At 69.7% G+C, this 54,970-nt stretch carries 56 protein-coding genes (2 of these 56 running past the window's edge); 28 read left to right on the forward strand and 28 right to left on the reverse strand.

Annotated features, from left to right (window positions below; translation table 11 throughout):
- Positions 1 to 1,611 carry the 3' portion of an aconitase X gene (locus Q0833_RS00295; RefSeq protein WP_298428906.1) on the forward strand. 27 nt of this gene lie to the left of the window's left edge, so the window shows 1,611 of its 1,638 coding nt (coding positions 28-1,638); the start codon falls outside the window, past its left edge; its stop codon occupies positions 1,609 to 1,611.
- Here the strand turns inward: Q0833_RS00295 and Q0833_RS00300 are convergent.
- On the reverse strand, positions 1,608 to 2,462 hold the full coding sequence (locus tag Q0833_RS00300; protein WP_298428909.1) for a TIGR00730 family Rossman fold protein: 855 nt from the start codon (positions 2,460 to 2,462) through the stop codon (positions 1,608 to 1,610). The genes Q0833_RS00295 and Q0833_RS00300 overlap by 4 nt on opposite strands.
- 60 nt (positions 2,463 to 2,522) lie before the next feature.
- Here Q0833_RS00300 and Q0833_RS00305 point away from each other — a divergent pair, with 60 nt between their 5' ends.
- Positions 2,523 to 3,437, forward strand: coding sequence for a threonine/serine dehydratase (locus tag Q0833_RS00305; RefSeq protein WP_298428911.1), 915 nt, complete (start codon positions 2,523 to 2,525; stop codon positions 3,435 to 3,437).
- On the opposite strand, the gene Q0833_RS00310 is transcribed toward Q0833_RS00305, so the two are convergent.
- Positions 3,434 to 3,880 carry a DMT family transporter gene (locus Q0833_RS00310; RefSeq protein ID WP_298428913.1) on the reverse strand — a complete coding sequence of 149 codons (447 nt, stop codon included), beginning with the start codon at positions 3,878 to 3,880 and terminating at the stop codon, positions 3,434 to 3,436. The two genes, Q0833_RS00305 and Q0833_RS00310, sit on opposite strands and share 4 nt — an antisense overlap.
- Positions 3,881 to 3,954: 74 nt before the next feature.
- On the opposite strand from Q0833_RS00310, the gene dapD reads away from it, so the two are divergent.
- Entirely contained in the window at positions 3,955 to 4,779 is an 825-nt protein-coding gene (dapD, locus tag Q0833_RS00315) for a 2,3,4,5-tetrahydropyridine-2,6-dicarboxylate N-succinyltransferase (RefSeq protein WP_298428916.1), read from the forward strand.
- A 23-nt stretch (positions 4,780 to 4,802) separates the two neighbouring features.
- Here dapD and Q0833_RS00320 read toward each other — a convergent pair whose 3' ends face one another.
- The gene (locus Q0833_RS00320; protein WP_298428919.1) at positions 4,803 to 5,069 is read right to left on the reverse strand and encodes a DUF6525 family protein; all 267 of its coding nucleotides are present in this window, start codon (positions 5,067 to 5,069) and stop codon (positions 4,803 to 4,805) included.
- 290 nt (positions 5,070 to 5,359) lie between these two features.
- On the opposite strand from Q0833_RS00320, the gene Q0833_RS00325 reads away from it, so the two are divergent.
- From Q0833_RS00325 to dapE, 3 genes are all read left to right on the forward strand, one after another.
- The gene (locus Q0833_RS00325; protein ID WP_298428922.1) at positions 5,360 to 5,605 is read left to right on the forward strand and encodes a GlsB/YeaQ/YmgE family stress response membrane protein; all 246 of its coding nucleotides are present in this window, start codon (positions 5,360 to 5,362) and stop codon (positions 5,603 to 5,605) included.
- A gap of 104 nt (positions 5,606 to 5,709) precedes the next feature.
- Positions 5,710 to 6,042 (forward strand): hypothetical protein, encoded by a 333-nt coding sequence (locus tag Q0833_RS00330; protein WP_298428925.1) that lies wholly within the window; start codon positions 5,710 to 5,712, stop codon positions 6,040 to 6,042.
- Between the two features lies 1 nt (position 6,043).
- Positions 6,044 to 7,201, forward strand: coding sequence for a succinyl-diaminopimelate desuccinylase (gene dapE, locus Q0833_RS00335; protein ID WP_298428928.1), 1,158 nt, complete (start codon positions 6,044 to 6,046; stop codon positions 7,199 to 7,201).
- Positions 7,202 to 7,204: 3 nt separating this feature from the next.
- On the opposite strand, the gene yaaA is transcribed toward dapE, so the two are convergent.
- Together yaaA and recQ are read right to left on the reverse strand one after the other, a co-directional pair.
- Entirely contained in the window at positions 7,205 to 7,951 is a 747-nt protein-coding gene (yaaA, locus tag Q0833_RS00340; RefSeq protein WP_298428931.1) for a peroxide stress protein YaaA, read from the reverse strand.
- 90 nt (positions 7,952 to 8,041) lie between these two features.
- On the reverse strand, positions 8,042 to 10,084 hold the full coding sequence (recQ, locus tag Q0833_RS00345; RefSeq protein ID WP_298428934.1) for a DNA helicase RecQ: 2,043 nt from the start codon (positions 10,082 to 10,084) through the stop codon (positions 8,042 to 8,044).
- Positions 10,085 to 10,197: 113 nt separating this feature from the next.
- Between recQ and Q0833_RS00350 the strand changes: the two genes are divergently transcribed.
- Entirely contained in the window at positions 10,198 to 10,959 is a 762-nt protein-coding gene (locus Q0833_RS00350; protein WP_298428937.1) for an FkbM family methyltransferase, read from the forward strand.
- A gap of 88 nt (positions 10,960 to 11,047) precedes the next feature.
- Complete coding sequence (locus Q0833_RS00355) at positions 11,048 to 12,079, forward strand: TRAP transporter substrate-binding protein (RefSeq protein ID WP_298428940.1); 1,032 nt, start codon at positions 11,048 to 11,050, stop codon at positions 12,077 to 12,079.
- Between the two features lie 8 nt (positions 12,080 to 12,087).
- On the opposite strand, the gene rsmD is transcribed toward Q0833_RS00355, so the two are convergent.
- Both rsmD and Q0833_RS00365 read right to left on the reverse strand, forming a co-directional pair.
- Entirely contained in the window at positions 12,088 to 12,630 is a 543-nt protein-coding gene (gene rsmD / locus Q0833_RS00360; RefSeq protein WP_298428943.1) for a 16S rRNA (guanine(966)-N(2))-methyltransferase RsmD, read from the reverse strand.
- Entirely contained in the window at positions 12,627 to 13,823 is a 1,197-nt protein-coding gene (locus tag Q0833_RS00365; protein WP_298428948.1) for an FAD-dependent oxidoreductase, read from the reverse strand. The genes rsmD and Q0833_RS00365 overlap by 4 nt, the downstream gene beginning before the upstream one ends.
- A 77-nt stretch (positions 13,824 to 13,900) precedes the next feature.
- Between Q0833_RS00365 and Q0833_RS00370 the strand changes: the two genes are divergently transcribed.
- Positions 13,901 to 14,389: a peroxiredoxin gene (locus Q0833_RS00370; protein ID WP_298428951.1), complete on the forward strand. Its 489-nt coding sequence runs from the start codon at positions 13,901 to 13,903 to the stop codon at positions 14,387 to 14,389.
- Between the two features lie 6 nt (positions 14,390 to 14,395).
- On the opposite strand, the gene Q0833_RS00375 is transcribed toward Q0833_RS00370, so the two are convergent.
- Complete coding sequence (locus Q0833_RS00375; RefSeq protein ID WP_298428954.1) at positions 14,396 to 14,818, reverse strand: Lrp/AsnC family transcriptional regulator; 423 nt, start codon at positions 14,816 to 14,818, stop codon at positions 14,396 to 14,398.
- A gap of 115 nt (positions 14,819 to 14,933) precedes the next feature.
- On the opposite strand from Q0833_RS00375, the gene rocF reads away from it, so the two are divergent.
- Together rocF and Q0833_RS00385 are read left to right on the forward strand one after the other, a co-directional pair.
- A complete protein-coding gene (rocF, locus tag Q0833_RS00380; protein ID WP_298428957.1) occupies positions 14,934 to 15,848 on the forward strand; it encodes an arginase in 915 nt (304 codons plus the stop codon).
- A complete protein-coding gene (locus tag Q0833_RS00385) occupies positions 15,845 to 16,900 on the forward strand; it encodes an ornithine cyclodeaminase (protein WP_298428960.1) in 1,056 nt (351 codons plus the stop codon). Before rocF ends, Q0833_RS00385 begins: the two co-directional genes overlap by 4 nt.
- Positions 16,901 to 16,916: 16 nt before the next feature.
- On the opposite strand, the gene Q0833_RS00390 is transcribed toward Q0833_RS00385, so the two are convergent.
- The 8 genes from Q0833_RS00390 to Q0833_RS00425 form a co-directional block, all read right to left on the reverse strand.
- Positions 16,917 to 17,765, reverse strand: coding sequence for a mechanosensitive ion channel domain-containing protein (locus tag Q0833_RS00390; protein WP_298428963.1), 849 nt, complete (start codon positions 17,763 to 17,765; stop codon positions 16,917 to 16,919).
- Positions 17,765 to 18,004, reverse strand: coding sequence for a 4a-hydroxytetrahydrobiopterin dehydratase (locus tag Q0833_RS00395; RefSeq protein WP_298428967.1), 240 nt, complete (start codon positions 18,002 to 18,004; stop codon positions 17,765 to 17,767). The genes Q0833_RS00390 and Q0833_RS00395 overlap by 1 nt, the downstream gene beginning before the upstream one ends.
- Complete coding sequence (locus Q0833_RS00400) at positions 18,001 to 19,188, reverse strand: GNAT family N-acetyltransferase (RefSeq protein WP_298428970.1); 1,188 nt, start codon at positions 19,186 to 19,188, stop codon at positions 18,001 to 18,003. The genes Q0833_RS00395 and Q0833_RS00400 overlap by 4 nt, the downstream gene beginning before the upstream one ends.
- Before the next feature lie 25 nt (positions 19,189 to 19,213).
- The gene (locus Q0833_RS00405; RefSeq protein WP_298428972.1) at positions 19,214 to 19,954 is read right to left on the reverse strand and encodes a glycerophosphodiester phosphodiesterase family protein; all 741 of its coding nucleotides are present in this window, start codon (positions 19,952 to 19,954) and stop codon (positions 19,214 to 19,216) included.
- Positions 19,951 to 20,406, reverse strand: coding sequence for a RidA family protein (locus Q0833_RS00410; protein ID WP_298428975.1), 456 nt, complete (start codon positions 20,404 to 20,406; stop codon positions 19,951 to 19,953). The genes Q0833_RS00405 and Q0833_RS00410 overlap by 4 nt, the downstream gene beginning before the upstream one ends.
- A 69-nt stretch (positions 20,407 to 20,475) precedes the next feature.
- Positions 20,476 to 21,837, reverse strand: a complete 1,362-nt coding sequence (locus Q0833_RS00415; protein WP_298428978.1) for an HlyD family type I secretion periplasmic adaptor subunit — start codon at positions 21,835 to 21,837, stop codon at positions 20,476 to 20,478.
- Complete coding sequence (locus Q0833_RS00420; RefSeq protein WP_298428982.1) at positions 21,834 to 23,474, reverse strand: type I secretion system permease/ATPase; 1,641 nt, start codon at positions 23,472 to 23,474, stop codon at positions 21,834 to 21,836. Before Q0833_RS00420 ends, Q0833_RS00415 begins: the two co-directional genes overlap by 4 nt.
- A 91-nt stretch (positions 23,475 to 23,565) precedes the next feature.
- On the reverse strand, positions 23,566 to 25,725 hold the full coding sequence (locus tag Q0833_RS00425) for a transglycosylase domain-containing protein (protein WP_298428984.1): 2,160 nt from the start codon (positions 25,723 to 25,725) through the stop codon (positions 23,566 to 23,568).
- A 309-nt stretch (positions 25,726 to 26,034) separates the two neighbouring features.
- On the opposite strand from Q0833_RS00425, the gene Q0833_RS00430 reads away from it, so the two are divergent.
- The 3 genes from Q0833_RS00430 (at position 26,035) to Q0833_RS00440 (ending at position 28,108) form a co-directional block, all read left to right on the forward strand.
- On the forward strand, positions 26,035 to 26,373 hold the full coding sequence (locus Q0833_RS00430; RefSeq protein WP_298428989.1) for a P-II family nitrogen regulator: 339 nt from the start codon (positions 26,035 to 26,037) through the stop codon (positions 26,371 to 26,373).
- Positions 26,374 to 26,398: 25 nt separating this feature from the next.
- The gene (gene amt / locus Q0833_RS00435) at positions 26,399 to 27,745 is read left to right on the forward strand and encodes an ammonium transporter (protein WP_298428992.1); all 1,347 of its coding nucleotides are present in this window, start codon (positions 26,399 to 26,401) and stop codon (positions 27,743 to 27,745) included.
- A 114-nt stretch (positions 27,746 to 27,859) separates the two neighbouring features.
- Positions 27,860 to 28,108 carry a hypothetical protein gene (locus tag Q0833_RS00440; protein ID WP_298428994.1) on the forward strand — a complete coding sequence of 83 codons (249 nt, stop codon included), beginning with the start codon at positions 27,860 to 27,862 and terminating at the stop codon, positions 28,106 to 28,108.
- 49 nt (positions 28,109 to 28,157) lie between these two features.
- Here Q0833_RS00440 and trxA read toward each other — a convergent pair whose 3' ends face one another.
- The 8 genes from trxA to regB all read right to left on the reverse strand — a co-directional run bounded on the left by trxA (position 28,158) and on the right by regB (position 40,059).
- Entirely contained in the window at positions 28,158 to 28,478 is a 321-nt protein-coding gene (gene trxA / locus Q0833_RS00445) for a thioredoxin (protein WP_298428997.1), read from the reverse strand.
- Between the two features lie 45 nt (positions 28,479 to 28,523).
- On the reverse strand, positions 28,524 to 31,886 hold the full coding sequence (gene addA, locus Q0833_RS00450) for a double-strand break repair helicase AddA (protein ID WP_298429000.1): 3,363 nt from the start codon (positions 31,884 to 31,886) through the stop codon (positions 28,524 to 28,526).
- A complete protein-coding gene (locus tag Q0833_RS00455; protein WP_298429003.1) occupies positions 31,883 to 34,822 on the reverse strand; it encodes a PD-(D/E)XK nuclease family protein in 2,940 nt (979 codons plus the stop codon). The genes addA and Q0833_RS00455 overlap by 4 nt, the downstream gene beginning before the upstream one ends.
- Positions 34,819 to 35,487 (reverse strand): nucleotidyltransferase family protein, encoded by a 669-nt coding sequence (locus Q0833_RS00460; RefSeq protein WP_298429006.1) that lies wholly within the window; start codon positions 35,485 to 35,487, stop codon positions 34,819 to 34,821. Before Q0833_RS00460 ends, Q0833_RS00455 begins: the two co-directional genes overlap by 4 nt.
- Complete coding sequence (locus Q0833_RS00465) at positions 35,484 to 36,494, reverse strand: phosphotransferase (protein WP_298429008.1); 1,011 nt, start codon at positions 36,492 to 36,494, stop codon at positions 35,484 to 35,486. Before Q0833_RS00465 ends, Q0833_RS00460 begins: the two co-directional genes overlap by 4 nt.
- On the reverse strand, positions 36,491 to 36,970 hold the full coding sequence (gene tsaE, locus Q0833_RS00470; protein WP_298429011.1) for a tRNA (adenosine(37)-N6)-threonylcarbamoyltransferase complex ATPase subunit type 1 TsaE: 480 nt from the start codon (positions 36,968 to 36,970) through the stop codon (positions 36,491 to 36,493). Before tsaE ends, Q0833_RS00465 begins: the two co-directional genes overlap by 4 nt.
- A 53-nt stretch (positions 36,971 to 37,023) precedes the next feature.
- Positions 37,024 to 38,604, reverse strand: coding sequence for a PAS-domain containing protein (locus tag Q0833_RS00475; protein ID WP_298429014.1), 1,581 nt, complete (start codon positions 38,602 to 38,604; stop codon positions 37,024 to 37,026).
- 90 nt (positions 38,605 to 38,694) lie between these two features.
- Positions 38,695 to 40,059 carry a sensor histidine kinase RegB gene (gene regB, locus Q0833_RS00480; RefSeq protein WP_298429017.1) on the reverse strand — a complete coding sequence of 455 codons (1,365 nt, stop codon included), beginning with the start codon at positions 40,057 to 40,059 and terminating at the stop codon, positions 38,695 to 38,697.
- Positions 40,060 to 40,135: 76 nt separating this feature from the next.
- Here regB and Q0833_RS00485 point away from each other — a divergent pair, with 76 nt between their 5' ends.
- On the forward strand, positions 40,136 to 40,687 hold the full coding sequence (locus tag Q0833_RS00485; RefSeq protein ID WP_298429020.1) for an ActR/PrrA/RegA family redox response regulator transcription factor: 552 nt from the start codon (positions 40,136 to 40,138) through the stop codon (positions 40,685 to 40,687).
- Positions 40,684 to 41,016: a hypothetical protein gene (locus Q0833_RS00490; protein WP_298429023.1), complete on the forward strand. Its 333-nt coding sequence runs from the start codon at positions 40,684 to 40,686 to the stop codon at positions 41,014 to 41,016. Before Q0833_RS00485 ends, Q0833_RS00490 begins: the two co-directional genes overlap by 4 nt.
- On the opposite strand, the gene Q0833_RS00495 is transcribed toward Q0833_RS00490, so the two are convergent.
- Entirely contained in the window at positions 41,013 to 41,411 is a 399-nt protein-coding gene (locus tag Q0833_RS00495) for a DUF2177 family protein (RefSeq protein ID WP_298429025.1), read from the reverse strand. The genes Q0833_RS00490 and Q0833_RS00495 overlap by 4 nt on opposite strands.
- Before the next feature lie 60 nt (positions 41,412 to 41,471).
- Positions 41,472 to 42,344, reverse strand: coding sequence for a LysR family transcriptional regulator (locus Q0833_RS00500; RefSeq protein WP_298429028.1), 873 nt, complete (start codon positions 42,342 to 42,344; stop codon positions 41,472 to 41,474).
- A gap of 105 nt (positions 42,345 to 42,449) precedes the next feature.
- On the opposite strand from Q0833_RS00500, the gene Q0833_RS00505 reads away from it, so the two are divergent.
- Positions 42,450 to 42,602 (forward strand): hypothetical protein, encoded by a 153-nt coding sequence (locus tag Q0833_RS00505; RefSeq protein WP_298429031.1) that lies wholly within the window; start codon positions 42,450 to 42,452, stop codon positions 42,600 to 42,602.
- 16 nt (positions 42,603 to 42,618) lie between these two features.
- On the opposite strand, the gene Q0833_RS00510 is transcribed toward Q0833_RS00505, so the two are convergent.
- Entirely contained in the window at positions 42,619 to 43,074 is a 456-nt protein-coding gene (locus Q0833_RS00510) for a GNAT family N-acetyltransferase (protein WP_298429034.1), read from the reverse strand.
- The gene (locus Q0833_RS00515) at positions 43,071 to 43,673 is read right to left on the reverse strand and encodes an HD family hydrolase (RefSeq protein WP_298429037.1); all 603 of its coding nucleotides are present in this window, start codon (positions 43,671 to 43,673) and stop codon (positions 43,071 to 43,073) included. Before Q0833_RS00515 ends, Q0833_RS00510 begins: the two co-directional genes overlap by 4 nt.
- Before the next feature lie 110 nt (positions 43,674 to 43,783).
- Between Q0833_RS00515 and Q0833_RS00520 the strand changes: the two genes are divergently transcribed.
- The 11 genes from Q0833_RS00520 to msrP all read left to right on the forward strand — a co-directional run.
- The gene (locus tag Q0833_RS00520; RefSeq protein ID WP_298429040.1) at positions 43,784 to 44,089 is read left to right on the forward strand and encodes a hypothetical protein; all 306 of its coding nucleotides are present in this window, start codon (positions 43,784 to 43,786) and stop codon (positions 44,087 to 44,089) included.
- A gap of 80 nt (positions 44,090 to 44,169) precedes the next feature.
- The gene (gene ahcY, locus Q0833_RS00525) at positions 44,170 to 45,555 is read left to right on the forward strand and encodes an adenosylhomocysteinase (protein WP_298429043.1); all 1,386 of its coding nucleotides are present in this window, start codon (positions 44,170 to 44,172) and stop codon (positions 45,553 to 45,555) included.
- 194 nt (positions 45,556 to 45,749) lie between these two features.
- Complete coding sequence (locus Q0833_RS00530) at positions 45,750 to 46,202, forward strand: PRC-barrel domain-containing protein (protein ID WP_298429046.1); 453 nt, start codon at positions 45,750 to 45,752, stop codon at positions 46,200 to 46,202.
- Between the two features lie 150 nt (positions 46,203 to 46,352).
- A complete protein-coding gene (locus Q0833_RS00535) occupies positions 46,353 to 47,588 on the forward strand; it encodes a PRC-barrel domain-containing protein (protein ID WP_298429051.1) in 1,236 nt (411 codons plus the stop codon).
- An 82-nt stretch (positions 47,589 to 47,670) separates the two neighbouring features.
- Complete coding sequence (locus tag Q0833_RS00540) at positions 47,671 to 48,378, forward strand: extensin family protein (protein WP_298429054.1); 708 nt, start codon at positions 47,671 to 47,673, stop codon at positions 48,376 to 48,378.
- 88 nt (positions 48,379 to 48,466) lie between these two features.
- A complete protein-coding gene (locus Q0833_RS00545) occupies positions 48,467 to 48,805 on the forward strand; it encodes a DUF2853 family protein (RefSeq protein WP_298429057.1) in 339 nt (112 codons plus the stop codon).
- A 190-nt stretch (positions 48,806 to 48,995) separates the two neighbouring features.
- A complete protein-coding gene (gene clpB, locus Q0833_RS00550; RefSeq protein WP_298429060.1) occupies positions 48,996 to 51,611 on the forward strand; it encodes an ATP-dependent chaperone ClpB in 2,616 nt (871 codons plus the stop codon).
- A 110-nt stretch (positions 51,612 to 51,721) separates the two neighbouring features.
- Complete coding sequence (locus Q0833_RS00555; protein WP_298429063.1) at positions 51,722 to 52,459, forward strand: M48 family metallopeptidase; 738 nt, start codon at positions 51,722 to 51,724, stop codon at positions 52,457 to 52,459.
- Positions 52,460 to 52,656: 197 nt separating this feature from the next.
- Positions 52,657 to 53,142, forward strand: a complete 486-nt coding sequence (locus Q0833_RS00560; protein ID WP_298429066.1) for a fasciclin domain-containing protein — start codon at positions 52,657 to 52,659, stop codon at positions 53,140 to 53,142.
- A 125-nt stretch (positions 53,143 to 53,267) separates the two neighbouring features.
- The gene (locus tag Q0833_RS00565) at positions 53,268 to 54,773 is read left to right on the forward strand and encodes an FMN-binding glutamate synthase family protein (protein ID WP_298429068.1); all 1,506 of its coding nucleotides are present in this window, start codon (positions 53,268 to 53,270) and stop codon (positions 54,771 to 54,773) included.
- A gap of 116 nt (positions 54,774 to 54,889) precedes the next feature.
- On the forward strand, positions 54,890 to 54,970 hold the start of the coding sequence (gene msrP, locus Q0833_RS00570; protein WP_298429071.1) for a protein-methionine-sulfoxide reductase catalytic subunit MsrP. It continues 816 nt past the right edge of the window; only the first 81 of its 897 coding nucleotides appear in the window; it begins with the start codon at positions 54,890 to 54,892; the stop codon falls past the right edge of the window.

The following is a 54,970-nucleotide window of genomic DNA, read 5'->3' on the forward strand; positions in this document are numbered from 1 at the left end:
GCGGCAGAAGGCGAGATCGTCGCCTGCACCGAGGGTCTGAGCGTCTGGGGCGGCGTCGACCCGGCGACGGGCCGTATCATCGACGCGCATCATCCGCAGGTCGGGGCCGATCTGGCGGGCCGGATCGTGGTCATGCCGACCAGCCGCGGATCTTGTACCGGGTCCGGCGTGCTGCTGGACCTCATCCTCAACGACCGGGGGCCCGCCGCGCTGATCTTCCGCGAGACCGAGGAGGTGCTGACCCTCGGCGCGCTAATCGCCGCGCGCCTCTTCGAGCGGGTTGTGCCGGTGCTGCGGCTCGGGGCCTCGGACCACGCGGCGATCTCGGCGGCGTCGCACGCACGGATCACGCCGGACGCGCTGGAAACCGACGCGATCTCGATCCCGCTTCGCCCGGTCGGCGGCGCGGTCTCGCTCTCGGGCGTGGACCGCGCGATGCTGGGCGGCGCGGGCGGCGAAGCGGTGCGGATGGCGATGGAGGTCGTCGTCGCCATGGCCGAAGCGCAGGGGGCCGAGGCCCTGATCGATGTCAGCCGCGTCCATATCGACGGCTGCATCTACGCCGCCCCCGCGATGCTGACCTTCGCCGAGGCGATGGCGGCACGCGGCGCGCGGGTCCGGGTTCCGACGACGACCAACGCCATCTCCGTCGATCACGCGAACTGGCGCGCGCAGGGCGTGGCCGAGACTTTCGGCGAACCGGCGGCGCGGCTGGCGGACGCCTATGTGGAGATGGGGGCCGAGGCGAGCTTCACCTGCGCGCCCTACCTTCTGGCCGACCCGCCGAACGCGGGCGAGGTCATCGCCTGGGCGGAATCGAACGCGGTGATCTACGCCAATTCGGTGCTGGGCGCGCGCACGGTGAAGCACGCCGATTTCATGGATCTCTGCATCGCGATCACCGGTCGCGCGCCCGAGACCGGCGTCTATCTCGACGCAGCGCGACGGCCCGCGCGGGTGATCGAGGTCGACCTGCCGATGGAGGATGGCGACTGGGCCATGCTCGGCTGGCTCGCGGGACAGGCCGCGCCCGACCGGGTGCCGCTGCTGACGGGGCTCGAGGCGGCGGAGCCGGATGCGGACGACCTCAAGGCCTTATGCGCGGCATTCGGGACAAGCTCCGCCGCGCCGATGCTGCATATCGCGGGCGTGACGCCCGAAGCCGACCGCCCGCCGCGCGAGGGGGCGGATATGGTTCGGATCGGGGCCGCCGAGATGGCCGCCGCCCGCGCGCGCTTCGCGCTGCCGCCCGGCCCCGTCGACCTCGTCGCGCTGGGCTCGCCCCATGCCTCGGCGGCGGAATGCCGGGCCTTTGCGGCGCGTCTGGACGGACGGCGGGTCGGCACGGCGGTGATCCTGACGCTGGGTCGCGCCGTTCTGGCCGAGATCGCGGGCGACGGGACACGCGAGGCCCTCACCGCGTCAGGCGTGACCCTCGTGCCGGATCTCTGCTGGTGTTCGATCACCGAACCGGTCTTTCCGCCGACGGCGCGCCGGGTGCTGACCAATTCGGGCAAATACGCCCATTACGGACCCGGCCTGTCGGGCCGGGTCGTGGGCTTCGCGGGCCTTGCCGATTGCGCCGAGGCGGCGGTGTCGGGCCGGGTCTAGCCGTCGCGGCCCGGGATGACGTCGCGGCGCGTCAGCGGCAGGTGCCAGTTCTGCATGTGTCCCAGCGCGTCTTCGGCGGTTTCCACGAAGCGGAACAGGTCGAGGTCGTCCTGACCGATGGTCCCTGCGTCGCGCAGCGCCTCCCAGTCGACGATCGACCGCCAGAATGCCTCGCCGAACAGGAGCACCGGCACCCGCTCCATCCGGCCGGTCTGGATCAGCGTCAGCGTCTCGAAGAGCTCGTCCAGCGTGCCGAACCCGCCGGGGAACACGCAGACCGCGGCGGCGCGCACGAGGAAGTGCATCTTCCGCACCGCGAAGTAGTGGAAGTTGAAGCTGAGATCGGGGGTCACGTATTCGTTCGGCGCCTGCTCGTGCGGCAGCACGATGTTGAGGCCGATCGACCGCCCGCCCGCGTCGTTGGCGCCGCGATTGCCGGCCTCCATCACGCCGGGCCCGCCGCCGGTGACCACGACGTTCTCGCGCCCGCCGGTTTCGGCGAGGCTGCGCTCCGTCACGAGCCGGGCGAAGCGGCGCGCCTCCTCGTACTGGCTGGCCAGACCGCGCAGCGTCTCGGTGCGGGCATCGGCGGCATCGGCGGGCCGGGGCACGCGGGCGCCGCCGAACATCACGACCGTCGAGCGCACATCCGCTTCGTCCATCAAAAGCGTCGGCTTCAGAAGCTCCAGCTGCAGGCGGACGGGCCGCAACTCCTCGCGGCAGAGGAAGTCCTCGTCGGCGAAGGCCAGGCGATAGGCCGGGTTCTCGGTCTGCGGCGTCGAGGGAACGCCTTCGGCCGTCTCCAGGTCTTCGCGGGAATGGCGCATCGGGTGGCGGCGGTCGTGGTCCATGGAGGCTCCTTGCATCGCGGGCATCCGGGCGGTGTAACAGGCCCGCAAGGGGGACGCGACATGGATTGGACGACCAAGATCGAAGGCGCGCGGGCGCGGATCGCGGGCCATGCGCGGGTCACGCCCGTCATGGACCTGGCGCTGGGCGGGCACGCGGTTCAGGCGAAGCTGGAGCAGATGCAGCACACCGGCAGCTTCAAGGCGCGTGGGGCGTTCAACACGCTGCTCTCGGCCGATGTGCCGACCGCCGGGGTCGTCGCGGCCTCGGGCGGGAACCACGGCGCGGCGGTGGGCTTCGCGGCGGCGGCGCTGGGCCATCCGGCGCATATCTTCGTGCCCGAGGTGGCGGGCCCCGCCAAGATCGCGGTGATCGAGCGGTCGGGCGCGACCTGCCACGTGGTGCCCGGCCTCTACGCCGATGCGTTGGAGCGGGCACGGACGCACGAGGCCGACACCGGCGCGATGCAGGTCCATGCCTATGACGCCGTGCCGACGGTCGCGGGGCAGGGGACGTGCTTCGCCGAATGGGAGGCGCAGGGCCTCGATGCCGATACGGTGCTGATCGCGGTCGGTGGCGGCGGCCTGATCGCCGGGGCGCTGGCGTGGTTCGGCGGTCGGCGGACGGTCGTCGCGGTCGAGCCGGAGCGGTCGCGGGCCCTCTTCGCCGCACTGGAGGCGGGCGAACCGGTCGACGTGGACGTGTCGGGCGTCGGGGCCAACGCGCTCGGGGCCAAGCGGATCGGCTCGATCTGCTTCGATCTGGCGACTGCGGGCGGCTGCCGGAGCGTCACGGTCACGGACGATGCGATCCTTGAGGCGCAAGCGGTGCTCTGGCGCGAGGCGCGGCAACTGGTCGAGCCGGCGGGTGCATGTGCCCTCGCCGCGCTGACCTCGGGGGCCTACGTGCCGGAGGCGGGCGAGCGGGTCGCCGTGCTGGTCTGCGGTGCGAATCCCGCGCCCGATCCCATCGGCTAGAGCCGCGACAGGATCAGGCCACCCGCCACCATTGCGAGGGCGAGGACGCGCTTGAGCGTGATCGGCGTCACCGGCGCGCCGAACGCGCCCATCGCGTCGAGCACCAGTGCCGCCCCGAGCTGTCCCAGCAGGAGTGCGGCAAAGGCCGTGAGGATGCCGATCACCGGCACCGACCAGAGCATTGCCCAGACGACGCCCGCCCCCAGAAGCCCGCCGATCCAGAGAAGCGGCGGCGCGGCCAGCGCACGCGCGAAGGCGGGGCCTTGCCCGAAGGCCAGCGTGAGGACCGTCAGCGCCACGAACCCGACCCCGAACGAGATCGCCGCCGCCCCCACGCCGCTGCCGATCGCCTTGCCCAGCGAGGCGTTCAGCGGGGCCTGAATCGCGAAGCCGATTCCCACGATGAACACGATTGCGACGGGCAGCAGGACCTGGGGGGACATGGGGGCGGCTCCGATGTTGTGCCAAACCGGCGTGGCGGATAGGAGGCTGGCAGTCAACGAAAGGTCTGCGCCCCATGTCGAACGAACAGCTCGAAGCCGCCATCGAAGCCGCATGGGACGCCCGCGACCAGATCACGCCCCAGACCACGGGCGAGACGCGGGACGCCATCGAGACCACGCTGGACGCGCTGGACTCGGGCGAACTTCGAGTGGCCGAGAAGCGCGGCGCGGATTGGCACGTCAACCAGTGGGCCAAGAAGGCGGTGCTGCTGGGCTTCCGTCTCAAGGACATGTCCCCGCAGGACGGCGGCCCGCAGGGCGGCACCTGGTGGGACAAGGTCGATTCGAAGTTCGCCGGCTGGAATGCCGCCCGGTGGGAGCAGGCGGGCTTTCGCGCGGTGCCGAACTGCATCGTGCGCCGCTCGGCCTATATCGCGCCCGGCGTCGTCCTGATGCCGTCCTTCGTCAATCTCGGGGCCTACGTGGACACGGGCACCATGGTCGACACCTGGGCCACCGTCGGCTCCTGCGCGCAGATCGGCAAGAACGTGCATCTCTCGGGCGGGGTCGGCATCGGCGGCGTGCTGGAGCCGATGCAGGCCGGGCCGACCATCATCGAGGATGATTGCTTCATCGGCGCGCGCTCCGAAGTGGTCGAGGGCTGCATCGTGCGCGAAGGCTCGGTTCTCGGCATGGGCGTGTTCATCGGAAAGTCGACCAAGATCGTCGACCGCGAGACGGGCGATGTCAGCTATGGCGAGGTGCCGGCGGGATCGGTCGTTGTCGCGGGGTCGCTGCCGTCGAAGAACGGCGTGAACCTCTATTGCGCCGTGATCGTCAAGCGGGTGGACGCGCAGACGCGCTCCAAGACGTCGATCAACGAGTTGCTGCGGGACTGAAGAACGTCGGGCGGTGGTCGCCCCTAGGGCGTCTCGTCCATCCGGCGGGCCCAGGCGTCCTGCGCCAGCCGGTCCTCCTCCAGGGCATCCATCCGTGCGAGTGCGGCATCCGTGCGCCAGAAGCTCTTGACCAGCGCGCGGCGCCAGGCCCGGCGAGCGGACGCGGGCGACCACGGCAGTCGCGCCGTCGCCAACCAGCCGCGCAGCACCGGTGGCAGCGCGTCGAAATCGTCCATGTTGTGCCGCCGCGCCTGCGCCAGCTTGAGGGACGTGCGCTGATTGTCCGCCATACCCGACCTCCCGACGACTGAGATGGGGTCGCGGGAAAACCCTGTCAAACGCGGCCGTCGCCCCGAGGCCCGCGCCTCTCTCCCGAAAACAGCAGCGCCGATGCAGAAACCAAGGCGAACCGACGCGATCCGAACGGCCCGCGACCCTCGTCGCTGCCGGTTCGAACCCGCCCGGCACGGAGTCGCGCATCGGGCATGTAAAAAGACGCCCAGATCCCGCGTCGGGGCGGAACATCCCCGGCGAAACCGCGTTGACCCGCCAGTGCACAACCTGAACGGAGGACCTCAGAATGGGTCTCGGACTACTTGGCTCCATCATCGTCGGCGGACTTGCCGGCTGGATTGCGAGCATGATCATGAAGGCCGATACCGGTCTCCTGATGAACATCATCCTCGGCATTGTCGGCGCCGTGGTCCTCAACCTGATCCTCGGGCTCTTCGGCATCTATGCCGCGGACGCATGGATCCCGCAGTTGATCGTCGGCATCATCGGCGCCTGCATCCTGATCTTCGGGGTGCGCGCCGTCCGTAGCTGACGCGACGCGACCAGAACGACCGAAGCGCCGTCCCCGACCGGGGGCGGCGTTTCGCGTTTGCGGGGCCGGTTGACACCGCGGGCCGCGCGCCGCACCCCGGAGCGATGACCGAGAAGAAGCCCAAGCGCCCGCATCACGTCTATACCCTGCTGGTCGAAGTGGGGCGGAAGACCGGCGACGGCCTGCCCGATGGCGCGTCGGGTGCCGCGCTCATGTGCTACGCCAGCGGCGTCGACGAGGACGAGGCTGTCCGCGAGACCGTGGCCGTCCTCAAGACCGCCGACATGAACGTGCTGGAGGTGACCGGCTACGGCTCGCTTGAGGAGCGGCTGGAGGACGGCCACGACATCGAGGATGACGAACGCGCCCTGATGGACCGCGCGCTGGCCGAAAACTCGGTCGTCGTCGCCCAGAGCACCGTCTTCCTGGAGGACTGACATGGCCGTCGATCCCGTCGACCTGACCGCGCGGCTGGTCCGCTGCCCCAGCGTGACCCCCGAGGAAGGCGGCGCGCTGGTCCTGCTCGAGGATCTGCTGACCGAGGCCGGGTTCGCCTGCACCCGCGTCGACCGCAGCGGCGTCTCGAACCTCTTCGCGCGCTGGGGTGAAAAGGGCGCGGCGCACAGCTTCGGGTTCAACGGCCACACCGACGTCGTTCCCGTGGGCGATGCCGCCGCTTGGACCCACGACCCCTTCGGCGCGGTGATCGAAGAAGGCTGGCTCTACGGGCGGGGTGCCACGGACATGAAGTCGGGCGTGGCAGCATTCGCCGCCGCCGCGGTCGATTTCGTGGCCGACACGCCCCCCGACGGTGCGGTCATCCTCGCCATCACCGGCGACGAGGAGGGGGATGCGACCGACGGGACCGTCGCGCTGCTCGAATGGATGGAGGCCGAGGGCGAGCGGATGGACGTCTGCCTCGTCGGCGAGCCCACCTCGCCCGATCACATGGGCCAGATGATGAAGATCGGACGGCGAGGGTCGATGTCGGCCTGGTTCACGTTCACCGGCACCCAGGGACACGCCGCCTATCCCGACCGTGCGTTGAACCCACTGCCCGCGATGGCGCGGCTGATGGCCGAACTTTCGGCGCATGAGCTGGACGCAGGCACCGAGCATTTCGATGCCTCCACGCTTGCCGTGGTCACGATGGATGTCGGCAATCCCGCGACGAACGTGATCCCCGCCGAGGGGCGCGCGACCGTCAACATCCGCTTCAACGACGCCCATTCCGGTGCGTCCCTGACCGATTGGCTGCGCGGCGAGGCGCATCGCATCGCGGCCGAAACGGGGGTGACCATCGGGATGAGGGTCAAGATCTCGGGCGAGAGCTTCGTGACGCCGCCGGGCGACCTCTCCTCGCTCGTGGCGAACGCCGTGCAGGTCGAGACGAACCGAACCCCCGAGATGTCGACCACCGGCGGCACGTCGGATGCGCGCTTCGTCAAGGATCACTGCCCGGTCGTCGAGTTCGGCCTTGTCGGCCACCGGATGCACGCCGTGGACGAGTGTGTGCGGGTCGAGCAGATCGGTCAGCTCAAGGCGATCTATGCCCGGATCCTGCGCGATTATTTCGGGACGGGCGCGCCCCGCTGACGCTCAGCCGGCGCGCAGGAAGACCGGAGCGTCGAGCGGGCTCTCCTGCCACGCGTAGCCGCCGGAGGTGAACGCGCGCAGATCTTCCGGATCGGTGATCCGGTGCTCGGCGACAAAGCGCGCCATCGCGCCGCGGGCCTGCTTGGCGAAAAAGCTGACGACCTTCGCGCCGCTGGGCCGGTCTTCGAGGAAGGTCGGTGTGACCACCGGCAGGTCGAGCGCCTTGCGGTCCACCGCGCCGAAATATTCCTGGCTGGCGCAATTCAGCAGATGCGCGGCCCCCGTCTCCGCGGCGTCCTCGTTCAGCGCCAGCGCGATCCGGTCCCCCCAGAAAGCATACAGATCGCGCCCACGCCGGGTCGGCAGACGCGCGCCCATCTCCAGCCGGTAGGGCTTGAGCGCGTCGAGCGGGCGGAGCAGCCCGTAGAGCCCCGAAAGGATGCGCAGATGCGACTGCGCCCGCCGGATCGCGTCATCCGAGAGCGTGGCCGCGTCGAGCCCCGAATAGGTGTCGCCCGCGAAGGCGAGCATGGCCGGTTTTTCGGGCGCGCTATCCCAGTCGCGGAACCGGTCGCGGTTCAGCCGGGCCAGCTTGTTGGAGATCGACATCAGCCGTTCGAGATCGCCGATCCCCTGCCGTCGCGCCGATACGAGCAGCTTCGCCGTGTCCTCGGCGAATCGCGGCGCGGTGGCGGCGTGGTCGGTCGGGGCGAAATCCAATGTTTTCGCAGGCGAAATGACGGTGAGCATGGCGACCTTGTCTAGCGGACCGGACGCAAGGTAGCGGCTCGGGCTCCGGGCTCAAGGTCCCGATTGCAGGACGTCGGGGCGGATGCTGCGTCAGCCGTCGCGCAGGATCTCGAGAAAGGCATCGCCGAAGCGCTCGGCATGGCGATCCCCGAGGATGCGGGCGACCGCCTCCGGGTCGGCGGGGGCGCGCGCGATCTTGGCCAGTTGCGACGACGAGCAGGTCATCGGCTTGTCGACCCCGCCCGGTCCGCGCGCCAGGTCGTTCTGTACCGAAAGGAGGCGGTCGTAGATCGCCCCCTCGGCCCGGCCAGCCAGTTTGCGACGCGCGGGGTGGGGCGCATCGGGCGTCTCGCCGGTGATGACCGACAGGAAGGCCGCGCCGTAGCGTTCCAGCTTCGTGGCGCCCACGCCCGACACGCGGGCCATCGCGTCGAGATCGGCGGGCCGCGTCTCGGCCATCTCGATCAGGGTCCGGTCGGTGAAGACGACATAGGCCGGGACGCCCTGCGCTTCGGCCAGGGCGCGCCGCTTGGCCTTGAGCGCCGATAGAAGCGGCGCGTCCTCCTCGCTCACCAGTTGCTTCACCGCCGGCCGACGCTCGGCCCGCACGATCGAGTCGCGGCGCAGCGTCACCGAGGCGTCGCCGCGCAGGATCGGGCGCGCGGCGTCGGTCATCCTGAGCGCGCCGTGGCGTTCGGCATCCGGCCGCACGAGGTCGAGCCCCATCATCTGCCGGAAGATCGCCTGCCATTGCGGCTTCGGCGTGTCGCGCCCGACGCCCCATGTGGGCAGCGTGTCGTGGGAGAAGCGGCGCGTCTTCTCGGTCTCGGAGCCGGTCAGCACGTCAATCAGGTGGCCGATGCCGAACCGCTCTTCGGTCCGCAGCATCGCCGACAGCGCCTTGCGCACCTCGGTGGTGGCATCGAACAACTCCGGCGGCGCGGCGCAGAGATCGCAGTTGCCGCAGGGCGCGGGCGTCTCGCCGAAATAGGCCAAAAGGTTCACCCGACGGCAGACCTGCGCCTCGGCCAGACCCAGCAGCGCGTTGAGCCGCCCGTGATCGGCCTGCTTCATCTCGGGCGGGGCGAGGCCTTCGTCGATCTGCTGGCGGCGAAAGCGGATGTCGTCCGCCCCGAACAGCGTCAGCGTGTCGGCCGGCGCGCCGTCGCGGCCCGCGCGCCCGATCTCCTGGTAGTAGCCCTCGACCGATTTCGGCAGGTCGGCATGGGCGACCCAGCGGATATCCGGCTTGTCGATGCCCATCCCGAACGCGACCGTGGCCACCACGATCAGCCCGTCCTCGCGCCCGAAGCGCATCTCGACCTCGCGGCGATCGTCGGCCTCCATCCCGGCGTGGTAGTGGCAGGCGGAATGACCCGCGTCGCGCAGGGCCTTGGCGAGGCCCTCGGTCTTGGCCCGGGTGCCGCAATAGACGATGCCCGACTGCCCTTTGCGCGCGGCGGCGAAGGACAGGATCTGCTGGCGCGGCTGGTTCTTGGGGCTGAAGGCGAGCGTGAGGTTCGGGCGGTCGAACCCGTGCAGGAACGTCTCGGGTTCGCCTTCGAACAGGCGGGCGACGATCTCGGCGCGGGTCTCGGCATCGGCGGTGGCGGTGAAGGCGGCGAGTGGCACGCCGAGCGTCCGGCGCAACGCCCCGATCTTGAGGTAATCGGGCCGGAAATCGTGGCCCCACTGGCTGACGCAATGGGCCTCGTCGACGGCGATCAGCGTGGTATTCGCGCGCTTGAGCATCCGCTCGGTCGCCGTCGAGGCCAGCCGTTCGGGCGCGATGTAGAGGAGCTTGAGCGCGCCCGCGTCGATCGCCTCCCAGACGGCCTCGGTCTCCTCCTCGGTGTTCCCGCTCGTCAATGCGCCCGCGTTCACGCCCGCGGCCGTCAGCGCGCGCACCTGGTCGCGCATCAGCGCGATCAGGGGCGAAATCACGACCGTCAGCCCCTCACGGCAGAGCGCGGGCAATTGAAAGCAGAGCGACTTGCCCCCGCCGGTCGGCATGATCGCCAGCACGTCGCGGCCCGCGACGACCGCATCGACGATCTCGGCCTGTCCGGGGCGAAAGGCGTCGAAGCCGAAGACGGTCGACAGAAGGGCTGCGGGCGCGGGGGAGGACGACATGGAGCGTGACTCCCATATGACGATTCGCGCGGCAAGGGGCGGGTTCCACAGTTCCGCCATATTGCGCGGTAGGATCGCGGCCAACCGCGGGAACGGCGGAGACGAGAGGGCAGATGATGATCGCGACATTGAAGCGGATGCAGGTACGCGCACGGCGCGCAGGTTATGTGTGGGCGCATGGCCGGCTGACCGGGAACGGCGGCGTTTTTCGCCCCCACGGGATCGACGTGACGGTGGATGAGCGCGCGGATCTCGCGCTGCGCTATCTCCTGGCACGGGGCCGCCCCTACGAGGCGCCGGAGGCCCGGCTCATCCGGGCGCATGTCGCCCCCGGCACCGACGTGATCGAGCTGGGCGGCTGCATCGGCATCGTCTCGGCCACGATCCGCGACCGGATCGGCGCGGACGCGCGGCACATCCTCGTCGAGGCCAATCCCGACATCGCCCCCCTCGCGCTGGCCAACGCGACCGGACCGCAGCCCGACCGCACCGAGCTGGTGCAGGCGGCGGTGGATTATTCAGGTGCGAGCCATGTGCGCTTCGCCCGCGGCCACAATCAGCATGTGGGCCACGTCGCGCGCGGCGACGAGGACGGGTTCGACGCGCCCGCTGTGACGCTGGCCGACCTCGCGGCGCGCCTGCAGGGCCGGTTCGCGCTGGTCTCCGACATCGAGGGCGCCGAGACGGCGATGATCGCCGCCGAGGTGGAGACCCTCCGGCGCTGCGACGCGGTCGTCCTCGAGGTGCATCCGGCTGTCTATGGCTATGGCGAGGCCGGGGTCGATGCGATCACGGAAACACTCGCGCGGGCCGGGCTGCACAGGATCGAGCGCGAGCAGGACGTGATCGCATATGGCCGCGCGCTCGATTCCTGATTGAGAATCGTTCGCAAGTTTTCGCTTCCCCTCGGGCGTTCTTTCAGATAGGTAAGAGACCCTGACGCAAAATATGGGGGTCGCAACCATGACCAGCCTTCGTCTCTTCGCCCTGTCCACGGCTCTTTCGGTCGCGGCTCTGCCCGTTGCCGCCGCCGAGGTGACGTTGCGATTCCAGCATTTCGTGAACCCGGCTTCGGCCAACCCCACGCATTTCATGCAGCCCTGGGCCGACGCGATCGAGGAACAGTCCGAGGGTCGCATCGAGGTGCAACTCTACCCGTTCATGCAACTCGGCGGGGCGGCACCCAACATGTACGACCTGATCGCCGACGGCGCGGTCGACGGCGGCTGGGTCATTCCCGGCTACCAGGCCGGACGCTTCCCCGAGGCCGAGGCGCTGGAGCTGCCCTTCATGACGCCCAAATCCGCGGAGGCCGCCTCGGTCGCCGCATGGGAGTTCACGCAGGCGCACCTGATGGACGATTTCGCGGACATCCATGTCATCGCGGCGCACATGCACGGCCCGGGCCTCGTCCACAAGAAAGGCGCCGCCCCCGAGAGGGTCGCCGATTTCGCGGGGCTGAACCTGCGCGGCCCGTCGCGCCCGGCGACGCTCCTCCTCGACGCGATGGGCGCCAACCCGATCGGGATGCCCGTGCCCGCCTTTCCCGAGGCGCTGTCTAAGGGGGTGCTCGACGGGGGTGTCATCACCTGGGAACAGGCGCCGTCCCTAAAGCTCGACGAGCTGACCGACAGCCATACGGACGTGGCCGGCGACCGGTCGCTCTACAACCTCTACTTCCTCTGGGCCATGAACCGCGACGTCTACGAGGGCCTGCCCGAGGACCTGCGCGCGGTGATCGATGCCAATTCCGGGGCGATGGCCTCGGCCTGGGCGGGCCGCGCGCATGACACCGGCGATGCCGAGGGACGCGCGGTGATCGAGGCCTCGGGCAACCAGATCGCCGAGTTGACGCCCGAGGTCACGACCGAGATCGAAGCGCTCGGCGCCGACGTGATCGACGCGTGGATCGTGGAGATGGACGGCAAGGGCTTCGACGGCTCGACGCTGGTCGAGGACGCGCACGCCGCGATGGCGAAGGCCGGGGCACGCTAGGAGACGTGTCAGGCCGTGGCGAGGGTCACGACCGTGCCGCCATAGCTCCGCTGATCGGCGAGCGACAGGAAGGACGGCAAGCGTGGCGCCGCGCCGTCCTCCCACATGATGGTCGCGCCGGGTGCCAGCCAACCGCCCGCCCGGAGCGCGTCGAGCACGGCCTCGCCCATTCCCTTGCCGTAGGGCGGATCGAGCAGGATCAGGTCGTGCGGCGTGCCCGCGCCGATGCGCCGGACATCCTGCGCGAGGATCGTCGCGGGTGCCTCCAGCAGGGCCACGTTCTCGCGCAGGATCGCCAGCGCCGTGCGGCCGCTTTCGACGAATGTCGCATGGGCGGCCCCCCGGCTCAGCGCCTCGAGCCCCAGCGCGCCGGTGCCCGCGAACACATCGAGGACGCGGGCGCCATCGAGGTCCAGACCATGCGAGTTGAGCAGGAGGTTGAAGATCGACTCGCGCACCCGGTCGGTCGTGGGGCGCAGATGCGCGGCGGCATCGCCGGCTCCGATCGCGGTCAGCCTGCGCCCCCGCCAAAGACCGCCGACGATCCTCACAGCAGCGACTTGATCGCGACCCCGGCATCCGCCACCGCCGCCTTGTCGGGCGAGCGTCCGGCTTCGATCAGGCGCTTGCCGACCATGTAGGCGCGGGGGGCATTCATCGCATCGACGGCCAGCAGGGTGTCCCCGGCGTAGTACCAGTGCGACCGGCCCTCGCCATCGCGCGCCACGATATCGTCGAAGCCCGCGTTCAGCCCCGCGATCTGAAGCTTCACATCGTACTGATCGGACCAGAACCACGGCTTGGCCACGTAAGGCGCGTCGTCGCCCATGAGGTTGCCCGCGACGGCCTCGGCCTGGTCGATGGCATGTGGCACGGATTCCAGCCGGACCCGGTCGCCCCGGTACGGAAAGGAGCAGCAGTCGCCCACGGCCCAGATGCCCGCGGCCGATGTGCGCCCACGATCGTCCACGGCGATCCCGTTATCGAGCGTCAATCCCGCCGCCTCGGCCAGCGATGTCTCGGGCTGCGCGCCGATCCCGGCGATGACCACATCGACCGACAGCTCCGCACCGTCGGTCAGCCGCGCCCCCGTGATGCGCCCGTCGCCCAGAAGCGTATCGAGGCCGACGCCCTCGCGGATATCCACGCCCTGATCGCGGTGGAGCGCGCGGAACCAGTCCGCCGTCGGCTTGCAGGCCACGCGCTTGAGCAGTCGCACATTGAGTTCGACAAGAACGACCTCCATCCCGATCTTTCGGGCCACCGCCGCGGCCTCGAGGCCGATATACCCGCCCCCGACCACCAGCATCCGGCGGCCCTCCATCATTTCGGGGGCGAGCCGGTCGATATCGGCGAGCGTGCGCACGACATGGGTGCCGGGCAGACCGCCGGTGCAGCGGTCCGGCAGGACATTGGCGCGCGATCCGGTGGCGAGGACCAGCGCGTCCCACCCTTCGGTGCCGCCCGCATGAGTCAACGTCCGCGCCTCCGGGTCTATGGCGGTGACGCGCGTGTCGGTCCGAAGCTCGACGTCCTGTTCGGACCAGAAGGATGCGGGTCGCAGGTAGAGCCGCTCGCGCGTAATGTCGCCAAGGAGATACCCCTTCGACAGGGGTGGCCGCTGATAGGGGATTTCGGGCTCGTCACCCCAGAGCGTAATGCGCCCGCCGTAGCCGCGCTTGCGCAGCGTCTCGGCGCAGGTGGCCCCCGCCTGTCCGGCGCCGATGATGGCGATATGATCCATGACGCCCCTCACTGGCCGCGTTGCTTCGGCAGGGCTATATGCCCTTGGTCAGAGTTTCAAACGCGAGGACCGCACCGATGGCAATCCAAGAAGGCGACCGCCTCCCCGACGCCGAGCTTCTGCGCATGGGCGATAGCGGGCCCGAAGCGGTGTCGCTCACCTCGCTCGTCTCGGGCAAGACCGTGGCGCTCTTCGCGCTGCCGGGGGCCTATACCGGCGTCTGCACGACGGCCCATGTCCCCAGCTTCATCCGCACCAAGGACCAGTTCGCCGACAAGGGCGTGTCCGAGGTGATCTGCATCGCGGTGAACGACCCGTTCGTCATGAAGGCCTGGGGCGCCGATACCGGTGCGACGGAGGCCGGCATCCACATGCTGGGCGATGCCGACGGGGCCTTCACGCGCGCGGTCGGCATGGGCTTCGACGCGCCGCCCGCGGGGTTCCACGGCCGCTCGCGGCGCTACGCGATGATCGTCGAGGACGGCGTGGTCAAGACGCTTCATGCCGAAGAAAGCCCCGGCGTTTGCGAGACGTCCGGTGGTGAGGCGCTGCTGGCCACGGTCTAGACGTACTCAACTCCGGCGGGTCGAGAGGTAGAGGTTGGTTTCGGACCGGCTGACGCCCTCGATCAACCGGATGCGGTTCAGCGTGACGTCGAGCGCCTCGAGCGTGTCGGCGCCAAGTTCCGCAATCAGGTCCCAGCGTCCGTGGGTCGAGTGCACCGCCTCGACCTCGGGCATGGCGGCGATGCCACGGGCGATGCGCGCAGCACCGCGCCCCTCGATCTCGATCAGGATGATGCCGCGCACCGGCCGGTCGGCCAGATCGCTCTTGAGAACGGCACGGTAGCCGAGGATCTCGCCCGCTTCGGCCAGCCGCTCCATCCGGGCGCGGACCGTCGCGCGGGTCACGCCCAGCCGCCCTGCCAGCGTCGAGATCGCGGCCCGCCCGTCGGCGGCAAGTGCGGCCAGCAGCCGCCGGTCCAGATCGTCCATCCTGCGCAGTCCTCTTGACCGATCCGGGCGATCCGTCGCCCGTTTCGGTCAATTAGGCGGCTGTAACGGCGGCGTCCAGCGGGTCATGCTCCGCCGACAGACAGGAGACGCGTCCATGACCAAAGAGATCACCCTGATCGGGGCCCCCGTCGAATCCGGGGCTGGCCGGCGCGGCTGCGTCATGGGGCCGGACGCGCTGCGGACCGCCGGGTTGGCGCGCGCGCTGGCCGAGCTGGGCCACGACGTCACCGATCGCGGCAACCTCGTCTCCGAGACCACGCCGCGCCCGCCCGCGCCCAATCCCGCGATCCACGATCTCGACCTCTGCGCCGGTTGGGTCGAGGCGCTGCAGTCGGTCGACGTGCCCGCCGGGACGGTCCCGATCTTCATGGGCGGCGATCACCTGATGGCGGCGGGCACGGTGCCCGCGATGGCGGCGCGATCCGAGCGTCCGCTTTTCGTGCTCTGGCTCGACGCCCATAGCGACATCCACGACCTGACCTCGACCGACAGCGGCAACCTGCATGGCACGCCGGTCGCCTATTACACCGGGCGCGCCGACTTCACGCCGCACTTCCCGGCCCCGCGCGCCACGGTCGATCCGGCGAACATCTGCATGATCGGCTTGCGCTCGGTCGACCCGTTCGAGAAGGCCGCGCTGGCCGATGCGGGCATCGACGTGACCGACATGCGCGCCATCGACGAGCGGGGCATCGCGGCCCCGCTGGGCGCGTTCCTCGACCGGGTGCGCGACGCGGGCGGCGACCTGCATGTCAGCTTCGACGTCGACTTCCTCGAGCCCTCCATCGCGCCCGCCGTCGGCACCACGGTCCCCGGCGGAGCCACCTTCCGCGAGGCGCATCTGGTGATGGAGATGCTGCACGACGCCGATCTCGTGACCTCGCTCGATCTCGCCGAACTCAACCCCTTCCTCGACGACCGGGGCCGGACCGCGACGCTGCTCGTGGACCTCGTCTCGTCGCTCTTCGGAAAATCCGTCCTCGACCGCCCGACCCGGAGCCGCACATGACCGATCTCAGCCCCTCCAAACTGGCCATGGTGCCCTTCGTGTCGGTCGATGACATGATGCGGATCGTCAACGATGCGGGCGTGGCCGAGACCATCGCGGCCATCGCCGACCGGATCGAGGCCGACTTCGTCCGATGGGAGGATTTCGACAAGGTCGCGCGCGTGCCGAGCCATTCCGAAGAGGGCGTGATCGAGCTGATGCCGACCTCGGACGGCGAGCATTACGGCTTCAAATACGTCAACGGCCATCCCGCCAACATGGCGCGGGGCTTCCAGACGGTGACGGCCTTCGGCGTGCTGGCCCGCGTCGACACCGGCTACCCCGTGATGCTGTCGGAGATGACGGTTCTGACCGCGCTCCGGACGGCGGCGATGTCGGTCGTCGCGGCGCGGCATCTCGCGCCGAAGGGTGCGCGCGTCATGGCCATGATCGGAAACGGCGCGCAGTGCGAGTTCCAGGCGCTGGGCTTCCACCACGTTCTCGGGATCGAGGAGGTGCGGCTCTGGGACATCGACCCGGCCGCGACCGAAAAGGCGACGCGCAACCTTCAGGGCACGGGCCTTCGGGTCGTGCCCTGCACCTCCGCCGAGGAGGCGATCACCGGCGCGCAGATCATCACGACCTGCACCGCCGACAAGAAGCAGGCCACGATCCTCAGCGACAACATGGTCGGCGCGGGCGTGCATCTGAATGCCATCGGCGGCGACTGCCCCGGCAAGACCGAGCTGCATCCCGACATCCTGCACCGGGCCGAGATCTTCGTCGAATATCCGCCGCAGACCCGGATCGAAGGCGAGATCCAGCAGCTCGCCCCCGATCATCCGGTGACCGAGCTCTGGCGCGTGTTCTCGGGCGAGGTGCCCGGTCGAACCTCGGACGGTCAGATCACCCTCTTCGACAGCGTGGGTTTCGCGACCGAGGATTTCAGCGCCCTGCGTCATATCCACGGCGAGATGAAGCGGACCGGGTTCTATGTCGATCTCGACATGCTCGCCGACCCGGACGATCCGCGCGATCTCTTCGGGATGGTAAGCCGCGCCGCTGCCGCGTGACCGGGGCTGGCCTGCCTCAGTCCTCGCGGACGATGTGCACCGTGCGGTTAGGGAAGGGGATGTCCACGCCCGCGGCGTCCAGCGCCAGCTTCACGTCGCGGTTCATGTCCTTCCAGTAGCCGAAGAAATCGGTTCGCTTGACCCAGGCCCGGACGAGGAAATCGACCGACGAGGCGCCGAGTGCGTCGACCTTGATCGTCGGCTCCGGCTCGCCGAGGAAGCGCGCGTCGGACGTGATCGTGTCGCGGATGACCTGCTCCACCAGACCCAGGTCGGCGTCGTAGGCCACGCCGAAGATCCATTCGGCCTGTCGCGTATCGTAGGCCGAGTAATTGGTGATCGTGTTCCCCCAGACCTCGGAATTGGGGATGATGATCTGCACGTTCCCGATGCTGGCCAGTTCCGTGAAGTTGAGGTTGATCGATTTCACCGTCCCGCTCTCGCCGTTGATGGAGACGAAATCGCCCAGCTTGATGGGCCGGAAGAAGATCAGCATCACGCCCGCCGCCACGTTCGAAAGCGTGCCCTGTAGTGCCAGTCCGATGGCGAGGCCCGCCGCACCGATGACGGCGATGAGCGATGTGGTCTGGATGCCGAACGTGTTCAGCACGATCACGAACGCCAGACCGATCACCACGTAGCGGGCGATGTTGGCGAGGAAGTCGAACAGCGTCTTGTCCAGGCGCGCGTGCCTGTCGGCCAGCGTCTTGATGCGGCGGCCGACCCAACCCGAAATCAGGAAGCCGACGAAGAGGACGAGGATCGCCGCCAGGATATCGCCCAGCAGCGCCGCGAGAAAATCGAACGAGATGAAGTCGCCCAGCGTCCTGCCGGCATAGATCTCGGTCGAGAGCAATTCGTTCATCAGGTCAGTCCGTCGATCGCCTCGGCCAGACGGTGATCCCTGTCGGTGATGCCGCCCGAATCATGGCTCGTAAGCCGGATGTCGACGCGGTTCCAGACATTCGTCCAGTCGGGATGATGATCGTGGCGTTCGGCCAACAGGGCGACGCGCGACATGAAGGCCCAGGCTTCCGCGAAGTCGGCGAAGACGAAGCGCCGTTCCAGCCCGCCTTCGCGTATCGTCCATTCCCCTTCGGTCATTCCTGTTCCTCCTGCCGGTCGCGTCGGAACGGACCGTAGGCGGTCAGCACCTCGATGTCCTGCTCGATGGCATCGGCCTCGGCGTCGAGGAATTGCGCGATGGCCCGGCGGAAGCCCTCGTTCGGGATATGGTGCAGCGAGTGGCAGACCACGGGGAGGTAGCCGCGCGCCAGCTTGTGATCGCCCTGCGCCCCCGCCTCGACCCGGTCGAGGCCCCGCGCGATGGCATGCTCGATGGCCTGATAGTAGCACAGCTCGAAATGCAGGGCCGGGTGGTGTTCGGCACAGCCCCAGTAGCGCCCGTAGAGCACGTCGCGTCCGATGAAGTTCAGGGCGCCCGCGACCGGCTCACCCTCGCGTTCGGCCAGCACCAGAAGGACGTCGTGCCGCATCGTCTCCTGCACGCGGTCGAAGAACGCGCGCGTCAGGTAGGGTTGGCCCCATTTGCGCGCGCCCGTGTCCTGGTAGAAGCGCCAGAACGCGTCCCAATGATGCGGCTTCAGATCGTCGCCCGTATAGGCCCGGATGACGCCGCCGAAGCCCCGCGCCGTGGCCCGCTCCTTGCGCAGCGTCTTGCGCTTCCGGCTGGAGAGCGCGGCGAGGAAGGCATCGAAATCCGCGTAGCCGTCGTTGAACCAGTGATATTGCTGGCTCGCCCGCGCCATCAGGCCTTTGGCCACGCCCGCATCGCGCTCGGCCGCGGTACAGAAGGTGACGTGGAGCGACGACAGGTCGTTCTGCTCGGTCACCGCCACCATGCCCTGAACCAGCGCATCGAACCCAACCTCCGCATGGTCGGGATGCACGAGGAACCGTCGCCCCGTCGCGGGCGTGAACGGTACCGCGACCTGAAGCTTGGGATAGTAGTCGCCGCCCGCACGCTCCCAGGCGTGGGCCCAGTTGTGGTCGAAGATATATTCGCCCTGGCTGTGACCCTTGGCGTACATCGGCGCGACCGCGATCACGTCGTCGCCGCGACGCGCGGTCATGTAGTGCGGCTGCCAACCGGTGCCGGGCCCGACGCTGCCGCTTTCTTCGAGGGCGCGCAGGAAGCGATATGTCGTGAACGGATCGTCGGGCGGGCCGCCATCGGCCGCCTCGGGGCAGGCACAGGCATCCCAATCGACGGCGTCGATCTGGTCGAGGCTTTGCAGGATGTGGAGTTCGACGGCGGTGTCGGTCATCGACCAGAGTTGGGGTGCCCGCCCGTCAGGGCAAGTAGCCTTCGAAGGTGACACCGTCGGCGATGCGCAGGGCGGTGGCCTCGGCCGTCGCCGAGCGCACCGTCCAGCAGAGGATCGAACGCCCCGTGGCGCGGACCCGCGCCACCTCGGGCATGTCGAGCGCGGCCGCCTCGTGGCTGATGAATTGCGCGCCGACCCGGTCGAGATCGGGCATCGCGCGCAGCCGGTCGCGGGTCGCGGCGCCCAGTTCGGGCCAGTGCGCCGGGTCGAAGGCCGAGGTCGTCAGGCCGCGCGGCAGGTCGGGCGCGCGTTCGGCCAAATGAGCCACCGCGTGCGGGTTGAACGACATCACCGCGACTTCGCCACCATAACCGTGCAGCGCGTCGATCACCGCGTCCTCGAGGGGGCCGACATTCGGGCCCATCTCGCCGTCCTGGTCCTTCACCTCGATCAGCAGCGGAACCGCGCCGTCGACCATCGCGAGCACTTCGGCCAGCGTCGGGATGCCGTCCGCGCCGCCACGCAGCCGGGTCCGGCCCAGATCGTCGGCGGTATGCCCGGCGACCGGCCCGGTCGCATCGGTCAGCCGGTCGAGCACGGCATCGTGGAACACCATCGCCACGCCGTCCGACGCGGGCTGGATGTCGATCTCGATCGCGTAGCCCCGGTCCAGCGCCGCTCGGATCGCCGCGCGGCTGTTCTCGGGGCGCCCGTCGCGTCGGTCGTGAAGCGCGCGATGGGCGATATGGACGGGCAGCCGGATCATGCGACCCGGAAAATGCCCTCGATCTCGACCGCGACGCCGAAGGGCAGGACCGCGCCCACGGCCGAGCGGCTGTGGCGGCCGGCATCCCCGAGGATCTCGACCAGCACGTCGGACGCGCCGTTCACGACCTTCGGCTGGTCGGTGAAGTCGGGGGTGCTGTTGACGAAGGCGGTCAGCTTCACGACCTGCTGCAGCCGCTCGATATCCCCGTCGCAGGCCGCGCGGACCTGCGCCAGAAGGCTGATGGCGCAGGCCCGTGCGGCGGCGGCGCCGTCCTCGACGGACATGTCGTCGCCCAGCCGACCCGTGATCAGGCCGTCGGGTCCGGCACTGATCTGACCGGAGACGAACAGAAGGTCGCCCGTTCGCACGGCCGGGACGTAGTTGGCTTGCGGCGCCGGTGCGTCCGGCAATGTGATCCCGAGGTCGGCGAGGCGCTGGGCGATGGACATGGCATTAGGGCTCCGGAGCGATGTGGTTGCGCGACGCTGGCACGGGGGCGCAGAATTGTGAAGCCGGGCTCAGGGCTCGCGGAAGGCCCGCCCGAAATACCGCTCAAGCGGCTGGACCAGGTACCGCAGAAGGGTGCGATCCCCGGTGCGCAGGAACGCATCGACGGGGATGCCGGGCCGCAGCAGGTACGTCAGGCGCGTAGCGGCCCCGGTCTCCATCTCGATCTCCAGCCGGTAGCGCATCACGCCCGGCGCCGCCTCATGGGCATCGGGCGCCACAGCCCGCACATGGCCCGCGACTGTTCCCGAACGCGTCGGGTCCAACGTCGGAAAGCGCAGCATGGCCGGCTGGCCCGGTCGCACATCTTCGATATCGGCGGCCGCGACCGACGCCTGCACCGTAGCCATCCGCCCGCCCGGTATGATCCGCGCCACGGGCGCGCCGGGCATCAGCACGGCGCCGGCGGCGACACGCTCGACCTCGTGGAGAGTGCCCGAAACGGGCGCGCGGATATCCAGCCGCGCGATCCGGCCGTCCAATTCCGCGGCGCGCGCGGCAAGATCGGCCGCCTGCAAGGCGAGATCGCGCAGCTCCGCGACGGCCCGCGTTCGCGCCTCCGCCCGGTGGCGGATCACGTCCTGCGCAAGATCGGCATCACGCCCGTCAAGGCGCGCCATTTCGGCCTGGATCGCCGCTCGTGCCGCCGAAAGGCGCGCGACCTCGCGGTTGAGCCCCGAGAGGCGCGCGGTCTGGGTCAGGCCGCGTTCCATCAACGCCGTCTGCGCATCCCGCTCCTCCGACACGAGGCGGATCTGGTCGGCCAAGGCGGCGTCCTGCGCCCCGAGCGCGTCGCGTTCGCGCGCATGGAGCGCGGTCCGGTCTGCCAGATGGGCGTCCATGTCCGCCAGGGTCTGGCGATGCGCGGCCAGAAGGTCCTGCTGGCCGCGCAGCATCGCGACCTGTTCCGGGGCTTCGGGGCCGCTGAAGGTGTCAGGTGGGCGCAGGGCGTCGCGCCCGTCGCGCTCGGCCTCCAGGCGGGCCATGCGGACCGCGATTTCGGATCGGCGCCGGGCGATCCGTGCCGCCTCCTCGATCAGGCCGTCGCCCTCGAGCCGGATCAGCAGGTCGCCGGCCGCCACGCGGTCATGCTCGGACACGGCGCGCATCGCGACCCGTCCACCGTCGAGATGCGCCACCGTCACCGCGTCCCCCGCGACCGCGATCCGGCCCGCTGCGATCACCGCGCCCGAAATCGGGACCGTCGCACCCCAGACGACGAGGCCGCCGCAGAGCAGCGCGAGCGCGATGAGCCCCGGCAGGACGAAGGCCCGGACCGGCCAATCCCGGTCAGGCGGGGTCGCGGCGTCGGTCGCTCCCTTTGGTGCGGGGAAGCGAGGCGTCGCCGGGACGGGCGTGTTCAAGGCGTTCATGGCGGCGTCGCGGCACGGGCGGGCTGCGCCTCCGGTCCGGCGCGGCGCCGCAGCACCGCGTCGCGCGGCCCGTGGTCAGCGACGCGGCCGTCGGACAGGACGATCACCGTCTCGCAGTCGCGCAGCGCGAACGCGCGATGGGCCATGATGACGACCGCCGCGCCGCGCGCCTTTGCCTGGCGGATCGCGTGTTGGAATGCGGCCAGACCCGGATCGTCCAGCGCGGCGGTGGGATCGTCGAGAACCAGAAGCGGCGGGCGTCCATGAAGCGCGCGGGCGAACGCGATCCGCTGCACCAGTCCGGCGGGCATCGCGTCGTCGCATCGCGTCCCGTAGCCGTCGGGCAGGGCCCGGATCACGGCATCCGCACCGGCGGCGCGGGCCGTGGCGCGGGCCTCGGCAAGACCGGCCGACGGGTCGAAACGGACGATGTTCTCGGCGATCGAACCCGGCAGAAGGCGCGGCAACTGCGGCAGGTAACCGATCAGTGCGGCTCGTATGTCCGGAGGCTGCGCGGTCAGGTCCTCGTCCCCGAGCCGCAGGGTGCCATCGAACGGATCGAGCGCTCCGGCGATGGTCCCTGCCAGCGCGCTCTTGCCCGCCCCGCTGAGCCCGATCACGCCCAATGCGGCCCCAGCGGGCACCGTCAGGTCGATATGGCGCAGGATCGGCCGCGTCGCGCCGAGGAGCGCCACGCAGAGATGGCGGATCACGAAGGGTGGGCGCGCGGTGATCCGGCCCGGCGTGGCGATCGGCGGGGCGTCGGCGGTTAAGTCGAGGGCGCCGAGGCTCCTCCGCGCGTCGCGCGCCGCGCGGATCACGGGCCCGCCCGCGATCGCCTGCTCCAGCGGCGCGAGTGCGCGGCCGAGCATCAGGGCCGAGACGAACATCGCCCCCGCCGTCAGCTTGTCATGGATCACCAGGAATGCGGCCGCGCCCAGCATCGCCGATTGCAGCCCGAGGCGGAGCGTGCGTGCACCGGTCGTGAAGGCGCCGGCCCGGTCGGAGAGCGCGACGATCCGGTCCAGCGCGGCCGCGCGCGCGCCGCGCCACCGCGCTGCGGCGGCATCCGCCATGCCGAAGAGCCGCACGGTAGCGAGATGGTCGCGCAGCGAAGCCCCCTCCTCTTCGGCGGCGCTGCCGGCGGCGTCCATCTCGGCGCGGGGCGTCGCAATGGCGATCCGTTGCAGCTGATCCAGCCCCACGAGGATCAGCGCGCCCGCGAGGGCGACCGCGCCGAGCATTGGGTGGAAGATCCCGATCGCGAGGATCAGAACCGGCGTCCAAGGCAGGTCGAAGAGCGCGAGGAAGACCGGGGCCGAGGGCAACGCGCGGATCGCGTCGATGGCCCGCGCCACATCGCGGATGTCGGCCTCGGTGCGTGTGGTCCCGGAAGCCGTGGCGGTCGCGACATGCCCGTCCAGCGCGGATTGCAGGCGCGCGCCGAGCCGCAGCGCGATCCGGGCGCGGAGGTGGTCGAGCACGGCCATCGCGACGAACAGCGCCGCGGCGAGGATCGACAGCGCGACGAGCGTGGCCTCGGACCGCGAGGTCAGCACGCGCTCGTAGACCTGCAGCATATAGAGCGGGCCGGTGAGCATCAGCAGGTTCACCGCGACCGAGAAGATCGCGATCATGGTTAACGCGGGTGTCCCGACGGTGCGGAGGGTCGGCAAGGCGACCGCTCCGCCCCGCCGGTGGGGCCTCATCCTCGGGCGTCCGCCATTGTCAGTTGCGCCCGAAGATGCCGCCAAGCACATCCATCAGGATGCGCTCCGCGATATCAGGTTGACGGGCGGGGGCCTGCTGCTGGGGCGCAGGCTGCGGCTGTTGGGGAACAGGCCGCGCCTCGCGTGGGGGATCGATCATCGGCAGGGGCGTGACGGGGGCGCCGTCATGGACGCGGGCCATCGTCTCCCGCCAGATCTCCGCCGGGAGGCCGCCGCCGGTGACGCCGGTCAGGGGCGTGTTGTCGTCGTAGCCCATCCAGACGCCCGCGACGTAATCGCCGGTAAAGCCGATGAACCATGCATCCCGCGCGGCCTGCGTTGTGCCGGTCTTGCCCGCGGCGGGCCGGTCGCCGGGCAGGGCGGCCCGCGTGCCGGTGCCCGCCGCGACGACGCGGGACATCATGTAGACGAGCTGGCGCGCGGCGTCCTCGGTGATGACGCGCTCGCCCAGCCCGCCCTCGTGATCCAGGAGCGAGCCATCCTCGCCGCGCAGTGAAAGCGACGTCAGGCCGTAGGGCGTCACGCTGGTGCCGCCATTGAGGATCCCCGCATAGGCGCCTGTCATCTCGAGCAGGGTCGATTCGCTGACGCCGAGGGCCAGCGCGGGGCCTTGCGCCAGGTCGCTGCGGATGCCGAACTGCTCGGCGACCGTGCGGACCACGTCGCGCCCGACATTCTCGGACAATCGCACGGTTGCGGCGTTGAGCGATCGGGCCAGCGCGTCGGTCAGGCTGACTTCGCCATAGAACTGGTTGGTGTAGTTCGACGGCGAATAGGTGCCCGATCCGGGCACATCTATCGCAAGCTCGCTGTCGAGGACGGTCGAATCGAACCGCCAGCCAAGATCGAGCGCGGCGGCATAGACGAAGGGTTTGAAGCTCGACCCGGTCTGGCGGACGGCCTGCGTGGCGCGATTGAACTGGCCGCCGCCGCGGAGATTGCGTCCGCCGACCATGGCGCGCACGGCGCCGTCAGCACTCATCACGACGATGGCCGCCTGCGCCTCGGAGCCGGCGCGAACCTTCTCCTCGAAGACCCATTCCAGCGCGCCTTCGGCGGCGGCCTGGATGTCCTTGTCGAGCGTCGTGCGGACGATCACGTCCTCGGTCGTCTCGGAAGTCAGGAAATCGGGCGCGTCGGACATGACCCAGTCGGCGAAGTAGCCGCCCGTATCCTGCCGCGCGGCGGGCGACAGGCTGGCGGGGGTTTCCATGGCCTGCGTGAACTCGGCGGTCGTCAGAAGGCCCTGGTCGCGCATCAGGCGCAGCACGGTCGCGGCGCGGTCACGCGCACGTTGCAGGTCGTTGGTCGGCGCGTAGTAGCTGGGCGCCGGCAGAAGGCCCGAGAGCATCGCGGCCTCGGCGGCGTTTACCCGCGCGACGGATTTGCCGAAATAGCGCTGGCTGGCGGCGGCGAAACCCCGCGCCCCCGCGCCAAGGTAGGCGCGGTTGAGATAGATCGACAGGATCTCGTCCTTCGAGAACTTCGCCTCGAGTGCCAGCGCGTAGGGGATCTCCTTCATCTTCCGCCAGACGGATCCGGCGCGGCAATCGGCCTCGAATTCAGCCTCGGTCATGCCGAGCGTCTGGTCCCAGTCATTGCCGAGGCAGAGGAGCTTGGCGACCTGCTGCGTGATAGTCGAGCCGCCATTGCCCGAGAGCGGCCCGCGCCCGGCGGCGAGATTGGTCCGGATCGCGCCCGCGATGCCGCGCGGACTGACGCCGATATGGCGGTAGAAGCGCTTGTCCTCGGACGCGATGACCGCGTCGCGCAGATAGGGCGAGACGCTATCGGTCGTGACCAGCCCGCCGAAATTGTCGCCCCGCCACGCGAAGGTCTCGCCCGAGCGGTCCTGCAGCGTGACCGAACCGCGTGCGCGCCCGTCGGCCAGCGTCGCCATGTCGGGGATGCGGGCATAGTTGTAGAAGGTCGCCGCCGTGAGGATGGCCAGCACCACCAGCGCGCCGCGCCACGAGAGCGCCCAGCCGACGCGGATCAGCATCCGGAACGGCCAGATCAGCCAGCCGAGCGGGCCACGGCGCTTCGGCGCGGCCTTGCGGCGTCGCGCCGATGCCTTGCGCGTCGTCGCCGCCGGTTTGGCTGCGGGCGCGCTGCGCCTGCGGTCGGCCACGAGCCGCGTCTTGCCGGATTTTGCCATCTGCTGCCCGTCCCATTCGAGGCGCGGCCATCGGCGGATCGATCCGCCCCCGCCCGCCCAGTGCGGATTTTCCGTCAAGATAGACATTGCCGGACCGGTTGTGCACCCGAAGGCGTGAATCCTTCGCTAATGCAGCATCCGTGCAATGCACAAATATTAGGCACTGCCTAGCGATTCCGCATTTATTCGCGTCCCCGCCGCCAGACAGGGCGATCCGCCGTGGGCGACTCGTTGCGATTTCAGCCCTCTCGCCTCTGATCTGCCCCCATCCGGGCCCCGACGCACGGGCCATGAGAGAAGGGGAAGCATGTGAAACTCATCATCGCAGCGATCAAGCCGTTCAAGCTCGAGGAGGTGCGCGAGGCGCTCACCACTCTGGGCGTGCGCGGCATGATGGTCACCGAGATCAAGGGGTTCGGGAGCCAGTCCGGCCATACCGAGATCTATCGCGGCGCCGAATACGCCGTGAACTTCGTGCCGAAGGTCAAGCTCGAGATCGTCGTGCCCGAGACGATGGCCGACCAGGTGGTCGAGACGATCGCCAGCACCGCCAAGACCGACAAGATCGGCGACGGCAAGATTTTCGTCCTCGACGTGCAGCAGGCGGTCCGCGTCCGGACCGGCGAGCTGAACGACGACGCCATCTGAACGACCGCCAAGGGGAAAAACGGACATGCAATTGAACAAGACACTCACCCTCGGCCTGGCACTCGCCATGGTGCCGCTCGTGGGCTTCGCCCAAGAGACGGTCGTCGTGGTCGAAGACGCCGAGGCCGCCGCGCCGACCTTCGACGAAATCGGCCCCTACCTGATGACGACGCTGCTGTTCCTGATCGGCGGCTTCCTCGTGTTCTGGATGGCGGCCGGGTTCGCCATGCTGGAGGCCGGCCTCGTCCGGTCGAAGAACGTCACGACGCAGCTGACGAAGAACATCGCGCTCTTCTCGATCGCGGGCATCATGTACTGGCTGATCGGCTATGGCATCATGTATCCCGGCGACTTCAACGGCTACTTCGCGCTACAGGGCTGGTTCACCGAGCTTGAGCCGGTCGGTCTTGCGGCGGCGGATGCCGATCTGGGTTACGCCTCGGTCGCGTCGGACTTCTTCTTCCAGCTGATGTTCTGCGCCACCACCGCGTCGATCGTCTCGGGCACGCTGGCCGAGCGCATCAAGCTCTGGCCGTTCCTGATCTTCGTCGTCGTGCTGACGGGCTTCATCTACCCGATCGAAGCGTCCTGGCAGTGGGGCGGCGGCTGGCTGAGCGAGATGGGCTTCAGCGACTTCGCCGGCTCGACCCTCGTCCATGCCGCCGGTGGCTTCGCCGCACTGGCCGGTGCCATCGTGCTCGGCCCGCGCCTGGGCAAGTATGCCAAGGACGGCCGCGTCATCCCGATGCCCGGCTCGAACCTGGCCCTTGCGACGCTGGGTACGTTCATCCTGTGGCTCGGCTGGTTCGGCTTCAACGGCGGCTCGCAGCTTGCGGCCGGCACCGTGGGCGACATCACCGACGTGGGCCGGATCTTCGCCAACACCAACATGGCCGCCTCGGCCGGTGCGGTGGCCGCGCTGATCCTGACGCAGGTGATGTACAAGAAGGTCGACCTGACAATGGTGCTGAACGGCGCGCTGGCCGGCCTCGTGTCGATCACGGCCGGGCCGCTCGACCCGTCGCTCTTCGGGGCCCTCTGGATCGGTGCGATCGGCGGCGTGATCGTGGTCTTCGCGGTCCCGATGCTGGACAAGATGAAGATCGACGACGTCGTCGGCGCCATTCCGGTCCACCTGCTGGCCGGTCTCTGGGGCACGCTCGCGGTTCCGTTCTACACCGACGGCACCAGCTTCGTGACGCAGTTCATCGGCTTCGCGTCGATCGGCATCTTCGTCTTCGTGGTCTCGATCGTCGTCTGGTTCATCCTGAAGGCGACCATGGGCATCCGCGTCAGCGAGGAAGCCGAGATCGCCGGGCTCGACACGACCGAGCTGGGGATGGAGGCCTATCCGGAATTCGCCCGCGGCTGACGCCCCGCGCGACCCGACATGAGGGAAGGGCCCGGTCGCAAGACCGGGCCTTTTCTGCGTGGGCGAGGAGCTCAGAGCAGGATCGCGGCGGCGCCCAGCATCATGAGGAGGGCCGTGCCGTCCGCCGCAACGGAGCGGCCCGCCGTTGAACCCGCGAACGTGCGGTCGGCGTTCGAGTCGGCATGGTCGGAGGTATTGGGCGAGCTGGCGCGCGGAACGGATCGCGCGCCCGAGGATTTCGCACCGCCGCTGGCGCTGGCGACGGGGGCAATCGCGGCGGCGTTGGACTCCCGCGCGGCGCGGGCGATCTTGCTGCACGGGACGTGGGACGCACTCGACGCAATGCTGCCGCCTGCGCTCTGATCAATAATCGGGTGCCCGACGCGGCCCAGGCCGCACCGGGCGTCCGGTCTCAGACGGCGCTTTCGATCCAGTCCTTCAGCGCGGCCTTGGGGGCGGCGCCGATCTTCTGATCCACGGGCTGGCCATCCTTGAAGAGAAACAGCGCCGGAATACCGCGCACGCCCATGGCGGCGGGCGACTGGGGGTTCTCGTCCACGTTGACCTTCACGATCTTGACCCGACCGTCATACTCGGCCGAAAGCTCCTCGAGCGCGGGGCCGATCTGCTTGCAGGGGCCGCACCATTCGGCCCAGAAATCGACGACGACGGGGATGTCGGACTGCTTCACGACCTGATCGAAATCGGCGTCGGTGGCGGGAACGGTGGCCATGCGGGCTCTCCTGGCGGTTGGATGGGTCACGTGCGGAGGGCGAAGCTAGGCACCCCCCGCGGCCGGGTCAATGGCGTCCCATCCGGCCTTCACCAGATCGTGCGGCAGCGGCATGAGCGTCGGCGTGGCGGTCCAGAGGATCGCGCAGGCCACGGTGCGCCCCGGCCAGATCGCCTGCGCCGCATGCGCATAGGCCCCCATCTGCGCCAGAAGGCCCATGGGCGTGTCGTTCGGTGTGTCGGGCACCGCGCGGTTCGATTTGAAGTCCACGATCGTGATGCGGTCGGGCGCGACGAGGACGCGGTCCATCGTGCCGAACATCGCCGGACGCGGCCCATCGGCGGGCAGCGCGAAGGGCAGCTCCGCCAGCGTGTCCGGCGCGAAGAGATGGGCTAGATCGGGCGCGGCGAGCACGCCCGACGCCTCTCGCGCGATGTCGTCCGCATCGTCCTCGGGGCGCAGTTCGGCGTATTGGGCGAGGATGGCGGGGATGGCTGCGGGTCGCGCGGCCGGAGCGAGGCGCGGCAGATGTTCGAGCAGCGCATGGATCGCCGTCCCCCGCCGGAGGGCCGCGTCGGTATCGCCGGGATCGCCGTCCCCCGGCAGCGTCTTGGCGCCCGGCAGGTCCGAGGGCGTCAGCCGCCCGGCCGGGCGCGGCGCGGGATCGGGCAGCGCCTCGAGCCAGGGCGGGGCATCGGGGGCGGCGGTCGCTGCCGGTGCGGTATGGGGGAGCGGCGTCCAGTCGCCGGCCTCGATCCTCAGACCCGTCTCCTCGAATTCGGGCAGGGCGAGCGGCGCCGCCCCCCGCGTCTCCAGCCCGGCCCGGACGCGCGCATGCCAGCTGTCCTCGGGCGCATCGCCGATCTTGCCCGCCGCCGCCACGATGAGCCAGCTCTCGGCCCGCGTCAGCGCCACGTAGAGGAGGCGGTCGCGTTCCTCGGCATCGGCGGTCTGACGCGCCTCGGCCATCGCGGTTTGCGGGGCGGCGCGGTTCGCCTTGGCGGGCAGCCAGGTGACCGTCCCGTCGTCGAGCCGCATAAGACCCGATGGCGCCGTCGCCCGCCGCACCTGCGTTTCGGGCAGGATGACGACTGGCGCCTCCAGCCCCTTGGCGCCGTGCACCGACATGACCCGGATCGACCCGCCGCCGGGCTGCCGCTTGACGTCCACATCCGTCGTCTCGAACCAGCCGAGGAAGCCCGTGAGGCTCGGGACCTGCAACTGTTCATAGGCCAGCGCCTGGCCGAGCAGCGCGTCGATCGCCTCGGCCCGCTCCGGCCCCAACCGCGCGAGGATCAGGCGGCGGCCGTCATGCCGGACGAGGACGCGCTGCAGAAGCTCGTAGGGCCGGAGCGTGTCGGCACCACGCAGGAGATCCGTCAGCATCGCCGTGACGCGCGGGTGCGCACCACCCTCGCGCAGCGCCTGCCAGAGCGTGCCGTCCCGCGGCTGGGCCAGATCGTAGAGCGCCGCCTCGTCCAGCCCGCCCAGCGGGGAACGCAGGATCGTCGCCAGCGACAGGTCGTCATCGGGCGTGGCGACCCAGGTCAACACGGCGATCAGGTCGCGCACCGCCAGATCGTCCGCCAGCGACAGCCGGTCCGCCCCGCCGAGGTCAAGATTGCGCGCCTTGCACTCGCGAATGACGTGGTGGAACAGCGACTTGCGCCGTTGCAGCAGGATCAGGATATCGCCTTCGCGCACGGAGCGGCGGCCATCGCGGGTGGTGATCGGCGTGCCGTCGTCGATCATCCGGCGGATGGCATCGGCGATCCGGCGGGCCAGCACGACCTCGGCATCATCGGCGGCGGGCCGGTCGACGGGATCGAACCAGTGGCGGTCGGGATCGTCCTCCTCCGGTGGTTGCTCGATCGCGGGCCAGAGATCGATGCGACCGGGCTTGGCGGGATCGTGGGCGATATGCTCGGGACGCTCGCCGAGACCGCTGTCGCCGGCGAACACCGCATCCACGAAATCGAGGATGGCGGGTGCGGAGCGGAAGGAATGGCGCAGCGCGTGATCGGCCAGCGGCGGATCGGTCAGGCGCGCGCCGAAGAGGTCGCGCATCCGGTCGAACGCGTTCGGGTCGGCGCCCTGGAAGCGGTAGATCGATTGCTTCCGGTCGCCGACAACGAAGAGCGTCCGCGACACGTCGGGCCGCGCCCCGGCGCCGGCGGCGAACTCCGAGGCGAGCGCCGCGATCACGTCCCATTGCCGCGGCGAAGTGTCCTGTGCTTCGTCCACGAGGATATGATCGAGCCCGCCGTCGAGCTTGAAGAGGACCCATTGCGCCATGTCCGAGGTCGAAAGGAGCGCGCGGGCACGGGCGATCTGGTCGTCGAAATCGAGCCAGCCCCGCGCGGATTTGCGCGCCTCGACGCGCGCGATGAATTCGGGCGCGAAGGCGTGGAGAGCTTGCGATTGGGCCAGCGCCTCGAATGCGGAGATGCGGACAAGGGCGGCGGCCAGGCGGTGCGCGAGCGCCGAGAGATCCTCGCTGGCGGCCTCCCCGATTCGCGCCGCCACGGGTTTGGTGACCGGCGATTTGCGGGGTTGGCCCTCCTTGGTCAGAAGCGCGTCTGCCAGAAGGTCGAACCGGGTTGCGCCATCCGCCAGGAGCGCCTGCGACAGGGCCGTGTTCAGGCGAAGCATCGTGACGGCGGACTCCCCGGCCGTGGCCGCGCGGACGGCTTCGATCAGATCGACGTCTTCGGCCGTGATCGCGGCGTCGCGTATGGCATCCGGCGAGGTGTCGGCGATCCCGAGCGCGCGGCGCAGCGCCGCGTCATCAAGCCTGTCGGCCAGATCCTCCCGGTGGCCCATGACGGCGCGGAGGAAGGCCGACGGCTCCTCCGAGAGGCGGCGGGCGATCCCATCGACCAGCGGCATCGTCTTGGGGTCGGCGGCCATCTCGTCGAGCACATCGGCATGAAGGCGCGCGGCGGCGGTGTCGTCCATCTCGGCAAAGGCGGGCGTGACGCCGGCCTCGAGCGGGAAGCGCCGCAGAAGGGACGCGCAGAAGGCGTGGATCGTCTGGATCTTCAGGCCGCCCGGCGTCTCGATCGCGCGGGCAAACAGCGTGCGTGCGCGCCGGAGCTGGTCGCTCGAGACGGTGCCGCGCGCGGCGCCCAGGCGCGTGATCGCGGCCCGGAGCGCATCATCCGGAAGCATCGCCCATGTCCCCAGCGTGCCGAAGAGCCGGTTCTGCATCTCGCCCGCGGCGGCCTTGGTGTAGGTCAGGCAAAGGATGCGCTCGGGCGGTGTCCCGTCGAGCAGGAGCCACGCCACCCGGTCGGTCAGGACACGGGTCTTGCCCGAGCCGGCATTCGCCGCGAGCCAGATCGATCCCGCGGGATCTGCGGCTGCGATCTGCGCGCGCGTGGCGGCGTCGGGCGGGGCCGTCGTCATGGTCGACCCACGGGAATGACGGTGGCCGGAACCGTGTCGTCCCATTCGCCGAACCGCGAGAGGTGATCGTAATCGCCCGCATAGGTCATGAAATCGGGCGCGAGCCGGGCGATGTAGGGCTGCCCCTCGGCATAGCGCAGCAGCAGATCTGCCAGCTCGTGATAGGTGGCCTCCAGCAGATCGTCCTCTGTCGAAACGGGCTGCGCCTTATAGACGGACCCGATGCTCAGGTAAGCGACCTCGTCCACCCGGCGCTGGGTCAGGTCGGGGAAGGCGCCCCGCTGGACCATCATCGCCTCGAGCAGGAGTTGCTTGGCGAAGACCTTCTGCTGCTTTTCGCTGGGCGCGGGGCCGGTCTTGTAGTCGTAGATCGCCACGGCGTCGCCACGCAGATCCATGCGGTCCGCGCGGGCGGTCAGGGTGAAAGGCGGCTCGGTCAGGACGAGCCTTCCCTGTTCCTCGAGGGCGGTCGGGCGGCCCTCGATGCGCCGCGCCGCCTCGGCCGCAAGGAGATCGGGCAGGACGCGCGCGAACTTGCCCAGCCAGAGCCGCCGCGCGCCGGGCCAGGGGGCCGCCTCCTCGAGGCTCGTGGTCAGCATCCCGTGCAACCGCGCGTCGGCCTCGGGTGGCAGGGCGTCGGGATAGGCGCGCGAGAAAGCTTCCATGGCATCATGCACCGCCCGCCCTCGGACACGGGCATCGGGCCCCAGCCGCAGCGGATCGAGCGGCCTCAGGCGCAGGACGCGCCGGGCGTAGATCGCGTAAGGGTCGCGGATCAGGGTTTCGATCGCGGTCACACCCAGTTCGGTGGGGCGAACCCGGATAGGGGGTTTCGGGGCCGGGCGCGGGGCGGGGGCGGCGGCGTGACGGTGATCCGGTGTTTCGAGACCTGCGGCCTGCGCCAGCCAATCTGTGCCCCGTCGACGCATCGCCTCGAGCGCGGTCCCGGCCTCGGGGCCGATCCCCGCCAAGAGCCCCGTCAGGCGATTGAGCCAGCGCGACGGGACCGTATCGGTCTCGGCATCCCGCACCGCGCGGCTGAGCCAGATCTCGGGCCCGGCGGCGGCCTGCTGGAAGTCATGCGCCGAGAGCCCGACCGTCCGCTCCGGCAGCCGCAGCCCCGCCTGCCGCCGCATCGCCCGGTTGAGCCACGGATCGACGCCGGGGCTGTCGGGCCAGGTGCCGTCGTTCAACCCCCCGAGGATCACGAGCTCCGCCGTTCGTACGCGCGCCTCGAGCGCGCCCCAGATCATAACGTCGGGTCGGGGCGCGTAGCTTTCGCGCACCTCCTCGGCGGCCAGAAGCGTCCCGAGGATGCGAGCGTGGTCCGCCGCCGGGACCGGCGCCGGTCCGCGTTCGGGTGCCGCCTCGGCAAGGGTGTCGACGACGCGCCGGGCCAGACGCCCCGCCGTGCCGTCCCAGATCGCGCCGCCGGGCGCGCCGCCGGGCCCTGCCCCGACCCGCTCCACGAGGGCACGGTGCCGGCGCGCGTGATCCGATAGGTCCCCGCCGCCCATCGGCGCGGCCAGATCGTCCAGAAGACCGCCGAGCCAGGCCCTCCACGCCTCCGGCGCACCGCTCCAGGCCGCAAGGGCGGCGGCGTCGGGAAACGCGGTCTGGTCGCGGCGAAGAAGCTCGAGCTCCAGCCGCCGCGCGTGGGCAAGATGTTCGAGACGATCCGAGCCCGTGGCCGTCAACGGGTGCTTGAGCAGGATCGCGAGGTCCTCGGCTTCGACGGGGCGGCCCCGCATCTCGGCCACATGCAGCAGCAGGCGGCCCGGCGCGGATTGGTTCAGCGGACGCCCGGCGGAATCGTCTGCTTCGATGCCCCAGCGGTCCAGTTGGGCCGCCACCTGCCGCGACAGCACCCGGTCCGGCGTGATCAGCGCCGCGCGCCGCCCCTCGGCCACGGCGCCGCGCAGGCCAAGCGCGATCGCTGCGGCCTCAGCGGCGGGGGAGGGCGCCTCGAGAAGCGTGATGCCCGCGCAGGCCTCCGCGAGACCGGCAAGCTCTGGACCTTCCGTGCGCCAGGCGTCGGTGGCGGGCGCGGGTCGCAGCGCCAGCGACAGAAGGGCGTTGCGCGCGGGCGCGACGGGATCGGCATCGCCCCAGCGCGGCACGTCGCCGCGCGCGAGCCCAAGCTCGGCCAGAAGCGCCGCATGGCGATATTGCGGGTGGTCCTGTTCTCCCGGCGCCTCGGCGGTGAGCGCGGCCCAGGCCGGGTCGGGCATCGCCCCGTCGAGGCCGGGCAGGATCACGGCCCCCTGCGGCAGGTCCAGCACAGCACGGATCAGTCGCCGCGTCGGCGTGCGCGACGCGGTCGAGCCCGCGACGATGACCGGGTCGGCGGGCGGTTCCCCGCGCCAGTGATCGAGCAGCCGGTCCAAGGCGACGGCCTGCGCCCCCGCTTCGGTCAGGCTGCCGTCGCGGGTCTGCCAGTCGGCGACGATCCGCAGGAACTCGAGATTGCGCGCCCAGTGATCGGAGAGGTCGCCCGCGTCGATCGCCTCGAACGCGGCCGGGTCCATCCCCTCCTCCTGCATCTCGCCCAGCAGCGTGGCGAGGCTCGAGGCCAGGTCGAAGGCTGCAGCGGGCGGCGAGAGGTCGGGGCTCCGGCGCAGGGCCGCATCCACCAGCGTGGTTAGCCGAAGCCGCAGCGCGAGCCCGCCGATCTCGGGCTGCGGCGCGCGGCCCGGCGGCAGGAGCGGGGCGAGGTCCGAGACCAGACCGATCCGTGGCAGGAGAGTCGCACCGGTCTCGGCCAGCGCGGCTTCGATGCGGCGGGCCATGCGGCTCGTGTTGACGACGATCGTGACGCGGGCCAGCGCCTCGGGCGGCGCGTCCCCCAGCCGCTGCCGCAGTCCCGCGACGACCATCCGGCTGAAATCCACGCCCGGCGGCTCGTGATGCAGGCCCGAGATCGGCGTCCGGTTCATATTGCGGCCGCCAGCATCGCTTCGGCCTCTGCGATCCCGGCAGGCGAGCCGACATCGGCCCAGCCTCCGGGATGCTCGACCCCGAAGAGACGCCCCGCCTCGAGCATCGGCTGCCACAGGCTCCAGAGCGAGAAGACGGTGTCGGGCACCGCGTCCAGCCCGCCCGTCTTCACGATGCCCGCGCCTGTATAGCCAAAAGGCCGCGCGTCCCGCGTGACGCGCCCGTCCGCCTCCAGACCGAAATCGGCGCCGATCCGGCCCGCCGCGCGGTCAGGCGGCACCAGTAGGAGGAGCCCGTCCATCCGCTCGGGCGCCCAGGCCGCGCGAAGGGTGGCGATGGCCGTGGGTCCGGTCCAGGCGGCATCGGCGTTCATCGTCAGGACCGGGCCGTCCCCGAGAACCGGTCGCGCGTTCCTGAGCCCGCCCCCGGTTTCCAGAAGCGGGTCCTCGCGGAGGAGCGTCAGGTCGCGCCCGGCGAGATGCGCGGCGAGGCGGTCGGCGAAGTGATGCGCGTTCACCGCGACGGGGGCGGCGCCGACGACCTGCTCCAGCGCGTGATCGATCAGCGGTCGGCCCGCCACCTCGACCATGGCCTTCGGGCGGTCGTTCGTCAGCGGGCGCATCCGTGTGCCGAGGCCCGCGGCAAAGACCATCGCGGCGATCATGAGGGGACCCGGTCCCGTCCGGCATAGGTCCCGGCCTTTGCGCGCAGGGCGTCGAGCCGCGCGGGATCGGGCGCGGGCAAATGCACCGCCACGCGCTGCAGGCGGGCCAGGGCCGGGTGCTCGAGATCGCGCACGAGCACGGCCCAGGTCGGCATGATGAAGTCGAGATAGCGCAGCTTGCCGTCGCGCAGGCAGAGCCGCGCGAAGACGCCGAGGATGCGCAGCGCGCGCTGGGCCGAACAGGTCGCGAGCGCGGCCGAGAGATCGCCCGCACCCGTCGCCTCGGCATAGGCCACGATCCCGGCGGCGCGGGCGGCCCCCGAGACCGGTCGCCGGGGATCGTGGACCAGCGATGCGAGGTCATAGGCCGCCGGGCCGCGCATGGCATCCTGGAAGTCGAGCATCCCGATCCGCGCGACCCCGGTTCGCTCGGGCAGCCAGAGCAGGTTTTCGGCGTGATAGTCGCGATGCACCAGGACGGGCTGGCCGCTCAGTGCGTCGAGCGCATCCGCCATCGCGTCGACAAGATCGGCACGGTGGGCCGCCGCCTCGGGGGCGTACCAGTCGATCGCCAATGCCGCGAGTTCGGGCATCAGCGGCGCGTAGTCGGCGACTGTGTCGGGCGGCGGCGCGTCCTGCAGCGGGGCGAGGGCCGCGGCGGCGGCGGCGTAGAGGGCGGGCTCGTCTCCGGGATGCGCCGCGACATGCCGGGCCAGGAGGTCGTCGCCGAGATCTTCGAGGAGGAGGAAGCCGTCCGCCACGTCCTCGGCGCGGATCTCGGGGACCGACAGGCCGAGACCTCGCATGTGGCGGGCCATGGCGACGAAGGGGCGGACGTCCTCGCCCGCGTCGGGCGGGGCATCCATGGCCATGGCACGCGTGCCATCCGGCCGGGTCAGCCGGATGTAGCTGCGGCGTGAGGCATCGGCGGCGAGCGGCGCACGTTCGGCCATGCCCCAACCGGCCCGGTCGAGAAACGCATCGAGGCGCGCGTGCCGGTCGGTCATGCGGTCACCCTGTCCGGCAGGAGCCGGGCGAGGGTCCGCGCCGGTGCGCGCAGGGTCGCGATCCGGCCCTCGCCCTCCGTCGCGAGGGTCAGGCGGATCGCCTCGGGCGGCGTGGCCGGTCCCAGCCGGTCGGGCCATTCGATCAGGCAGATCGCGTCCTCGAAGGCGGCGTCGAGCCCGAGTTCGAGTACCTCTGACGGATCGGTCAGGCGGTAGAGGTCGGCGTGCCAGATCTCGACCTCGCCCGCGTCGTAGGTCTGGACCAGCGTGAATGTCGGCGAGGGCACGTCCTCGGGGGGCAGGCCCGCGCGGGCGCGCCGCGCCCCGATCAGCGCGCGGGCGAAGGCCGTCTTGCCCGCCCCGACCGGGCCTTCAAGCAGGAGGGTGTCCCCGGCCGCGAGCCGTGGCGCGACGGCGCTGGCCAGCGCGTCGGTCGCGGCGGCATCGGGCAACAGGATCGTGGTGTCGGTCGTCATCGCCTCCGGGTGTGCCGCCCGCGCCGCACGGGCGCAAGCGTCTCGGCTGCGGCTCAGGCCTGAACGGACCGCACCAGCGCCCCCGCATCCGGCAGGATCGAGATCCGGGGCGTTGATTCCACGAAGCCGAGCGACAGGCGGTCCCCCGAAAGCGGCGTGACCTTGATCGTCATCTCGGTCCCGTCCTTCTGGCGCAGGGTTTCGGCCCATGCGGCCCGTTCCGGCCCCGGCATGCGCGGCAGGGCGCGGATCTCGCCCCAGACGGGGCTCGGTGCGCAACGGCCCGACCAGCGGTCGATGCAGCCTTCGAGCGTCGGCGGCAGCAGCGCGGGTCCCCGCCCGCCACCCAGATCGGTTCGCGCCAGCGTGTTGGCGGCCAGACGGCTGCCATCGGAATCAAAGACCACGAGCGCCTCGTCGACGCTGTCGATCAGGTCGCTCAGCATGTCGCGGTCGAGACGGGCGCGTCGGCTCTCGCTGACATCGGCGGTCACGTCCTCGAGAAGGAGCGAGACCGCGCCATCGGCCTGCGGGCGACCGGTGACTCGGTAGGTGACGCCCGATGGCAGGGTCCAGGTTTCGGTATAGGTGCCACCGGCATCGGTGCGCGCCGGATCCGACAGCGCATCGCGCCAGGCCTTGTAGTCGCGCGGCTCGGGCAGGCGCTGATGGTCACGGAGCGCGTCGAACACCTCGTTGAGGCGGGGGCGACGCGACAGGAATGTGCCGTCGAGGCCCGTCATGTCCATCAGCGCGGGATTGAACAGCGCAAGTTGGCCCGCGCGGTCGAAGATCGCGATCCCGGTGGGAAGGTGGGCGAAGGTCTTGGTGAGCGTCTGGATAAACGTGCGCAGGCTGTCCTCGGCCTGGATCACCGCGTCGAGCGACAGCGCGTTTACGAGGCGCAAACCCTCCGCATCGGGGGCGCCGGTGGTCACCTCGAACCAGAGGTCGCGGCCCCGCCGGTCGACGACCTTGCGGCGCACTGTGCCCGGAGGCGCGCTGGCATCGTCGGGAAACAGCGCCGCGATGGGCCAGCCCCGCGCCGCGTCCGACCCGACGCAGCGATCCACCAGCGCGAGGTAGCTTGCGTTGGCCCATATCACGCGCCCGTCGGGATCGGTCGCCCAGCCGAGTGCCGGCGAGGCGTCGCTGGCGCGGGTCAGGAGCGCCGTCTCGGATTCGATGGCCTGCAGGGCGGCGACGTCGATCCGAACGGCGGCCTGGTCGCGATCGGCAGAGGAGACGGTGACGCGGATATCGTCTCCATCGCGCTGGCCCAGCACGATGATCCGGTCGCGCCCGAACCGCCCCTCGAGGCGGAACGGTCGCCCCGCATCGCGCAGCCCGTCGAACGCGGCCTGCGTGCCTTCGGCGATATCGGCCAGCGCGTCCGAAAGCTCGTCCCAGGCTTTCAGATGGTTGATCGGAGCGGGCAGCAGGAAGCCCACATTGTCGGAATGATCGAGAAGGTAGCCATGGCGAAAGCGGAACTGGCGCGGCTCCGACAGGATGTCTCCGGCATCGGAGCCGAGCGCGACCTTGGCGCGACCGACGGAACGCGGGGCCAGCCACAGAACGGCCCCCAATGCGCCGATCCCGGCGATCATGCCGCCCATGGCGGGCAGGAGCATTTGTAGGGCGACCGACATCGCATCACCTCTCGCAATCTGGCCGCGACGGTGAACGATTCTGGTTAAGGGCGGGTTAACATGACCTTTACGTCAACTTGCGAGCGGCGCGTTGTCGCCAAGGGGCGGGCCGACGGGGGCCTCGATGGCGTTGCGGGGCCAGGTCACCTCGGCCACGGCCCCGCCCCGGATGCGCGGACGGGCGCGTCCCGGCCTTGTGGCATTAGCGAAGGCGACCCGCGCGCCGGTCCGCTCCAGCAGGGTCTTCGAGATGAAGAGCCCCAGGCCCATGCCCTCGTAGCCGGGCCGGTTGCGGCTGCGCAGGAAGGGGTTTCCGAGGCGCGGCAGGACCTCGGGCATGAACCCCGCGCCGTCATCCGTGACGCGCACGGTCAGGATCTCGGGTGTCCAGAGCACATCGACCCAGACGGACGTTTCGGCGAAGTCCACGGCGTTCTGGATGAGGTTTCGCATCCCGTGGATGACCTCGGGTCGGCGCTGGATCTGGGGCTGTCGCTCGGACTGGCCGGACTCGGACTGGAGGTCGTATTCGACGTCGATGCCACGGTCGAGATGCGGGCCTGCCGCCTCCCGGAGGACCGCTTCGATGGGGGCCGCTTCGAGGTGCCGGTCGCTCTTGCCGGTGCGCCCCATCGACCGGAGAATGTCGCGGCAGCGATCGGCCTGGCTGCGGACAAGCGCCGCGTCGTCGCGCAGGTCGGGCCGGTCGGCCAACTCTTCGACCAGCTCCGAGGAGACCAGCTTGATGGTGGCCAGCGGCGTGTTCAGCTCATGGGCCGCCGCGGCCACGACGCCGCCCAGATCCTGCAGCTTCTGTTCGCGTGCCAGCGCCGTCTGCGTCGCGAGCAGCGCGCTGGCGAGCTGGCCCGTCTCGCGTGTCAGGCGGAAGGCAAAGCCCGACAGGAACAAGGTGCCGACGACGATCGCCACCCAGGAACCGGCGAGCTGCATCGGCGCCAGTCCGAGCACCGTTCCGTCCTGCAGCCGCAGCGGCAGATGGTAGCCGCCCAGAAGCGAGATGAACGCGATGGCCACCGCGCCCAGCGCCAGCGTCGACCGCAGCCCGAGCGCCGTGGCGGAGATGGTGACCGGCGCGATGAAGAGAAGCGCGAAGGGGTTGTGCAGCCCGCCCGTCACGAAGAGCAGCGCCGTCAACTGGACCTGGTCGAAGAGCAGAAACGCGAAGGCCTGCCGCTCGGTCAGTCGGCCGCTGGCGGGCGCGCGCATCGCGGCGACGATATTGGCCAGCGCCCCGGCGGCGATGGCGCCCGCGCAATAGTAGAGCGGCACGTCGAAACCGAGGCCCAGCACCGCCACGATCACCGTCACCGACTGTCCCAGAAGCGCGAACCATCGCAGGTTCACGAGCGTTTCGAGCCGCACCCCGTGGCGATGGGCTTCGGGCGGCAGAAGGCTGCGGGTGGGCTGTGTGGGCATGTCGCGTGGGGGTCCGGGATTTGACCAGTGCAGGATTGCACATATCTCAAGGAGACCCAGACCGCGAGGACCGAGGATGACCGCAACATTGCAGGAGATCGGACCGGACAGCTCCCTGCTGCTCGTCGATGATGACGAGCCGTTCCTGCGCAGGCTGGAACGGGCGATGGAGAAGCGCGGCTTCGACGTCTCCGCCGTCGGCAGCGTCGCCGAGGGCATCGCCAAGGCCCAGTCCGCGCCCAGCGCTTACGCGGTGATCGACCTGCGGCTGGAGGATGGCAACGGGCTCGACGTGGTCGAGCGCCTGCGTGAACGGCGGCCCGATTGCCGGATCGTCGTGCTGACGGGCTACGGGGCCATCGCGACGGCCGTGGCCGCGGTGAAGATCGGGGCGACCGACTACCTGTCGAAGCCCGCCGATGCCAACGACATCACCAACGCCCTCCTGAGCCGCGAGGGCGATCTGCCGCCGCCGCCCGAGAACCCGATGAGCGCCGATCGCGTACGCTGGGAGCATATCCAGCGGGTCTACGAGCTCTGCGATCGCAACGTCTCCGAGACGGCGCGGCGCTTGAACATGCATCGCCGGACGTTGCAGCGCATCCTCGCGAAGCGGTCGCCCAAATGATCCGGCCGCTGGCCGCGCTCCTGATCCTCTCGGGCTGTGTGGCTGCCCCCGCATCCCAGCCGGACGCCCCATCGCGATTCAGCCTCGTGCCCGCGCCGGGCGGGCTCGACGTGGCGGGGTCCGGCGGGCGCGAGATCGGCTTCGGGCGGGACCGCGACGGCGTGCTGCAGAGCGTCGCGCGGGTCGAGGGCCGCGCGCCCCGGCCCGTCGCATGCGGTGGCGGGCGCGATGCCTTCGCGGCGTCGGACGACCTGACCCTCGTGTTCGAGGGTCGCCGCTTCGTCGGCTGGTCGGGCGCCGCCGGTGCGGCAGGCCGAACCTGCGCTTAGGCGAAGCGCATCGCGACCCAGGTCCCGACGGCCAGCGACGTGCCGGTCAGCACCGCGCCCCAGGTCGTGTCGACGGCGACCATCGACCAATGCCAGTCTTTCATGACCGACATGCTGGTGAATTCGTAGGTGCCGTAGGCGAGCGCCCCGAGGATCGCGCCGTTGACCCAGGCCTGCCCGACCGATCCGTCGCGGAGCGCGGGCAGGGCGACCAGCCAGACGGCGCCCGCCACGTAGAAGAGGTAGAACACCGCCGCCGGCGCGAGATTGATCGGCGATTGCAGCAGATGGCCGATATGCCGCTCGAAGAGGGGCTTCATGACGTTGGTCAACATGATGGCGTCGACGACGAGAAAGAACACGACGGCGGAGCCGTAGAGCGCGGCGATCTGCATGGAGGTCCTCCGGGACGATGTGGTCCGGATCGATCTAGCGCGGCCGCTGCCCGCGTCCCGTCAGACCGCGCGGCGCAGCCAGCGCCGGAAGAGCCGCAGGTTGTCCGAGGTGGCACCGGGCCGCGTCACCACGTAATAGCCGATGCCGTCGAGATGCAGCGGCGCCACCTCCACCAGGCGTCCTTGATCGAGGTCGCGCTGGATCAGGGTCCGGCTCTGGAGGCCGATCCCGAGCCCCGCACGGAGCGCCGAGAGCACGAGGCCGTTCGTGGCGAAGGTCAGAAGCGCCAGCGCCTTGGGCTGGACGTCGAGCCCCTGCGCCAGATGCGGCAGGTCGGCGCGGTTGTCGGCGATCAGCCAGCGCTGGGACCGGAGGGTCTCGCGGTCGGCTCCCGCCAGCTGCGCGGCGTGCGCGGGGGCCGAGACGACGCAGAAATCGTCCCGCAGCAGCGGCTCCACCTCCAAACCCGGCCAGTCGCCGTCGCCGTAGCGGATTGCGAGGTCATGCCCGTCGCGGCGCAGGTCGGTTGGCGCGACGGAGGGCGCGATGGTGACGTTGATCTCCGGATGTTCGGCCCAGAAGGACGAGATGCGCGGCATCAGCCAATGCTCGGCGAAGGTGGGTGTCGTGGAAACTGACAGTGGTCGGGCTTCGTGCCGATCGGTCAGGTCACGGCACGTCGCCGAGAGCGTCGTGAACCCTTCGGTCAGCCCGTAGGCCAAGAGTGCGCCGTCCGCCGTCGGCTCCATCCCCTGACCCGCGCGGATCAGGAGGGGCATGGAAAAGAAGGTCTCGAGCGTGCGGACATGCCCGGCGATCGCGGCGTGCGTCACGTTCAGCTCGCGCGCGGCCGCCGACAGCGATCCGTTGCGCGCGGCGGCCTCGAAGGCGCGAAGCGCGGCGAGCGAGGGCATGTGCTTCCAGTCGATCATGGATGTCAGTCTGACTTACAACTGCGAAATGGTCCAGATTGGCGTGACGGGTGCTGCGCGCACATATGCCGCTGACACCAGAACCCCGTCCCCCGGAGCCGTCCCATGTTCACCTCCATCGCAGATTTTCTCCTTGGCGCCGCCCTGTCGCGCCGTCCCCGCATCGGTCACGGCACCATGCGCACCCCGTCGCGTCCGCGTGGCGAGTTCGCGCGCCACGACGATCTGGGCTGGATGGCCCGCGTCGGCACCTGGTGACCCGACGCGCCTCCGCTCAGCGGAGGCGGTACAGCTTGACGACCTTGCCCTCGGGCGCGCCCGCGATCCGCTCGAACCCCCGCGAGCGGTAGTAGGCGCGCCCGCTGTCGTTGTAGTCGGCGATGACGGCATGGATGGCGCGGATGCCCGCCTCGCGCGTGGCGGCGCGCGTCGCCTCGAAAAGCTTCGACCCGATCCCGAGACCCTGCCGTCCGGGCCGGGCGAACGTCGCGATGGACACGGCGTCGGCGGGCAGGTCGGGCCGATGCTCGACCCACTGGAAGCCGACGATCTCGCCCGCGTCCTCGGCGACATGCCAGGCCGCGGCATCCGCCAGCCACTCGCGCAGCTCGTCGCCGGTTACCGGGCCTTCGATCGCGGTCGTGCCGCCGATGCGGATGATCTCGTTCAGAAGATCGGCCATCGCGCCCCCGTCGAAGGGCCGCGCCGGGCGCACGTGCAGCCCGCTCACGGCGCGTCCATCGCGGCCAACAGCGCCGCGTGACGCTCCAGATATGCGGAGCGCGCCTCGGCCGGGGGGCGGAGCCGGACCGAGAGCCCGGCGATTAGTTCGGGGTCGGGGCGGCGGAAGAACCGGTCCGCCTCGGGCTCCGAAAAGCCCGCGACATGCACCGCTTCCAGCCAGGCCGACACGCGGTCGGCCCGCTTGATCCGGGATTTGAGTCGCGGCGCGGTCACGGCCGGCAGCCCGAAGCGCAGATGGATCGCGGCCTGCAGCCGCTCGTCCAGCGCGCCGTAGCCGGGGCCCACCGCCGCCTTCACCGGCGAGATCATGTCCCCGATCACGTATTCCGGCGCGTCGTGCAGAAGTGCGGTCATCCGTTCCCGCGGCGTGGCCGCGCCGGTCCGGCAGAGGATGTCGTCGACCAGCAGCGAATGCTCGGCCACCGAATAAGGCCAGTCGCCCCGCGTCTGTCCGTTCCAGCGTGCCACGAAGGCGAGGCCATGGGCGATGTCGGCGATCTCGATATCAACCGGAGTGGGGTCCAGCAGGTCCAGCCTGCGCCCCGACAGCATCCGCTGCCACGCCCTCGGTCGCCTCGTGTTCATGCCTGATGGCATAGCCGTGATCGGGCGCCATGCAACCATTTCGCCGCCGATCCGGTTTGATCCCCATGCGGATGACGTGCCGCCCCCCAGCTTGACGGGAGATCTCCCCGATGACGACGCGCCTTGCCCTGACCCTCATCGCCGCTCTCGTGCTGCCCTCGGCGGGCGTGGCCCAATCACACAATTGCGGCCCCCGCGAGCATGTCATCGACCAGCTGGCGATGACCTATGGCGAGCGCTACAGCGGCGGCGGCCTTCAGAACGACACGGCCGTCTTCGAGGTCTGGATCAGCGACGCCGACGGCACCTGGACGATCCTCATGACCCATCCCGACGGACAGTCCTGCATCATGGCGGCGGGGACCGACTGGCTCCCGGCGCTTCCGCGCCATCACGTCGCAGGCATTCCCTCCTGAGGTTGCGCGAACCGGCCGCGTTGCCGTGACGCCGCCACGGTGATACGCCCCGCCCGAAACTTGATATCGGGAGCCGGGACATGGCTGAAGACTACGTCGTCCGCGACATCGCGCTGGCCGAATACGGCCGCAAGGAACTGGACATCGCCGAGACCGAAATGCCCGGCCTGATGGCCTGCCGTGCGGAATACGGCGAGACGAAGCCTCTCAAGGGCGCGCGTATCGTCGGCTCGCTCCACATGACGATCCAGACGGCCGTCCTGATCGAGACGCTCATCGCGCTGGGCGCCGACGTGCGCTGGGCGTCCTGCAACATCTTTTCGACCCAGGACCATGCCGCCGCCGCGATCGCCGCGGGTGGCACGCCGGTCTTCGCGGTCAAGGGCCAGACCCTGACCGAGCATTGGGACTACCTCGACCGGTCCTTCATGTTCCCCGAGGGCGCGAACATGATCCTCGACGATGGCGGCGACGCGACGCTCTACGTCCTGCTGGGCGCCAAGGCCGAGGCGGGCGAGGACCTCGGCGTTCCGACTTCCGAGGAGGAAGAGGCCATCCACGCGCAGATCAAGAAGCGCATGGAGGCGAGCCCCGGCTGGTTCACCAAGACACGCGACGCGATCAAGGGCGTCTCGGAAGAGACGACGACCGGCGTGCATCGCCTTTACGACCTGCACAAGAAGGGCCTGCTGCCCTTCCCGGCGATCAACGTGAACGACTCGGTCACCAAGTCGAAGTTCGACAACAAGTACGGCTGCAAGGAATCGCTGGTCGACGGCATCCGTCGTGCCACCGACACCATGATGGCCGGCAAGGTCGCGGTCGTGATGGGCTATGGCGACGTAGGCAAGGGTTCGGCGGCCAGCTTGCGCGGCGCGGGCGCGCGCGTGAAGGTCACCGAGGTCGATCCGATCTGCGCGTTGCAGGCCGCGATGGACGGGTTCGAGGTGGTGCTTCTGGAGGACGTCGTGTCCTCGGCCGACATCTTCATCACCACCACCGGCAACAAGGACGTCATCCGCATCGAGCATATGCGCGAGATGAAGGACATGGCGATCGTCGGCAATATCGGCCACTTCGACAACGAGATCCAGGTCGCCAACCTGAAGAACCACAAGTGGACCAACATCAAGGAACAGGTGGACATGATCGAGATGCCCTCGGGCAGCCGGATCATCCTTCTGTCCGAAGGACGTCTTCTGAATCTCGGCAATGCGACCGGTCACCCCTCCTTCGTGATGTCGGCCAGCTTCACCAATCAGGTGCTGGCGCAGATCGAGCTCTGGACCAAGGGCGAGGAATACCAGCCGGGTGTCTACATCCTGCCCAAGCATCTGGACGAAAAGGTCGCCCGGCTGCATCTGGACCGGATCGGCGTGAAGCTGACGCCGATCTCGAAAGAGCAGGCCGACTATATCGGCGTGCCGCAGGACGGGCCCTACAAGCCCGAGCATTACCGCTACTGACGCAGGTCTATCGGCGGATCATGGCCGCGTTCCCGCCTGTCGGGGATGCGGCCTTTTTCTGCCGGGCGCACGGGCGCGAACGGGCGGATCGTCGCGCGATCCGGGGCCCCGTGCCGCAGGTCATCGGCCCCGCATTCGCCCGCCCCTAGCCTCGGACAGCCGGGATCGCTCCGGCCCAACACGAGGAGGATGACATGCATTTCCGTAGTTCCATCCGCGTCGCGGGGGCGGCGCTTCTGCTCGCCGGTCTGCCCGCGGGCGCGCAGGAGGTGGCCGACGGGGCTTACGGCGCCTTCGCCGACATCGCGGTTCGCGATATCGTGGGCCTGACGGTGGTCACCGGCACCGGTGAGAACATCGGCGAGGTCGAGCAGGTCCTGAAGGCCGGCGCCGACATGCAGGCCGTTCTCGGGATCGGCGGCTTTCTCGGGTTCGGCGAACACGACGTGGCCGTCCCGCTGACCGCATTGGCCCCGGCCGATGGTGTCGTCCTTTTGCAGGAGATGGATCTCGAAACGCTTGAGGCGATGCCCGCATTCGAGGCCACGCCCGAGGTCGAGGCGCTTCCGCTCGACGTGACGGTGGCCGGCGCGCCCGCGCCGCGGCCCGGTGCGGTCGAGCTGGAGACCACGGCGCCCGAAAACTAGGCGCGATCTGGCGTCCTTGGCCCCGCGTAAAGGTCAATACGCGCGGGGCAGCCCTATGGTTCCAATGATAATTATTGGGGTCTGATCGGGAACGGAATCGGGGGGGAGGCGGGTTGTAGGGACACTGCAAACGCCAACCGGGAGATTCCCATGAATACGCACAAGCTGCTTCTCAGCAGCGTGGCTGCCGCTGCGCTGTTCGCGACGCCGATCGTCGCCCAGACCGCCATTTACGACACCGAGGGCAACGCCGCCCTGAACGAAGACGGCACGGCCCTGATGGCCGATTCCGAAGGCATGATCACCGATGCGGAAGGTGTTCGCCTGCTGGATGCCGACGGTCAGCCGCGCATGGCCGAGACCGAAGGCTTCGTGATGGAAGGCACCACGTCGACCGTCGCCGGTGCGATGGGCGGCCAGATCGTCGTCGAGCAAGGTGATGCCGACGTCGAAGTGACCGTCGCCGACCCGGTCGTGACCGTCGACCAGGCTCAGCCCGAAGTCCTCGTCGAGCAGGCCCAGCCCGAGATCACCGTGACCGTGGCCGAGCCGACCGTGACGGTCGAGCAGCAGGCCCCGATCATCACGATCGAGCAGGCCCAGCCGGAAGTCGTCGTCGTGATCCCCGAGCCGACCATCACGGTCCGCATGCCCGAGCCCGACGTGAACGTCGCCACGGCGCAGCCCGAGATCTCGGTGCAGCAGCCCCAGCCGATCGTCCGTTTCGTGCGCCCCGAGCCGCGCATCACGATCCAGGAATCCGAGCCGAACGTGCAGGTCACGCAGGCCGAGCCCCAGATCAACGTGAACCGCGCCGAATCCGCCGCCGTCTCCGTCGCCCAGGCCGATGCCGAAGTGACGATCGAGTCGGAAGGCGAAGGCAACGTTCAGCTGACGCAGGCCGATCCGGTCGTGAACATCGAAGAAGCCGATGACGCGCAGATCCTCGTGGATCAGGCCGAAGCCAACGTCACGCTCGAAGAGCAGGGCGACGCCAACATCGTCGTCACGGATCAGGCCGCGATGGCCGAGACTGACACGATCCTGCTTGCTGACAGCGAAGCGGCTGCCGGCCTCTACGGTGCGTTCGCCGACTACCGCGTCTCGGACCTCGTGGGCATGAACGTGCTCGGCGAGACCGGCAACGACGTCGGTGAAGTCGACCGCCTGATCACCAACGGCACCGAGCTGATGGCCATCGTGGGTGTCGGCGGGTTCCTCGGCCTCGGCGAGCACGACGTCGCCATCCCGCTCGACCGTTTCGTGATCGGTGATGATGCGATCGTCCTGAACGCCTTGACCGAAGCCGAACTCGAGGCGATGCCCGAGTGGGACGAGACCGGCAATGTTCTGCCCCTCGGCATGACCGTCGGCGAAACCTACTAATTCGCTCCGACACTCTGACGACGAAGGCCCTGCGCATTGCGCGGGGCCTTTTCTTGTAGGCTTCCTCTTGCGACCAAAGGCCATGTCCGACCGGTTCCGCATACTCGCCCGCATCACGGCACGCCTCTCGATCCTGGTCCTACTGTGCTGGGGCGGCTGGTGGCTCCTGATGGACGCACGCAGTCCGCTGCCCGCTGGCTGGAACCCCCTGATCCCCCTCGACGTGACCGCCGCGACCGGACCGCTTACGGGATTGCAGCTTCGGCGGGCCCTGTCTTCGGACGACCGGTGCGACGCGGCGCTCCGCACGGGCGCGCGGTTCGAGCCGATGCCGCCCCTCGATGGCGGTGCGCAATGCGGCATTGATCCGCGTCTTGCCCTGACCGCGGTCGGATCGTCTGACATCGCGCCCGTCGAGACGACTTGCACCACCGCGCTGCGCCTCGCCATGTGGGAACGGCACGCCCTTCAACCCGCCGCCGCCGTGCATCTCGGACAGGCCGTCGCGCGCCTCCATCATCAGGGCAGCTATAATTGCCGCCCGATCCGTGGCGGCACGCGCATGAGCCTCCACGCCACCGCCGAGGCCATCGACATCCGGGCCGTGACGCTGGTCGATGGTCGCCGGCTGGAACTCGCGCAGGGCTGGACCGGGCCGGATGGCGCCTTCTGGCGGGCCGCGCGCGACGGCGCATGTCGCTGGTTCGCCACGACTCTCGGGCCCGACTACAATGCCGCCCATGCCGACCACTTCCACCTGCAGGCGCGGGGCTGGGGCCTCTGCCGTTGAAGTTTTCCTTTATTTTGCAGGGCAGGGTCGGCAAGACTTCGGCCGAGCGGGCCAGAGCGCCGCGCGCAGGACAGTGGAGAAGGACGTCATGAGCAAGCTGGACGAGAAGGTCGGCAAGTATATTCAGGTGGTCAAGGACAAGGGCATCGATCTGGACACGGATCTTCTGCGCAAGGTCACGCGCGGTTGCGGACCCTCGATCTACAACGCCGACAGCGAGACCATCGCGGCGAGCCAGGCTGGCGAGATGGCGACGTTGAAGAACAACTTCCTGATCAAGAAGCTCGGCCTCTCGGACGGCGCCAAGCTGGACGAGGCCATCGACAGCGTCATGGAGACCTATGGCCGCTCGGACACCAACAAGTATCGCGCGGTGATCTACTACATGCTGACCAAGCATTTCGGGAAGGAAAGCGTCTACAAGTAAGACGCGATCCGGGGCCCCTCGGGGTCCGAGACACGGGCGGTGCCCTGGCCGGGGCGCCGCCCGATTTTCGTCCGGCGCATGGGTTGCAGATCGGCAACAGTGCTCCCATCTCCATCGCGTGAGGTCCGCGACTTGGCCGTGCCCATTCGGGGCGGCCGCCGGCGGACGCTTTGACGCAAGGAGACGGGTCATGAACCTGGAGACGTTTACCGAACGCGCACGCGGCTTCCTGCAGGCCGCCCAGACGATCGCCACGCGCGAGGGGCATCAGCAACTGGTGCCGGAGCATCTGCTCAAGGCGATCATGGATGATGAACAGGGCATGGCCGCCAACCTGATCGCCGCTGCGGGCGGTGCGCCGGATCGCGTGCGGCGGGCCGTGGATGGGGCCGTCGCCAAGCTGCCGAAGGTGTCGGGCGATGCCGGACAGGTCTATCTGTCGCGCGACCTGACGAAGGTCCTCGATGAGGCGGAGAGCGTGGCCAAGAAGGCCGGCGACAGCTTCGTGCCGGTCGAGCGGGTGCTGATGGCGCTGGCGATGGTGAAGTCGCGGGCCAAGGACGCGCTGGACGCGGGCGCGGTGAACGCCCAGGCGCTGAACGCCGCGATCAACGATGTGCGCAAGGGGCGGACGGCGGATTCCGCATCCGCCGAGGACAGCTACGACGCGCTGAACAAATATGCCCGCGACCTGACCGAGGCGGCGCGCGAAGGCAAGATCGACCCCATCATCGGGCGCGACGAGGAGATCCGGCGCGCGATGCAGGTTCTGAGCCGTCGCACCAAGAACAACCCCGTCCTGATCGGCGAGCCGGGCGTCGGAAAGACCGCCATCGCCGAGGGTCTGGCCCTGCGGATCGTGGACGGCGACGTGCCCGAGAGCCTGCGCAACAAGAAGCTGATGGCGCTGGACATGGGTGCGCTGATCGCGGGCGCGAAATATCGCGGCGAGTTCGAGGAGCGGCTCAAGGCCGTGCTGAACGAAGTGACCGCCGCGGCGGGCGAAGTGATCCTGTTCATCGACGAGATGCACACCCTGGTCGGCGCGGGCAAGGCCGATGGCGCGATGGATGCCGCGAACCTCATCAAGCCGGCGCTGGCACGGGGCGAGCTGCATTGCGTCGGCGCCACGACGCTCGACGAGTACCGCAAGTATGTCGAGAAGGACGCGGCCCTGGCCCGGCGGTTCCAACCGCTCATGGTCGAGGAACCGACGGTCGCGGACACGATCTCGATCCTGCGGGGCATCAAGGAGAAGTATGAGTTGCACCACGGGGTGCGCATCAGCGACAGCGCGCTGGTCGCGGCGGCGAACCTGTCGAACCGCTACATCACCGACCGCTTCCTTCCGGACAAGGCGATCGACCTGATGGACGAGGCGGCGAGCCGTCTGCGGATGGAGGTCGACTCCAAGCCCGAGGAGCTGGACGCGCTGGACCGCGACATCCTGCAAAAGCAGATCGAGGTCGAGGCGCTGCGCCTCGAGGACGATGCGGCATCGAAGGATCGGCTGGTGACGCTCGAGAAGGAGTTGGCCGAGGTGCAGCAGCAGTCGGCCGAACTGACCGCGCAATGGCAGTCCGAGCGCGACAAGCTCGATTCCGCGCGTGACCTGAAGGAGCGGCTGGACCACCTGCGGGTCGAGCTGGATCAGGCCAAGCGGGACGGCAATTTCGCGCGGGCCGGCGAGCTGCAATACGGCACCATCCCGGAGCTGGAAAAGCAACTGGGTGATGCCGAAGAGGGCGAGAACGACCTGATGGTCGAGGAAGCCGTGCGCCCCGAGCAGATCGCGAGTGTCGTCGAGCGCTGGACCGGCGTGCCGGTGTCCAAGATGCTGGAAGGCGAGCGCGAGAAGCTTCTGCGGATGGAGGATGAACTGGGCCGCCGGGTCATCGGCCAGCGTCCGGCCGTCACCGCGGTGGCGAACGCCGTGCGCCGGGCGCGCGCGGGGCTGAACGACGAGGCACGGCCGCTGGGCTCGTTCCTGATGCTCGGGCCGACCGGCGTGGGCAAGACGGAGCTGACCAAGGCGCTGGCCGAGTTCCTGTTCGACGATGACGGGGCGATGGTGCGCATCGACATGAGCGAGTTCATGGAGAAACACGCCGTCAGCCGACTGATCGGCGCGCCGCCGGGCTATGTCGGCTACGACGAGGGCGGCGTGCTGACCGAGGCGGTGCGGCGCCGGCCCTATCAGGTCGTGCTGTTCGACGAGGTCGAGAAGGCGCATCCGGACGTGTTCAACGTGCTGCTTCAGGTGCTGGACGACGGTGTGCTGACCGACGGTCAGGGCCGGACGGTCGACTTCAAGCAGACGCTGATCATCCTGACGTCGAACCTCGGGGCGCAGGCCCTGAGCCAGTTGCCGGACGGGGCCGACGCCTCGGACGCGAAGCGGGACGTGATGGACGCGGTACGGGCGCATTTCCGGCCGGAGTTCCTGAACCGTCTGGACGAGACGATCATCTTCGATCGGCTGGCCCGGTCGGACATGGACGGGATCGTGGACATCCAGATCGCACGGCTGGCCGAGCGGCTGGCGGGGCGGAAGATCCGGCTGGAGCTGGACGATGCGGCGCGGAGCTGGCTGGCCGAGGAAGGCTACGACCCGGTGTTCGGGGCGCGGCCACTGAAGCGCGTGATCCAGCGTTCGCTGCAGAACCCGCTGGCGGAGATGATCCTCGCCGGCGAGATCGGGGACGACGCGGTCGTTCCGGTCAGCGCCTCGGCCGATGGGCTGAGGATCGGCGACCGGGTCGCGACCTCGGACCGGCAGCCGCCCGAGGACGCGGTGGTCCACTGACGCCCCAATCTGCGGCAAACCCTGTCGATTCAGAACGTGTGGAGGGCGGCCCGACGGGTCGCCCTTTTCGCTGCGCGGAACGCGGGGCGGGTCCGGCGGGTTGCGGGTGCATGTGCGATCTCTGCCTCTCCCGCCGCCGCTTCCTGACCGTGATGCCCCTCGCCGCGACCGTCTCGGCCTGCGACGTCTCGCTCGTCTCGGATGCGGAGGCCGAGCGGATGGGGCTGGCGGCGTGGCGGGACATGACGGCGCAGAAGCCGCTCTCGTCAAATGCTGAATACGCGGAGGTCGTGGGTCGGGTGGCCGGGCGGCTGCTGCGCGCGGCGGGCCATGCACCGGGCGAGTGGGAATTCGCCGTCTTCGCCGACCGGAGCGCGAACGCCTTCGCCCTGCCGGGCCGCAAGATCGGCATCCACGAAGGGATGATGCGGCTGACGGCGACCGAGGACCAGCTCGCCGCCGTGATCGGTCACGAGATCGGCCACATCGACGCCGAGCATTCGAAGGAGCGGATGAGCGCGCAGGCCGCGAGCGGCTGGGGCGTGCGCGTGGTCGCGTGGCTGCTGAACTGGGGCGAGATCGAATATGCCGAGGAGATCGCGGCGGCGCTGGGCCTCGGGGTCGAGGTCGGCATCCTGCGCCCCTATGGTCGCGAGCAGGAAGAAGAGGCCGACGCGCTGGGGGTCCGTTCGATGGTCGAGGCCGATTTCGACCCGCGAGGCGCCATCGAGCTTTGGCGGCGGATGGAGGCGGCCCAAGGCGCGCGGGGTCCCGAATTCCTGTCGACCCATCCCGCACCCCGAAGTCGGATCCGGAACCTCGAAGCGGTGATCGACAGCCTCGCCTGAGCGGCCGCGGATCACGTTTTCGTCACCCGCCGTGGCCTTGAACGGCCCGGCGTGGCGCGGCTAAGGCGCGGGCACGATCACGTCAATGCGGCCGCGCGCAGCATCGGCGGAAAGCCCCCCGCGAGCGGGCCCCTATCTGTCTCTCGCCGGCCCCGTGATCGGGGCGGTCCCCTGCAAACGAGACCTGGAGAGACCCCATGATCCGCAAGACCCTGACGGCCCTTCTCGCCACCGCCGCGCTGTCCGCGCCGGCGCTGGCCGACGCCCATGCCAAGACGATCGTCGAGACTGCGACCGAGGCTGGCAGCTTCACCACCCTGCTCGCCGCCGCCGAGGCCGCGGGCCTCGTCGAGACGCTGTCGGGCGAAGGCCCGTTCACCGTATTCGCCCCGACCGACGAGGCGTTCGCTGCCCTGCCCGAAGGCACGCTCGAGACGCTGCTCCTGCCCGAGAACAAACAGCAGCTTGCCGATATCCTGCTCTATCACGTCGTGCCGGGGAAGGTGATGTCCACCGACCTGACCGACGACATGCAGGCCGATACGGCGCTGGACGGCCAGTCCCTGACGATCGATCTCGATGACGGCGTGACGGTCAACGACGCGACCGTCGTGACGGCCGACATCGAAGCCACGAACGGCGTGATCCACGTGATCGACGGCGTGATCCTGCCCGCGAGCTGATCCGCACCCGGACGAACCTTCGCGGGGCGGTCCTTCACGGGGCCGCCCCGTCTTCGTGATCGGGGGACGGGTTGCGATGCGGGGACGCGGGCCGCAAGGTGCCGCCGTCACGGAGGAGCCGCGCGATGATCGACTGGACCGCATGGGTGTTGGAGGTTCTGGCCCTGAGCTTCGTGTTCCTCGTCGGGCTCGGCGTGTTGATTGCAGCCGTCCTCTTCGTGATCGACCGCACCCAGACCGAGGACGCGATCCGGCGGAACTACCCAGTGATCGGCCGCTTCCGGCATCTGTTCACCGAGCTGGGCGAGTTTTTCCGGCAGTATTTCTTCGCGATGGATCGCGAAGAGCTGCCCTTCAATCGCGCGCAGCGGGACTGGATCAAGCGCGCGGGCGAGGGGATGCCGAACACGGTGGCCTTCGGCTCGACGCGGGACATCCGCGTCGCGGGCACGCCGCTCTTCGTGAACGCGGCCTTCCCGCCGCTCGATCAGCAGGCCGCCAAGACAGAACCGATGGTGATCGGGGCGGGGACGCCCAATCCCTATGTCGCGCGGTCGATCTTCAACCTCTCGGGCATGAGCTATGGCGCGATCTCGAAGCCCGCGGTGCAGGCGCTGTCGCGGGGCTGCGCCGAGGCGGACATCTGGATGAACACCGGCGAAGGCGGGTTGTCGGAGTATCATCTCGAGGGCGGCTGCGACCTTGTCTACCAGATCGGGACGGCGAAGTTCGGCGTCCGCGATATCGAGGGCAGCCTCTCGGAGGAAAAGCTGCGCGAGATGGCGGCCATCCCGCAGGTGAAGATGTTCGAGCTGAAGCTGGCGCAGGGTGCGAAGCCCGGCAAGGGCGGCATCCTTCCGGCCGCCAAGGTCACACCCGAGATCGCCAAGATCCGTGGGCTCGAGCCGGGGCAGGCCGGGATCAGCCCCAACCGCCATGCCGAGGCGTCTAACGTGGACGAGCTGCTCGACCTGATCGGACGGCTGCGCGAGGTGTCGGGCAAACCTGTGGGCATCAAGACAGTGGGCGGCGCCGAGGAGAGCTTCGTCGAGCTGTTCGACCGGATCGTCGCGCGCGGGGCCGAGTGCGCGCCGGATTTCATCACGCTCGACGGCGGCGAGGGCGGCACGGGTGCCGCACCCATGCCGCTGATCGACCTCGTGGGCATGTCGATCCGCGAGGCGCTGCCGATGGTCAGCGGCCTGCGCGACGCGGCCGGGCTGAAGGATCGGATCCGGCTGGTGGCGAGCGGCAAGCTGGTCAACCCGGGCGACATCGCATGGGCGCTGGCCGCGGGCGCGGATTTCGTCGTCAGCGCGCGGGGCTTCATGTTCGCGCTGGGCTGCATCCAGGCGCTGAAATGCAACAAGAACACCTGCCCGACGGGCATCACCACCCATGACCCGAGGTTCCAGAAGGGCCTCGTGGCCGAGGAGAAGTGGGCGCGCGTCGCCGCCTACGCCACGGGCATCGTCAAGGAAGTCGAGATAATCGCCCATTCCGTCGGCGTCACCGAACCGCGACAGATGCGGCGGCGGCACGTGCGGATCGTCCAGCCCGACGGCACATCGATCCCGATGCACATCCTGCACCCGCGCGGACCCGCCGAAGCGCGGATGGCTGCCGAATAGGAACAAATCCGCGGCTACATCCTTACTTCTTCGTGAGGTGCGCTAGTTAGTGCGACGCGCCCGCGCCCGATAGGGTAACGAAGGGCAACCGATACGACCGACAGCCGGAGGCCCCGATGTTCAAGTCCGACCTGACCCGCGCCGATGTGACCCCGAAGGGAATTTGGCTGAACCGCCGCAAGCTGATTGCTGCGATG

The sequence above is a fragment of the uncultured Jannaschia sp. genome, from assembly GCF_947503795.1.
Taxonomy (GTDB): domain Bacteria; phylum Pseudomonadota; class Alphaproteobacteria; order Rhodobacterales; family Rhodobacteraceae; genus Jannaschia.

Coding starts and splice junctions, on each gene's coding strand:
- Q0833_RS00300 (WP_298428909.1), bottom strand. CDS start 2,462: ATGGACCACGACCGCCGCCACCCGATGCGCCATTCCCGCGAAGACCTG.
- Q0833_RS00305 (WP_298428911.1), top strand. CDS start 2,523: ATGGATTGGACGACCAAGATCGAAGGCGCGCGGGCGCGGATCGCGGGC.
- Q0833_RS00310 (WP_298428913.1), bottom strand. CDS start 3,880: ATGTCCCCCCAGGTCCTGCTGCCCGTCGCAATCGTGTTCATCGTGGGA.
- dapD (WP_298428916.1), top strand. CDS start 3,955: ATGTCGAACGAACAGCTCGAAGCCGCCATCGAAGCCGCATGGGACGCC.
- Q0833_RS00320 (WP_298428919.1), bottom strand. CDS start 5,069: ATGGCGGACAATCAGCGCACGTCCCTCAAGCTGGCGCAGGCGCGGCGG.
- Q0833_RS00325 (WP_298428922.1), top strand. CDS start 5,360: ATGGGTCTCGGACTACTTGGCTCCATCATCGTCGGCGGACTTGCCGGC.
- Q0833_RS00330 (WP_298428925.1), top strand. CDS start 5,710: ATGACCGAGAAGAAGCCCAAGCGCCCGCATCACGTCTATACCCTGCTG.
- dapE (WP_298428928.1), top strand. CDS start 6,044: ATGGCCGTCGATCCCGTCGACCTGACCGCGCGGCTGGTCCGCTGCCCC.
- yaaA (WP_298428931.1), bottom strand. CDS start 7,951: ATGCTCACCGTCATTTCGCCTGCGAAAACATTGGATTTCGCCCCGACC.
- recQ (WP_298428934.1), bottom strand. CDS start 10,084: ATGTCGTCCTCCCCCGCGCCCGCAGCCCTTCTGTCGACCGTCTTCGGC.
- Q0833_RS00350 (WP_298428937.1), top strand. CDS start 10,198: ATGATGATCGCGACATTGAAGCGGATGCAGGTACGCGCACGGCGCGCA.
- Q0833_RS00355 (WP_298428940.1), top strand. CDS start 11,048: ATGACCAGCCTTCGTCTCTTCGCCCTGTCCACGGCTCTTTCGGTCGCG.
- Q0833_RS00365 (WP_298428948.1), bottom strand. CDS start 13,823: ATGGATCATATCGCCATCATCGGCGCCGGACAGGCGGGGGCCACCTGC.
- Q0833_RS00370 (WP_298428951.1), top strand. CDS start 13,901: ATGGCAATCCAAGAAGGCGACCGCCTCCCCGACGCCGAGCTTCTGCGC.
- Q0833_RS00375 (WP_298428954.1), bottom strand. CDS start 14,818: ATGGACGATCTGGACCGGCGGCTGCTGGCCGCACTTGCCGCCGACGGG.
- rocF (WP_298428957.1), top strand. CDS start 14,934: ATGACCAAAGAGATCACCCTGATCGGGGCCCCCGTCGAATCCGGGGCT.
- Q0833_RS00385 (WP_298428960.1), top strand. CDS start 15,845: ATGACCGATCTCAGCCCCTCCAAACTGGCCATGGTGCCCTTCGTGTCG.
- Q0833_RS00390 (WP_298428963.1), bottom strand. CDS start 17,765: ATGAACGAATTGCTCTCGACCGAGATCTATGCCGGCAGGACGCTGGGC.
- Q0833_RS00395 (WP_298428967.1), bottom strand. CDS start 18,004: ATGACCGAAGGGGAATGGACGATACGCGAAGGCGGGCTGGAACGGCGC.
- Q0833_RS00400 (WP_298428970.1), bottom strand. CDS start 19,188: ATGACCGACACCGCCGTCGAACTCCACATCCTGCAAAGCCTCGACCAG.
- Q0833_RS00405 (WP_298428972.1), bottom strand. CDS start 19,954: ATGATCCGGCTGCCCGTCCATATCGCCCATCGCGCGCTTCACGACCGA.
- Q0833_RS00410 (WP_298428975.1), bottom strand. CDS start 20,406: ATGTCCATCGCCCAGCGCCTCGCCGACCTCGGGATCACATTGCCGGAC.
- Q0833_RS00415 (WP_298428978.1), bottom strand. CDS start 21,837: ATGAACGCCTTGAACACGCCCGTCCCGGCGACGCCTCGCTTCCCCGCA.
- Q0833_RS00420 (WP_298428982.1), bottom strand. CDS start 23,474: ATGATCGCGATCTTCTCGGTCGCGGTGAACCTGCTGATGCTCACCGGC.
- Q0833_RS00425 (WP_298428984.1), bottom strand. CDS start 25,725: ATGGCAAAATCCGGCAAGACGCGGCTCGTGGCCGACCGCAGGCGCAGC.
- amt (WP_298428992.1), top strand. CDS start 26,399: ATGCAATTGAACAAGACACTCACCCTCGGCCTGGCACTCGCCATGGTG.
- trxA (WP_298428997.1), bottom strand. CDS start 28,478: ATGGCCACCGTTCCCGCCACCGACGCCGATTTCGATCAGGTCGTGAAG.
- addA (WP_298429000.1), bottom strand. CDS start 31,886: ATGACGACGGCCCCGCCCGACGCCGCCACGCGCGCGCAGATCGCAGCC.
- Q0833_RS00455 (WP_298429003.1), bottom strand. CDS start 34,822: ATGAACCGGACGCCGATCTCGGGCCTGCATCACGAGCCGCCGGGCGTG.
- Q0833_RS00460 (WP_298429006.1), bottom strand. CDS start 35,487: ATGATCGCCGCGATGGTCTTTGCCGCGGGCCTCGGCACACGGATGCGC.
- Q0833_RS00465 (WP_298429008.1), bottom strand. CDS start 36,494: ATGACCGACCGGCACGCGCGCCTCGATGCGTTTCTCGACCGGGCCGGT.
- tsaE (WP_298429011.1), bottom strand. CDS start 36,970: ATGACGACCGACACCACGATCCTGTTGCCCGATGCCGCCGCGACCGAC.
- Q0833_RS00475 (WP_298429014.1), bottom strand. CDS start 38,604: ATGCTCCTGCCCGCCATGGGCGGCATGATCGCCGGGATCGGCGCATTG.
- regB (WP_298429017.1), bottom strand. CDS start 40,059: ATGCCCACACAGCCCACCCGCAGCCTTCTGCCGCCCGAAGCCCATCGC.
- Q0833_RS00485 (WP_298429020.1), top strand. CDS start 40,136: ATGACCGCAACATTGCAGGAGATCGGACCGGACAGCTCCCTGCTGCTC.
- Q0833_RS00490 (WP_298429023.1), top strand. CDS start 40,684: ATGATCCGGCCGCTGGCCGCGCTCCTGATCCTCTCGGGCTGTGTGGCT.
- Q0833_RS00495 (WP_298429025.1), bottom strand. CDS start 41,411: ATGCAGATCGCCGCGCTCTACGGCTCCGCCGTCGTGTTCTTTCTCGTC.
- Q0833_RS00500 (WP_298429028.1), bottom strand. CDS start 42,344: ATGATCGACTGGAAGCACATGCCCTCGCTCGCCGCGCTTCGCGCCTTC.
- Q0833_RS00505 (WP_298429031.1), top strand. CDS start 42,450: ATGTTCACCTCCATCGCAGATTTTCTCCTTGGCGCCGCCCTGTCGCGC.
- Q0833_RS00515 (WP_298429037.1), bottom strand. CDS start 43,673: ATGAACACGAGGCGACCGAGGGCGTGGCAGCGGATGCTGTCGGGGCGC.
- Q0833_RS00520 (WP_298429040.1), top strand. CDS start 43,784: ATGACGACGCGCCTTGCCCTGACCCTCATCGCCGCTCTCGTGCTGCCC.
- ahcY (WP_298429043.1), top strand. CDS start 44,170: ATGGCTGAAGACTACGTCGTCCGCGACATCGCGCTGGCCGAATACGGC.
- Q0833_RS00530 (WP_298429046.1), top strand. CDS start 45,750: ATGCATTTCCGTAGTTCCATCCGCGTCGCGGGGGCGGCGCTTCTGCTC.
- Q0833_RS00535 (WP_298429051.1), top strand. CDS start 46,353: ATGAATACGCACAAGCTGCTTCTCAGCAGCGTGGCTGCCGCTGCGCTG.
- Q0833_RS00540 (WP_298429054.1), top strand. CDS start 47,671: ATGTCCGACCGGTTCCGCATACTCGCCCGCATCACGGCACGCCTCTCG.
- Q0833_RS00545 (WP_298429057.1), top strand. CDS start 48,467: ATGAGCAAGCTGGACGAGAAGGTCGGCAAGTATATTCAGGTGGTCAAG.
- clpB (WP_298429060.1), top strand. CDS start 48,996: ATGAACCTGGAGACGTTTACCGAACGCGCACGCGGCTTCCTGCAGGCC.
- Q0833_RS00555 (WP_298429063.1), top strand. CDS start 51,722: ATGTGCGATCTCTGCCTCTCCCGCCGCCGCTTCCTGACCGTGATGCCC.
- Q0833_RS00560 (WP_298429066.1), top strand. CDS start 52,657: ATGATCCGCAAGACCCTGACGGCCCTTCTCGCCACCGCCGCGCTGTCC.
- Q0833_RS00565 (WP_298429068.1), top strand. CDS start 53,268: ATGATCGACTGGACCGCATGGGTGTTGGAGGTTCTGGCCCTGAGCTTC.